The sequence below is a fragment of the Aequorivita viscosa genome, from assembly GCF_900106795.1.
Lineage (GTDB): Bacteria > Bacteroidota > Bacteroidia > Flavobacteriales > Flavobacteriaceae > Aequorivita > Aequorivita viscosa.
The window spans coordinates 47,620-104,223 of record NZ_FNNS01000011.1 but is presented as its reverse complement, the minus strand read 5'-3'; the positions used below and the strand labels follow the sequence as shown (position 1 = coordinate 104,223).

Here is a 56,604-nt window from a genome sequence, read left to right as displayed (position 1 = left end):
TAAACCTAATTAAAGAGCCAGAAGTGTTTTACCTTTTGGAAAATCCTTTTGATAGAATTGTAGGCGTGCTTGGTGGGGTAAACCAAGTTGGTCAGATCGTTAATAGTGATATTGACCTAATTACCATTACTCGAAAAGGGCTTCCTAAAAGTGTTGTCTATTCATTATGCGAAGTGCTCGATATTTCTATGGAAAAGTTGAGCGATCTCTTACATATTTCGCATAGAACCTTACAGCGCAAAGCCGATGACGATCTGCTAGCCGTTTCTATTACTGAACAACTCTTCGTAATAGCTGAAGTAGTTTCAGAAGGTATAAATGTGTTTAATACCCTCGAAAACTTTAGAAGTTGGCTACATTCTACCCCATATATCTTTAACGGTCAAAAGCCTTTAGACTTTTTAGACACAAGTTATGGGGCTCATTACGTTAAAAACATTCTTGGGCGTATTGCCCACGGTATTCCTTCGTAGTTGTGCGTATTTATAGAATTTCCAAAACACAATATATAAATGATTTGTCCGGTGAAGGGGCTAGGCTTTATGGTGGGCGATGGAATAAAAAAGGAGATTCCCTGTTGTATTTCTCACAAAACCTTTCTTTAAGTTTATTAGAAATTATCGTTCATGTTGAGTATGCCAAACTTCCCATGGACTATTCGTATGTGGAAGCTGAAATACCCGATTCTTGTATTAAAAAGATTCAATCCATCGATTTTATACAACCTAATTGGAGCTCTGATGGCGCTGTAAACGAAACTCAGATGGTGGGTTCGAATTGGATTAATACGAAGGAAGGATTGGCTATGAGCGTTCCTTCTGTAATATTACCTCAAGAGCATACTATTTTGATTAATCCAAAACATGAAGATTTTGAAAAACTAAAGATTTTAGGAATTCACCAACTAGATATTGACCCTAGGCTATTTCGTTAATCTTCTGGATTGTCATCCTCCTCGTCAGTGAGGTCTCCAAACTCATCAAAATCTCTAAAGAAATCGGATGCATCAAAAGGGATGTCATCATCTGGATCGTGGTCATCATAGTTTACTCCTGGAGGATTGAAAAGTCCCCATCGGTCTATTAGGTAGTCCCATGGGTCGAAAGTTTTCACCCATTCAGCAAAGAGAATTCGAAATTCTTCGATTTCATTTCTCAATAAATCGCAGTAGTCTATTTCTTTAAATCCGTGCATTTTCAAGGCGGTCATATGAACGGATAATTCCCTTGCAGCTTTTCGGATTATTGCGGCATTTTCCATTTTAAGGTCATATAACTGACTTCCCCAAGCTCCAGCAATCTTAGGCGCGATTTTGGAGGCGTCTTCCACAATATAACCAGCATATTCTTTGAGTAAATCCTTTTCAAACTCTGAGTTTGAATTGTTATTGGTTTTTGAAGCTAATTCAGCAATGTGATAGGCCAAATCCCAAATTAACATTGCTTTTTTATAAATACGAGATTTTTCAAAACTTTTGAAATCCATATTTTCATTCTCTTCCTCAAACATAATTCAAATTTAAAAGTGTATCACAAAACTACGAATCGGAATAGTAAAAAACCTAATTTAGCCACAACCGTGGATTAAAGCGTGAGTTGCCACACGTGCTGAAGGCGTCGAAATTTAATTAGCTCTTTTCGCAATAGCGGAAGAAAGTCTTTACCATTGCTGTTAATACGCTCTAGGCGTTTACAATTTTGATACAAAAGATTTGAAAGGCGCATTACTGAAGCTGCATGCTTGTGTTTTTCGTCTTGAAACAATTGGCTTTCAGCCTTTAAAATTTGCGGGCCCAAAGAAACGGATTGTTGAATGATATCGCCAGTAAAATATATTTCACAATGTTCTTTTCCATTTTTTTGGAGGTGCACCAAGTCATGGCTAAGATAGTTTGAAATATGCCTAGTTAGTTGGAGTATTTCCTGAGCTTTTTTGTAAACGGCGGAATTTGAATTATTTCCGAAAGTTGGAGACGACATTTCTTGATGTATTCTTAATTTAAATTTACCCAAATTTAAGGACTAACAATGCCAAATCACAACTGATATTAAAGCAAATGGCTATATTTGCTTTAAATATTATCTTATAATTAAACATTATCTTAAAATGAGTATTGATAACCTAAATTGGAAAATTCTTAACTGCCTTCAAAAAAATCCTCGTCAGCCAAACACTGTAATTGGAAGGGAGGTTGGCATTAGTTCGCCCGCAGTTTCAGAACGAATTAAAAAAATGGAAGACTCTGGTATAATTGCAGGATACTTTACTGTTATTTCACCTTTTGAGGTTGGATATCAATTCAAGGCAATTATTACCCTTCGCGCATTTATGGGAAAACTGAAACCTTTTCTTGAAATTGTTAAAACCTATGATGAAGTTCTCAATTGTTATCGTATTACGGGTAACGAAAATATTGTAATGGAAGTTGTTCTAAAAAATCAGAAGCACTTAGAGGCTTTCATTGATCAACTTATTGTCTATGGCGAAACAAAAACGCAAATTGTACTTTCACATGTTGTTAAAAATAATGACTTAAAACCTATGAAATAACGCTTGTAAACTGTTAAATATCTTCTAATTAAAATTACCTTAAGATTTACTAGATTGGTTTACAATTATCTTTAACGGTTAAAATAAACTTACTTACATGAAGAAATATACTATCCATTTTTTAATTATTACCATTATTACGGCATTACTCGGATTTACTGGTTTAGATTATCCAGGGGTAATGGTAGTTAGACTAATTTGTCTTTTCGCTGGAATTGCACTTATGATTTCGTGTTTAGATGCTATTATCGTTATTCGGAAAAATCGAAGAAAGGTAAAAACAGAAGAGGTTAAGGGTTAAAAAACTTTTATTTTGTTGTAAGAAACTTGTGCTCAATAAAATATTAAAAATTTTGTATTAGCTATCCTGTATTAGATTTATTCTGTAAGTGGTCTGGATGATAAAATAATTAATCAACTAAGCGTTGTAGCGATTTAGCTAGTTTATAGGCAGCTAATTCGTATGCTTTTCGCATTCGATACAAACTTGGTCCTGCACCTTCCCCATCACCTTTTTGTTTATTGTATTTTGCCATAGCACGACTTATTTCAGTTGCATAAATTATAGTTTCTGGTTTTTTGGTTTCATAAAAATATATTTGAAGTGTTACTTTCGCAGGTCGGTCAATAATTCCAGCGTCGTAACCAAAATACATCCAAGTTGGCACAACCTTCATGGTATAAGTTGCTTCGGTGTTATTCATTTCAAAATTAGGTGCATTTTTACTATCGCTTAACTTCGCATTTAACTGATTAGTAAATATTTCTGGCCAAGTTTTAATTTTGTTAATATTGTATTCAGAAATCCATTTACTTGCTTCTACAGTAGATGCTTGCCTATTTATTTTTGTTCTAATTTTTTGAATGAATTCCATTTCGTATACATCGTCTATCATTAATAATGAATCCTGAACAAATACAATGTTTACATTTTTCTGTGAAGTTAAAAAAGAAAGTGCTTTCTTGTCAATTTTTATATGCTGTGCCGAAATAAATGGTGATGCAACGCATATAAATAGCAGATAGAGTAGGGGTTTTAGCATGTTTTTAATTTTTACTAAAAATAAAAATTATTTAGAACTGGGAACGTATTTATACTTTTTAAAAACTTTCTAAATTGAATGGTTTGATGAATTATTTTTAAAAACATCAACGTAAAATAAACATTTCAAGATTGAATACTTTTCCTATTTTTACTAAAAACTACAGATGAAACATTTACTTATAGTATCATTTTTACTATTCAACTCAATTAGTATTGCGCAAGAGAAAACATCAATTACTGAAAGCAGGGCAGCGCAAGACGAATTAAATAAGGAATATACAAACCCAGAAACTACAATTTTTAAACCGGAGGACTTTAAAAACTTCACAGGTTTGGAATTTTATCCAATCGATGAAAAGTTTATCGTAAAGGCTCGTTTGATTCGTACGCCAAATGAAAAACCTTTTTTAATGCCAACTACTACAAATCGTTTACCAGAATATGTAAAATATGGAGAAGCACATTTTTCTATTGATGGAAAGGATTTTGTATTGAGCCTCTTTAAAAGTACACAACCGTACGACGAACCTGGATATGAAGATTATTTGTTTCTTCCGTTTACTGATTTAACGAGTGGGGACGGTTCGTATGGCGGTGGCCGGTATTTAGACCAGCGAATTCCAGTAGGCGATACATTAACCTTAGATTTTAATAAGGCATATAACCCGTATTGCGCTTATAATGAGCGATATTCTTGTCCAATTCCGCCAAAGGAAAATGACCTTTTGATTAGAATAGAAGCAGGTGTTAAGGAATTTCATAAGAATTAGAAAAATTTTACAAGCCACATTCCTAGAAAAACCATAGCGAAGCCAACTACAAAACTAGCTAGAGTGTACAATGCGAACAACATAAAATCACCAGTCTTTAAAAAAACGTGATTTTCATAGGCAAATGTAGAAAAGGTAGTGAATCCGCCACAAAATCCTGTTGCGAGAAACAATACTGTATTTGACGAAAGTGATTCATTTTTTAGAGCAGCTCCAAGAATTAATCCTATTAATAAGCTACCTAAAATATTTGCTGCAAAAGTACCATACGGAATCCCTGTTTTAACGCCATCCATATATCTAGAAATAGCATACCTTAATACACTACCAATTCCCCCTCCAACAAAAACTAATACCAGTTGTTTCATTTCGCGTTAGAATATATTTTAATTTCTAGAATCATTTATTGCCACATAAAATTATAGAGTTAAAGTTTGAAAAACCCTATATTTTACAAGCCAGTTTCTGTCAATCCATCCGACGTAACAATTGGGATGTATACCTCAGTTAACCACTTTGCAGGGTTTGGCTCTTCGTTTGAATCTATTATATAAACTTCGAATATTTTGCGACCAGAATCAACTTGATGACTGTTTTTTTCAATAAACTTCATACCTTTTAGTAAAGCTTCAGGTAAATGACTGTAATTTCCTTTAAGAGAAACTTTAACAGCTGAAACTGAATCCATAAAACCACATACTACTGGACTTCCTTCTGGTGTAATAACTCGTTCTTTTACAGGCAGCCCTGTAGAGAAGATTACGGTGTTGTTTATTGTATCGGTTTCATTATAAAGTATAAAAGGATCGCCAGAAATATTTAAGTTATTATCGGAAACAAAGCCCTGAACAAGTTTCATCATAGATGTTGCTTTTCCATCGACTTCTTGTTGCTTGGCAACCGATGTTGTGTACATATAATAACCACCGCCAAATTGAGTAACACCATCAACATTAATTGAATATTTTTTCATATCGGCCACAACTTCCTGCGAGATATTTTTAAGACTTTCTTCGTTTAATTTTTGAATTTTTTCAGTAAGACCTGAATCATTGATGGCGTAATAAACCTTATCCATTAGCGAATGTTCACCTCTTGTTTCCCATCGCACCGTTGTACTGTCGCCTTCCGATTCAAAATTCCAAGACATAGCAGCTTCACTTGTTCCCGTAGGAGAATCAAAAACTACATCTTGTAAAATTTCTTTGTTCGGTATAAGTTTAGTTGTAGTAATAGAACCACTGTTTTTCCCTTCCCAAGAAAACGAGGCGCCTTCACCACTTGTTTTTTCGGCATAATTAAAAATCATATTGGGGTTTTCCTGCTTCCAAGTTATCCAGCTTTCCCAGCTTTTATAATCGTTAACCTTATCAAAAACAACTTCGGCAGGAGAGGGTATGGTAATGGTTTCTTGAACAACGTACGAGCCATCTTTGGTACCAAAGTAGATTGCGCCGCCTATAATTATTAAGAGTATAAGAAATACGAGATATTTTAAAATTTTCATCAGTGGGGGAGTGTTTATTTCTTGGGCTAAGATAATGAAAAATGATTGAAGCTGCGCAACATCAATACCTTCAATCATTTGTTCAAAAACGAATTAATTTGAAAGGATAATATTTTAGTACATTTGCGAAAAACTAAAAACAATTAAAAATGAAGAAAACCTTGTTTATTGCAATGGCAATGAGTGGATTATTGTTTTTTTCTTGTAATGAGAAAAAAGAAGAAAAGCCTGTTGCTCAAGTGGAAACTGAACCAACCGCAGATTTTGACTATAGTGTAGAGCAATTTAGCGACATTAAAGTTTTACGCTATCAAATTCCAGGGTGGGATGAGCTTACTTTAAAAGAACAGAAACTTGTTTATTACCTCACCCAAGCAGGATTGGCTGGGAGAGATATTATCTGGGATCAAAATTACCGCCACAACCTTACCATTAGAAAAGCATTGGAGAATGTGTATCAAAATTATGAAGGTGATAAATCTACTGAAGATTGGAAAAATTTTGAAACTTACTTAAAAAGAGTATGGTTTAGTAACGGTATTCACCATCACTATTCTAGCGATAAACTGAAGCCTGAATTTTCTTCAGATTATTTAAAACAATTATTGACTGAAACTAATACTACACTAGAAGGAGAAGCTTTTGATGTGGTTTTCAATGATAAGGATCTAAAAAAAGTTGATCAATCAAAAGGAATTGACAACGTGCTTCAAAGCGCTGTAAACTTTTATGGACCAAACGTGACTAATAAGGATGTAGAAAACTTCTATTCTAAAAAGAAATCACCAGACGCTACCAAGCCGTTGTCTTTTGGCCTTAACTCAAAACTAGTTAAAGAAAATGGTAAGTTAACAGAAATGGTTTATAAGTCGGGAGGCCTTTATGGTGAAGCAATTGATAAAATAGTTGAGTGGCTTGAGAAAGCACAAGGTGTTGCCGAAAATCAAGCACAGGCCGATGCTATTGGATTGTTAATTCAATATTACAAGACCGGTGACCTGCAAACTTGGGACGACTACAATGTAGCGTGGACAGCTGCAACGGAAGGAAACATTGACTATATAAATAGTTTTATTGAAGTTTACGAAGATCCGCTAGGGTATAAAGGCACTTATGAAAGCATTGTTCAAGTTAAAGATTTTGATATGTCAAAGAAAATGGCAGTTCTTTCTGAAAACGCTCAGTGGTTCGAAGATAATTCCACTTTAATGGATGAGCACAAAAAGAAAAATGTTGTGGGTGTTACTTACAAAGTTGTAAATGTTGCAGGTGAAGCTGGTGATGCTTCTCCAAGTACGCCAATTGGTGTAAACCTTCCAAACGCTAACTGGATTCGTGCGGCTGTGGGTAGTAAATCTGTTTCATTAGGTAATATTATTGAAGCTTACAACAACGCAGGAAGCTCAGGAAGATTGAAAGAATTTGTTCACGACGACGAAGAATTGGAATTAGAGAAACAATACGGTCAAGTTGCAGATAAACTTCACACCGCACTTCACGAAGTAATTGGTCACGCATCTGGTCAATTAAATCCTGGTGTAGGTGAAACAAAGGAAACACTTAAAAACTACGCTTCTACATTAGAAGAAGGCCGTGCAGATTTAGTAGGACTATATTACTTATACACTCCAAAATTACAAGAGTTAGGATTGGTTGATGATTGGAAAAAAGTGGGAATGGCTGCTTATGATAGTTACATCCGTAATGGATTAATGACTCAGTTAATTCGTCTAAACCTTGGTGACGACGTTGTACAGGCGCATATGCGTAACCGCCAGTGGGTTTCTTCTTGGGTTTATGAAAAAGGGAAAGCCGACAACGTAATTGAAAAAGTTACTCGTGATGGTAAAACATATTTCAACATAAACGATTACGAAAAACTTCACGATCTTTTCGGTCAATTGCTTCGCGAAACTCAGAGAATCAAGAGTGAAGGCGACTATGCAGCGGTTGAGAAATTAGTTGAAACTTATGGTGTTAAAGTAAATTACGATCTTCACAAAGAAATTTTAGAGCGTAACAAGCAATTTACATCTGCACCATATAGCGGATTTGTAAATCCGGTTATTGTTCCAAAAATGAACGATAACGGCGAGATTGAAAGTTTTACAATTGAGCAACCAAAAACATTTGCCGAGCAGATGTTACATTATGCTAAAAACTACAGTTACTTGCCAGCTGTAAACTAAAAAGTTGTTCTAATATTTAGAAAAGGCGCCTCGAAATTTTCGGAGCGCTTTTTTAATTGACACTATCCCGCTAAGTGTGTAAGGTCAAATTAACCCTTTAGGTACGTTTTCATCAATACTAAAAATGCTATAAAGGCAATAAAACCAACCAAAACCCAAATACTTCCTTTGTATTGCTTTTTATGAAGTTTTTTATCTTTTAAATAGCTATAAGCAATGATTCCAAAAAAAGCAATTAAAGCGATTATTGCGAAAATCCATTGGCCTGAGGTAAACATAATATTGTAATTTTATAGCTCCAAAAATAACGATTAAATGATATACAGAATCGGGTTTGTAAGAAAACAAATTCTCAATCTAGTAGTACCATTTTTACCTAAGTATAATTTGAAAATAAACTATGAAAAATAAAATAAAGGCCGTTTCCGAATTTCACAAAGCATTTGGTCTAGGAATGAAGGATGCGCCAACAGCTGAACTTGGCATTAAAAAGAACTTATTACGTTATAAGCTCATGCGCGAAGAAAACGAAGAATATCTTGAAGCTGCTAACAACAACGATTTGGTTGAAGTAGCCGATGCTTTGGGCGATATGCTCTATATTTTATGCGGTACTATTATTGAACACGGAATGCAACATAAAATTGAAGAGGTTTTTAACGAAATTCAGCGAAGCAATATGAGCAAGTTAGGAGCCGATGGAAAACCTATTTATCGCGAAGATGGAAAGGTTTTAAAAGGTCCAAATTATTTTGGTCCAGACATAAAAGCTATCCTTGAAAAGTAGGGGAGGATAATTCAAACAGAGATACAAAATCTATGTAAGATGATTAAAAGAAGAAAACCCCTCAAATCACTAAAGAATTTGAAGGGGTTTTAATTATAGGAGTGCTAAAACGTTTTAGTGTTGCTTAAACAACTTCAAACCTCCAGCCAAAAGGGTCTTCACTTAGGTTTCGTTGTATATCTGTTAATTCCTTTTTGAATTTCGCAGCAAAACTGTCCTCTTGTTTTTCAATTTCGTATGTCTTGTTCTGAAAACTAAAAGCACTAATCGGACTAATTACAGCAGCTGTGCCAGCGCCAAAAATCTCTTTTAAACTTCCATTTTTCGCTGCTTCTACAATTTCAGAAACCAATACTCTTCGTTCTTCAACTGCAATATTGTCTCTTTTTGCAAGATCGATAACACTTTTACGAGTAACCCCATCAAGGATTCGGTCGCTAATAGGTGCTGTTAATAAGGTGTCATTTACTCTAAAAAACACATTCATAGTCCCAGCTTCCTCTAAATATTCGTGAGTACTTGCATCTGTCCAAATTATTTGCTGAAATCCTCTTTCACGAGCCAAATTTGTCGGGAAGAATTGTGCGGCATAATTTCCAGCAGCTTTTGCGGCACCAACACCACCATTAGCCGAACGACTGTAGTGCTCTGCAATTTCAACTTGTATGTCGCCAGTATAATACGCTTGTGCAGGCGACATCAAAATCATAAACTTATATTCTGTAGAGGGTGATGCACCAACACCCGCTTGTGTTGCAAATACAAAAGGACGAATATATAAAGAGTTTCCAGGACCCTTTCGCACCCATTCTCTGTCCATACTCACTAATGTGGTTAACGCTTCAAAGAATAAATCTTCAGGAAATTCAGGTATTGCTAATCGAGCAGCAGATTTATTAATTCGTTTTGCATTTTGGTCTGGCCTAAAAAGCCAAACTTTATCTTCTTCGTCTTTAAAAGCTTTCATTCCTTCAAAAACTGCTTGACCATAGTGAAAAACCTTAGCAGCAGGAGAAATAGTTAATGGCCCATACGCTTTAATAGTTGGATTTTGCCAAACCCCGTCTTTAAAGTCACATTCAAACATATGGTCACTAAAGACATTTCCAAATACCAGCTTGTCGAAATCTACTTGATCGATTCTGGATTTATCTACTTTTTGGATATTGATTTTCTTGCTAATAGGAGTATTCATCTATAAATGTATTTATTCTGTAAAAATAGCAAAAATTAAGGGCATAAAAAATCCAAAAAATGACTAAAATTGCAATGTATTACCAATCAATAAACTAATATCTTTATTAAATGAAAAAAATTCTATTTATTTTAGCATTAGCAGGAGTTACAATTGCCTGTAAAAACGAAAAGACAGAAGTAGAACAACCAGTCGAAGTTCAGGAAATTGCCGTTAATTACCAAAGCATTGGAGATGAAATCACTGATAAAGAAGTGTTGACTAAATCTCAAATGGCCGAAAAATTTAAAAGCCTTAAAACTGGCGATACTTTAAACCTTAAATTTTCATCAGAAGTAAAAGAAGTTTGCCAAAAGAAAGGCTGCTGGATGAAAGTGGATATGGGAGAAGAGGTTGCTATGGTTCGATTTAAAGACTACGGTTTCTTCATGCCAAAAGATATTGCTGGACAAGAAATTATTCTAAACGGAAAAGCATACATCGAAGAAATGAGCGTAGAAGACCAACGCCACTATGCAGAAGATGGCGGAAAGTCTGAGGAAGAAATTGCTGCTATTACAGAGGTAAAACGAACCTTAGCTTTTGAAGCAGATGGGGTACTTATTCCTCAAGTTGAAAAAGAATAACACTTTTGAAACGCACTCTATTAAAAACGGGCGACGGCTCTTACACTTTGCATATTGAAGAATGGAACGAACAATACCATTCTAAGCACGGTGCAATAGCCGAAGCCCTTCACGTTTTTATTAAAGAAGGACTTTATTATTGGACTGACACATTTGCAAGTAAGGAAGTTTCAATAATGGAAATTGGATTTGGCACAGGACTAAATGCATTCCTAACTTTACTAGAAACTAAAAAACACCACTTTAAAATAGATTATTCAGGTGTTGAAGCATATCCATTAATGGCTTCCGAAGCAACCTCACTCAATTACCCTTCTCTTTTAAATGCTTCTGAAAAAGATTTTTTTAAACTCCATGATTCTTCTTGGGAAAAAGCTGAAACAATTTCTGATAACTTTAAATTAACCAAGGTGAATAAATTTTTTTCAGAAATAGCTATAGAAAATACGTTTAACATAATATATTTTGATGCTTTTGGAATTCGTGTTCAACCAGACCTTTGGACTGAAAGCATTTTTCAAAAGATGTACAAGGCTCTAAAAACCAATGGCGTATTGGTAACTTATGCTGCAAGTGGTAGTGCGCGACGCGCCATGACTGCTGTCGGATTTTCTGTAGAACGTCTTCCTGGGCCTCCAGGAAAAAGAGAAATGTTGCGAGCTACTAAAACAGGGTAGCATTCACAATTTCCATTATTAGTTACTTTTCATAAATTTCATAATCTTCCGTTAACAAGCTTTGCTATTCCTGCAGATAGCTCTATTTTTAAGATAATATGAAAAAGGTGTTAATTACAGGGGCTACGGGACTAATTGGCAGTAAACTTGCCAAAGCATGTCTGCATGCTGGTATCGAGGTTAATTACCTTACAACCAGCAAAGAAAAGATTGAGAAAACAGAAAAATATAAAGGGTTTTATTGGAATCCGAAAGAAGGAAAAATAGATTCAGAGGCTTTTGAAGGCGTTACGGCTATTATCAATTTAGTGGGCGCTACTATCGCAAAGCGATGGACGTCTAGTTATAAAAAAGTAATTATTGAAAGTAGGGTCGAGTCAATGAAGCTTATTTATAATACCCTAGAAAATATAGAGCACGATGTGAGTCATTTTATATCGGCTAGCGGCGTCAATATTTATCCCAATTCTGAGACAAAGTTATATACCGAAGAAAGTGAAGAAGTTGACGATAACTTTCTAGCTAAAGTGGTTGTTGCTTGGGAAAAAGCAGCTACCAAATTTAAAAATTTAGGAATGGAGGTGACAAAAGTGCGCACCGGAATGGTATTAGCCAAGAACGATGGAGCCTTACCAAAATTGGTACAGCCAATTAAATTGGGATTGGGAGCACCTTTAGGAGATGGAAACCAATGGCAGTCTTGGATTCATATCGATGATATTGTTGGAATTTATATGTTTATACTTCAAAACCAGATTGAAGGTATTTTTAATGCCGTTGCACCAAACCCAATACAAAACAAAAAACTAACTAAACTTATTGCAAACCATTATGGCAGTCCGTTATGGTTGCCTAATGTTCCGGCATTTGCACTAAAGCTTATTTTAGGCGAAATGTATGTTTTGGTCGTAGAAGGACAATTGGTCAGTTCAAAGAAAATTGAAGAATTAGGATACAGATTCAAGTTTTACAATATTGAACCAGCGCTTCAAGACTTGTTGTAAACTAAGTTTTTATTGCTAAACATTAAGAACAGTATTACTACAAAACTGTTTAAATAACAAAGGGTTGGTCTTAATTTAAAGACCAACCCTTCGTTTTATTATGAGCTCTTTTAAAAGAGCGGTAATATTATTATTTCTTAGCTACGATAGACAATGTAATTTTCATATCATCGCTTACAAACTTATCACCCAAGTTTGGAAAAATAGATTTTGATCCAAAGTTCACGTCCCATTTAGTACGATCTAAATTGAAAGGTTCGCTAACAAGCTCTAAATTATCACCATTTATAGTAATAGTTGCAGGAAATTCAATAGCATTGGTTTTTTCTTTAATTGTAAGGTTTCCGTGTACAGTATTACCTTCAATTTTTGTCAATTCAAATTTAGAAGTAGGGTATTTGTTTGCGTTGAAAAAATCGCCTTCTTTTCCTTCAACCGTTCCCATTAAGTGAGCTTCAAGATTTGCTTTGTACTCTCCTTCAAGATCCTCAACATTAATAGACTTCATGTCGATTTCAAATTTTCCAGCTTCAACTTTATCGTTGTTTACAGAAAAAGCACCTGAAGCAAGTTTAATTGTACCAAAATGAGTAGTAGTTGGCTTAGAGCCTTCCCATTTAATAGCAGATGCAGCTGTATCTACTTTGTATTCTACAGCCACTTCAGAAGCTTCAGCAGCAGTTTCGATTTCTTTTGCAACTTCTTTTTCGTTGTTCTTACACGAAAATGTTCCAATTGCCAAAAAGGCAAGCATTGTGATTTTTAAGGTTGTTGATTTCATATGTTGTTTTTTTAATTGCGTGCAAACATAATATTTTATAAACCATTTTCTCTTAAAGTAATATTAAATTAAAACCAGTGACATTTTGACATTTTACTACAAATGGCAGTACTTTTGCACCCTTCTGAAAAACTTGAAAGAAATAGCTACTATGAGCAAAAAAGATAAATCTAAAGAAAACGACTCGATTGAGGAAGTAGAGTTGAATGAGAATGAAAATACCGAACAGGAAATGGATCAAGAGCACACTGATGATGCCGTTGCTGTAATAAAAGACGAATTAGCACGTGAAAAAGATCGCTATTTACGACTTTTTGCAGAATTCGAAAACTATAAAAAGCGCACAGCCAGAGAACGTATCGAAATGTTCAAAACCGCTGGGGAAGATATTGTTTTATCCTTATTGCCTGTTTTAGACGATTTTGAAAGAGCCCTAAAAGAAATAGATAAAATTGAAGACAACCATTTTAAAGGTGTAGGGTTAATAAACAACAAGCTTCGCGAAACATTACGTTCTAAAGGACTCGAAATGATGGAAGTAAAGCAGGGCGATAGTTTTGATTCTGAAGCACACGAAGCAATTACACAAATACCCGCTCCAGATAAAAAGCTAAAAGGCAAAATTATAGATGTGGTTGAAAAAGGCTACACGTTAGGTGATAAAATAATCCGCTATCCAAAAGTAGTAATAGGACAATAGATATGAAGGAAGATTATTATGAAATTCTTGGCATTTCAAAAAGTGCCACAGCGGCAGAAATAAAAAAAGCATATCGAAAAAAAGCACTTCAATACCATCCTGACAAAAACCCAGGAGATAGTGAAGCGGAGGCGATGTTTAAAAAGTCGGCCGAAGCATACGAAGTTCTAAGCGATCCAAATAAACGTTCACGCTACGATCAATATGGTCACCAAGCTTTCGAAGGCGGTGGTTTTGGCGGCGGCGGAATGAATATGGACGACATCTTCAGCCAGTTTGGGGATATTTTCGGTAGTCAATTTGGCGGCGGTTTTGGCGGTGGCTTCGGAGGAGGCTTTGGCGGCGGTCGTAAAACAGTAAAAGGCAGCAACCTGAGAATACGTGTTCAGCTTACTTTGGAAGAAATAGCCAATGGCGTTGAAAAGAAAATTAAGGTAAAGCGTAAAAAACTGGCAAAGGGAACAACTTATAAAACCTGTACTACGTGTAATGGGCAAGGCCAAATTACTAGAATTCAGAATACTATTTTAGGTAGAATGCAAACTTCTGCGCCGTGTACTACCTGTGGTGGTTTGGGGCAAATGGTCGACTCGAAACCTGCAAATGCCGATGCCGATGGAATGTTGGCTACCGAAGAAACGGTTTCAATCAAAATTCCAGCGGGAGTAGTAGACGGGATGCAATTAAAAGTGTCTGGAAAGGGTAACGATGCACCAGCAAATGGAATTTCGGGCGATTTATTAGTTGCCATTGAAGAAAAACCGCACGAAACTTTACAGCGCGAGGGTGACAACCTGCATTATGACCTATATATAAGTATTTCAGAAGCTGTTTTAGGAACATCTAAAGAGATTGAAACCGTTTCAGGAAAAGTTCGCATAAAAATTGATTCTGGTGTGCAAAGCGGTAAAATACTACGATTACGAAATAAAGGAATTCCAAGTATTAACGGATATGGCACTGGTGACTTACTTGTTCATATTAACGTATGGACGCCAAAATCGCTTTCAAAAGAACAAAGGGATTTCTTTGAAAAAATGAGTAATGATGATCATTTTCAACCGTTACCAGAAAAAGAAGACAAATCATTTTTTGAAAAAGTGAAGGATATGTTCTCTTAAATAATTGTAAATAACATTTTTTCTTTATATTTGAACAATCCCTTTAGAATACGAAGAGACATTTTTCTTTTTCATAGCAATTTTTTTTCCCACCCAAAGATTAATTTTTTGGGTGGGTTTTGTTTTTAAGCCACCTAGTTTACACTATTCGGCCTTTCATTATTTTAACAAACAACCATTTTAAGATAGAGTTCAATAGACGCTTTTTTTTACAAAATTTGTAACTAGCATTTCCTCCTAAATTCAATTAATAATCCACTGTCAAAATGAACGCAGGAGAAAATTCTAGTCTTTCCCACAACTAAATCGTTATAATTTTGCTGTTACCTCCTTGGTTTACTCCAAACACAGGGAAATACCAGCCTAAAAATTAATTTAAAAAGTAGTGAAATTTTAAATAAAAATGTTGGCAGTTACGCTTCAATCCTATATTTGCAAAAGAAATCATAAATCTTACTCACTAATAGGATAGCGCACATTCAAATCAATATATTTACAAACTTCAAATAAATTTTATGGAAAAACTCTTAGAGGTCAATAATGTTTCCAAACACTACGGAGATTATAAAGCGCTTAACGACGTTTCTATAACTGTAGAAAAAGGTAGCATCTTTGGTTTGTTGGGGCCAAATGGCGCCGGAAAAACCACTTTAATAAGAATTATTAACCAAATTACTATGCCCGATTCAGGCAAGGTAATTTTAGATGGCGAGCCACTTCAGCCTCATCATATTCAACAAATTGGATATTTACCAGAGGAACGCGGCCTTTACAAAACAATGAAAGTAGGGGAACAGGCATTATATCTCGCACAGCTTAAAGGACTTTCTAAACAAGAAGCGAAAGCACGATTGAAATATTGGTTCGATCGCTTGGAAATTGGTGATTGGTGGGATAAGAAAATTCAGGAGCTATCTAAGGGTATGGCTCAAAAAATACAATTTGTGGTTACCGTTCTCCACACTCCAAAACTATTGATTTTTGATGAACCATTTAGCGGTTTTGATCCGATTAACGCAAACCTCATTAAAGATGAAATTTTAAAATTACGCGATGATGGAGCGACTGTTATTTTTTCAACGCACCGAATGGAATCAGTCGAAGAAATGTGTGACCATATTGCGTTAATTCATAAATCTAACAAAATATTGGATGGAAGTTTAATTGATATTAAGCGAGAGTACAGAAGCAATACCTTCGAAATTGGATTGGTAACTCCCGATCACGTCGCCACAACGGCTGCATTAAAAGAAAAGTTTGAAATATTTCCGGCTTCATTTAAAAGCATAAATAACGAACTTCAATACAAAGTTAAATTACCTGATTCTAGCTCAAGTAACGATTTTGTAAGCTTTCTTACAGCCCAAGGACAATTAACCCATTTTGTAGAAGTAGTACCATCTGCAAGTGATATTTTTATTGAAACCATCCAAAAAAACTAAGAGCGATGAATCATCTATCTCTGATTATTACAAGGGAATACCTTACCAAAGTCCGTAACAAATCATTCATTATAATGACCTTTTTGAGTCCGCTTCTTATCGTCGGAATCTTTGGACTTGTTGCTTATCTCTCAAACCTGAATAACGATACAGTTCGAAACATCTCTGTTTTAGATGAAAGCGGGCTATTTGCCGAAGATTTTGAAAGCACATCGCACACCAAGTACAAATTGCTGTTTAACGTTCCGTTAGAAGATGCAAAAGCTGAAGCCGAAAAAAACGAAATCTATGGCCTTTTATATATTCCGAAAAGCGAAAATTTAGAATCACTTTCAGAAGGAATTACATTTTATTCTCAAGATTCGCCATCATTATCTATGATGAAAGACATAAACAATATGTTAGAGTCTAAAGTCAATATTCTTAAGCTAAAAGATGCGGGTATAGACTCGCAGTTAATTAATGACCTTCGTATTAAAGTTGCGGCAAATCAAGTAACATTTAAAGGCGAAGAAACCTCAAAAATGGGGTCTGGACTTAAACTCGTTTTCGGTGGTGCTGCAGGATATTTACTGTTTATGTTCATCATTATCTACGGAAATATGATTATGCGAAGCGTAATTGAAGAAAAAACAAGTAGAGTGATTGAGGTAATTATTTCATCGGTAAAACCTCGCGTTTTACTCCTCGGAAAAATAATTGGAACCACCTTGGCTGGTATTACTCAGTTTCTAATTTGGGTTATTCTTAGTTTTGCGTTGTTGACGGCTATTAGCGCTATATTCGGTGTTGACGTTGCTGGGGGAGCTCCTTCGCAACAAGTTATACAACAAGGTGTAGATGGCGGAGCAGAACAAATAGTTCAAGACGTTATTCGAGAGATAAACAATTTACCAATAGCGAACCTAGTTATTATGTTTGTGCTGTTTTTTGTTGGTGGATACCTTCTCTACGCATCGTTATATGCCGCGGTTGGTGCCGCAGTAGATAGCGAAACAGATACTCAGCAGTTTATGATGCCTATTTTAATGCCGTTAATGCTTGCTGTATATGTTGGATTTTTTACTGTAATTGACAATCCTCATGGCACTGTATCTCAGGTGTTTTCGTATATTCCATTTACATCTCCTGTGGTTATGTTAATGCGAATTCCATTTGGTGTGCCGCTGTGGCAACAACTAATTTCGGTTGCCATACTTTTTCTTACTTTCTTCGGAACTGTTTGGTTTGCTGCAAAGATTTATCGTGTAGGAATTTTAATGTACGGGAAAAAACCTACATATAAAGAGCTGCTAAAATGGCTTCGATATTAATAATTTCATTTTAGCGTTGGATGTTGTGGAGATTGATTTATAAATTATAATTTTTGTGTTTATGAGCAGAAGAAAGCCATTGACTATCGTTCTTTTACTTTTTGCAATGGTGTTATCGGCCCAAACAACAGACTTGGCTCGATTGGAATTCTTACACCTTCCTTTTTCAAATTCGGACAATTCGTTGACTAGATATAGGGCGTTAGCTCAATTCCCGATTCGAGTGCACAAGGAAAAAAAGAACTTTATAGTTGTTGGAGCGGAATATCGTTATTTAGATATTAAAATTTCAGATGCAGAAGACAGGTTTTCCAGCATAAAAAATCAGATAAATTCATTTCAAGAAATAGATGCTTACATAGCCTATACTTGGGAACACAATAAGGTATGGCGTTTTGGCGCCAAAATAGGCCCAAAGCTGCAAAGCGATTTTGAAGGGAAATTACAAAAAGATGATATTCTTTTTGAAGTTGGTGTATACGCAATCAAAGACAAACGAAAAAACGTAGCTGAAGGTGAGAAACCCAGTAGATTTATTTTTGGCCTTACGTATTCTAACACACCAGGACGGTGGTTTCCGTTGCCAATTTTAAACTATTATAAAGAGTTTCATCCAAACTGGACGTACACCTTGGGATTGCCAAAAACCAACATACGGCATTACCTTAATAGAAAACGCAAAGATGCTATTCAAGCTTTTGTTACTTTAGACAACGATTACGCTAATATTCACCAGGATTTTGCCCCTAATTCGCAAGATCAAAACCCCGATAGAAGAATCGCCGAAAATATTCAGGTTACAATGGGAATAGCAGGTGTGGGATACGAACATTTTTTTACAGAAAATTTACTATTTTATGCCTATGCAGCACATTCGGTCTACAGCAACTTCAGGTTTGAAGATAATGATGGGAATAAGGTATATCAAATTAACAATGAAAATTCACCCTATTTTAGAACAGGGTTAAAATTTAAATACTAACAAAATGGCTAGAATACTCATAATTGAAGACGAAGCGGCTATCCGACGCGTATTAAATAAAATCTTGACCGAAGAAAATAAAGGCTATGAGGTTTTTGAAGCAGAAGATGGCTTAGCAGGAATGGAAATCATTAAAAATGAAGATTTCGATTTAGTGCTTTGTGATATCAAAATGCCAAAAATGGACGGGGTTGAAGTTTTAGAAGCCATCAAAAAAATTAAACCGGAAATTCCCATTGTAATGATTTCAGGTCACGGCGATTTAGATACCGCTGTAAACACAATGCGTTTGGGCGCTTTTGATTATATCTCGAAACCACCAGATTTAAATCGGTTGCTCAATACCGTGCGAATTGCCTTGGATACGCAAGAATTAGTTGTAGAAAACGCTAGGCTTAAGAAAAAAGTTTCTAAGAATTATGAAATGATCGGAGAATCTTCTGCCATTGAAAAAATCAAGGAAATGATTGAAAAAGTTGCCCCAACCGAAGCTCGCGTGCTAATTACGGGCCCTAACGGCACAGGAAAAGAGTTGGTGGCACATTGGTTACATCAAAAAAGCGATAGGAGTAGTGGCCCAATGATAGAAGTAAATTGTGCTGCAATTCCGAGTGAGTTGATCGAAAGTGAACTCTTTGGTCATGTAAAAGGAGCCTTTACTTCTGCAAATAAAGACAGGGCTGGAAAGTTTGAAGCAGCCAATGGCGGAACTATTTTTCTTGATGAAGTAGGAGATATGAGCCTCTCGGCACAGGCCAAAGTATTGCGGGCACTGCAAGAAAATAAAGTGCAACGCGTTGGAAGCGATAAGGATATTAAGGTGGATGTTAGAGTAATTACAGCCACCAATAAAGATTTAAAAAAAGAAATTGAAGAAGGTCGCTTTCGTGAAGACCTCTATCACAGATTGGCGGTAATTCTAATAAAAGTTCCTGCACTAAAGGACCGACAAGGGGATATTCCACTGTTAGTTGAATATTTCGCCGAAAAGATTTCAAAAGAACACGGCACTACACAAAAGAAATTTTCCACAAAAGCCGTAAAGTTGTTACAAGAATACGATTGGACTGGAAATATTAGAGAGTTGCGCAACGTTGTAGAACGACTAATCATTCTAGGCGGACAAGAAATTAGCGAAGATGATGTAAAATCGTTTGCCAGCAAATAGGGTAGCGACGCACTGCGATGTATCGAAAATTGCAGAATATCGTGACTAGCTAGAACGAATAAATAGGATCAATTAAAAATTCAGAATCAATAAAAAATCCTTCACATAGAAAACATCGATATGAAAGAAATTAAAGTTGAAGATTTCAAGGTTTCTGATACAATCAGGATTGGCGAAACAAAAACTAAATTTGACCTCAATGCTTCAAGGAAGGAGCTAAAAAAACAATTAAAAAGCACCCGAAAGGAGTTAGGTAAGCTTCAAGATACCTTATATGCTCACGGAAAGTATGCTGTTCTGGTTTGTATTCAAGGAATGGATACCGCTGGAAAAGACAGTTTAATTCGTGAGGTATTTAAAGATTTTAACGCACGCGGAGTTGTAGTTCATAGTTTTAAAACGCCAACCGCCCTCGAAAAACGCCACGACTATTTATGGCGCCACTATATCGCACTTCCTGAACGTGGAAAATTTGGTGTTTTTAACCGAACTCATTACGAAAATGTATTGGTTACCCGAGTGCATCCAGAGTATATTCTCGGTGAAAACTTGCCGCACGTAAACGCGTTAGACGATATAAACGAAGCGTTTTGGGATAAGCGTTTTCAACAAATAAATGATTTTGAAAAAACCATTCAGGAAAACGGGACTATTATCTTCAAATTCTTTTTAAACCTTTCAAAAGAAGAACAAAAGCATAGACAACTGCGCCGCTTGGATAAGCCAAATAAAAACTGGAAGTTCTCTCCAGGCGATTTAGATGAACGTGAATTATGGGACGATTATCAAAAATGCTATGAAGAAGCCATCAATCGTACTTCCAAGCCTAACGCACCGTGGTTTATTGTACCGTCAGACAACAAAGAAACAGCCCGTGTTATTATGGCTGAAATAATGCTTCAAGAGCTCAAAAAGTATAAAGGCATAAAAGAGCCCGAATTGGATGACCATATCAAAGCTAAAATTTCCGAATATAGAGAACGGCTTATGAACGATTAAGGTTATCAAAACTCAAAATTTCGGCTCCATAGCCCGGAGCTTATAATAGACTTAAAAACAAACAATGAAAACTTGCTCATTTCGCATACTAATCATTCTGCTTATTTTTTCTTGCACAGGAATTGCCCAGAATAAAGACCAAGATTCAATAATGATCAACAAGCTATTTACAACTGTTTTAACAGAAGGTAAAAGTTATGAATGGCTGGATCATTTGGCCAATGAAATAGGAGGAAGGCTCTCAGGTTCTATTGAAGCAGAAAGAGCAGTTAAATATACGGAAGCTATACTTAACGAATTAGGTTTAGACAACGTGTGGTTACAACCTGTAATGGTTCCAAAATGGACAAGAGGCTTTAAGGAATACGCTTATTTAGAAACTGCAGGCGGTCAAAAAAGAGTAATGGATATTTGCGCCTTAGGTGGTTCTATAGCCACTCCAAGTTTAGGAATTAAAGCCGAAGTAGTAGAAGTGCAAGGAATAGAAGAACTTGCTTCGCTTGGAAAGGAAAAATTATCTGGTAAAATTGTTTTCTTTAACAGACCAATGAACCCCAGTTTTATTCATACTTATCAGGCGTATGGTGAAGCTGCAGATCAGCGATATGCAGGCGCAAAAGAAGCGGCGAAGTATGGTGCCGTTGGCGTTTTAGTACGCTCATTAACCCATAGTTTAGACGATTATCCACATACTGGATCAATGACTTATGGCGATTTACCCTCGAGTAAGCATATTCCAGCGGCAGCCATCAGTACAAACGGGGCAGAATATTTAAGCAGTCTGCTAAAATTGCAACCCGATCTAAAGTTTTATTATAAAATGAACTGCAAAACTTGGGATGACGTGCAAAGCTATAATGTAATTGGCGAAATTACCGGAAGCACATATCCTGATGAATATATGGTTGTAGGCGCACACCTCGACAGTTGGGACCTTGCAGATGGTGCGCAAGATGATGGGGCAGGAGTAGTGCAGAGTATGGAGGTGCTTCACCTATTTAAAAAATTAGGCTATAAGCCAAAACATACGATTCGTGCTGTTTTATTTATGAATGAAGAAAACGGCCTTCGCGGTGGAAAAAAATATGCCGAAGAAATAAAACGAAAAGGGGAAAAACATAGGTTTGCAATTGAAAGCGATGCTGGTGGTTTTACTCCAAGAGGGTTTTCATTTGATACCAATGCAGCCAATCTTGAAAAGGCCAAAAACTGGAAATCGCTCTTTGAACCATATCTAATTCACCTTTTTGAAAAAGGTTATGCTGGAGCGGATATTAATCCTATGAAAGGGAATATAGATGTTCTTGCAGGCCTAGTTCCCGATGGGCAACGTTATTTCAATCACCACCACGCAGCCACCGATACTTTTGATGCTGTAAACAAACGCGAATTGGAATTGGGCGCCGCAACAATGGCGAGTATCTTGTATCTTTTTGATAGGTACGGCACTAACTAAATCAAAGTCGTTTCAACTCCTTTAAAAGTCAATACATCACTTCTTTTTCTTCTTTAGGTAATCGTCGATAACACTCTTTCTTCCAATAGTTTTAGTGATAATATCCTTATCTAAATCCCAGCCACGAGCAGGTGAGTATTGGCGCGCATACCATATCATTTGAAGGTGTAATAGATTCCAACTATGTTCGGGGAATAAACGTTTCGCGTCCTTCTCGGTTTGCACTACATTTTTACCATTAGAGAGTCCCCAACGATACATCATTCTGTGGATATGGGTGTCTACTGGAAATGCGGGAATATTAAAAGCTTGACTCATTACTACGCTCGCTGTTTTATGTCCAACCGCTGGAAATGTTTTTAACGCTTCAAGATCGGCAGGCACTTTTCCATCGTATTTATCAATCAATATTTGAGAGAGCCCATGAATACCTTTTGATTTCATAGGTGACAATCCAACTGGCCGAATAATGTCACGAATTTCTTCAACAGATAATTTTACCATATCGTACGGGTTGTCAGCAACTTCAAAAAGCAACGGAGTTATTTGGTTTACCCGTACATCTGTACTTTGAGCCGAGAGGAGAACCGCAATTAGCAGTGTGTAAGGATCTTTGTGGTCTAAAGGAATCGGTACTTGAGGATAAAGTTTGTTCAATGTTTCAATAACAAATTTTACTTTTTCTTGTTTGGTCATTTTGAAGTACTTTTATACAAAAATAAGGATTATGCAAACATTAAAATCAGGCGACAAGGTACCAAATTTCAAAGTTAACGACCAAGACGGAAACAGTATCAGTTCTGAAGATTATAAAGGTAAAAAATGGATTGTTTTTTTCTATCCAAAAGCTAGTACCCCAGGTTGTACAAATGAAGTTTGTAACCTTCGTGACAATTATGAAGAACTTCAAAAACAAGGTTACGAGCTTTTAGGCGTAAGTGCCGACAGTGAAAAGCGTCAGAAAAACTTTAAAGAGAAACACAAACTTCCATTCCCTTTATTGGCCGATGAAAATAAAGAAGTGCTCAATGCGTTTGGGGTTTGGGGGCCAAAGAAGTTTATGGGGAAAACGTACGACGGAATTCATCGTATGACGTTTATAATAGACGAAACAGGTATTGTAGAACGTGTTATTGAGAAAGTAAAAACCAAGGATCACGCTGCACAGATATTGGATTAGTTTCCAATATCTTTAAGCGAACGGCGGTAATTGAATAGCTTTTTACTTTTAATGATTTCCGAAACACCTTCTGGCAGCATTTTTTCCCAACCGTCGTCATCTTTTTCAATTTTAAGAAGAACGTCGCGCGAAAATATATCCAGAAATTCAGGGTTGTAGTCGGCAATATCAACAAGCCTACCGTTGTATTTAAAAAACTTGTAGAGTTCCTTCATTCGTGGATGAACCTTCAAGTTTTTGCTATTTATATATTCCCCTGTTTTTAAATCTTTCATAGGGTAGAGGTACACTTTTAGATCTTTGTAAAATAGTTTTCCAAAAGCTTCTAAAATACCACCGCTTAAATGGCGATAGTACTTTTCGTCAAAAATATCGATTAGGTTATTAACGCCCATGGCCAGACCCATTCGCATTTTTGTGTAGCGCGCAAAATATTCAACCAATCGATAATATTCTTGAAAATTTGATATCATCACTGTATGACCCAGATTACAGAGTAGTTTTGCACGATCCAGAAAGTCTTCTTCGTCAATTTCGCCTGTAGCCCTTAAATTTGAAAGGGTTATTTCAAAAATCACCTCTGTTCGTTCTTCTTTAACCCTGTTTTCCAATAGAAATAACTCATAGGCCTGTTCGTACATATCAATATTTACATTGGTTACAGGTCTAAAACTGCCTCTAAAAGCAAGTATATTCTTTTTATAAAGAATTTTTGCTGGAAGAATATTATAGCCGTCAGGTCCAAACATTACAGCATCGGTCATACCATTTTTAATAAGTTGAAGACTCATTAATCGGTTATCAACATCTTTAAAACGGGGGCCGGAAAAGTTGATTGTATCTATTTCTAACGAATCTTTATCGATGTGATCGTAGAGGTACCTAAGTAATTTCTTTGGATGATCGTATTTGTAATATGCACCATAAATCAAGTTTACGCCTAAAATTCCTAAGGTAATTTGTTGAAGCTGTGCATCATTTTGGTGAAAACGTATATGAAGCGTTATTTCATTATAATCTTCATTAGGATCAACCTGATAACGTATTCCAACCCAACCATGGCCTTTGTATTGCTTAGCAAAATCTATTGTTGTAACCGTATTTGCATACGAAAAAAACAATTTATTCGGATTGGTTTCACGATTAATTCGCTCTTCGATAAGATTAATTTCGTGAGAGAGCATCTTAGTAAGCCTTGCTTCAGTAACATATCTTCCATCATCCTCGACTCCATAAATGGCATCGCTGAAGTCTTTGCCGTAAGCAGACATGGTCTTCGCGATGGTACCAGAAGCACCCCCAACTCTAAAAAAATTACGCACTGTTTCCTGCCCGGCACCAATCTCGGCAAAACTACCGTAAATGTTCTCGTTCAGATTGATTCTTAAAGCCTTACTTTTTATGGAGGGAATTTCCTGAAATTCCTTATCTCCTATTATCGTATTGGGCATAGTAGTGTTCCGTTTTATCGCTAACAAAGGTAGTGAATAGCGTAGGCAAACAAAAAAAATAACTTTATTTTTGCGGGAATGAGACCAGTAAATTTATTCCTTTCTAATACATTCGAAATCTTTCTGAATAGCGTTCAATCTTTTTTACGAATTGTAAACCTTAAATGCAGATGAACTCGAAAATTAAAGTAACATTTCTTGGCACAGGAACCTCTCAAGGTATTCCCGTAATTGGAAGCAACCACCCCGTTTGTAAGAGCAACGATCCTAAAGACAAGCGTTTGCGTGTTTCAGTTTGGGTTCGTTGGAATAATTATTCTTGTGTAATCGATTGTGGTCCTGACTTTAGACAGCAAATGTTGCGTGAAAATGTGACAAAAGTTGATGCAATACTGCTAACACACGAACACAGCGACCATACGGCTGGAATAGACGACATACGGCCTTTCAACTTTATGCAGGGCAAAATGGCTTTTTATGCCCATAAACGAGTTTTTAAAGCGCTTCACCAACGCTTTGAATACGTTTTTACCAAGGAAAACAAATATCCCGGCGCCCCCGATATAGAAGAAATAGAAATAGATAAAAACTCAATTTTTACCATTGGTGGCAAAACAATTGTTACCATTGAAGCCTATCACGACAAATTGCCTGTTTTAGGCTTTCGAATAGATAATTTCACCTATTTAACAGATGTAAAAACAATTGTTCCCGAAGAAATTGAAAAAGTTAAAGGAACCGATGTGCTGGTTATTAACGCATTACGGGAAGAACCCCACTATTCGCATTTTACCTTATCCGAAGCACTCGATTTTATTGATAAAGTGAAACCTAAAAAAGCCTATTTAACGCATATTAGTCACCTTATGGGTTTTCATGAAGAAGTTGAGAAAAAGCTTCCAGAAAATGTACATCTTGCATACGATACACTAACTATAACTATTTAAGAATGAGACGTCAGATATTTCTTTATTTATTCCTTTTTACGCTCCTGCTGATAATTTTTCAGTATATGAACGAAAAAACCATTTTTGAAGCCCAAGAAATGAAAATTGAAAATCTAAGGGCTAAGGTTGAAAATGCTGAAAAGACCATTGCAGAGTTGAAGGAAAAAAACAACGACCTAAACTATTTTACATTGCTTGGAAATGAAAATGCAATGACATACTTAGAGAGTTTTGGATATGATGCTGCCGATATAGAAGCGCTCGTTTCCAATCAAATTTACGATCAAAATGCGCTGAAAGGCAATAATCCGTTAGTCCCTTTTGCTGGAATGAATGGTGACATGAAAGTTAATAAAGTGAAGTTTTTAAACCACAAATGGATTTTAGCAGACTTCACCGATGGCACATATTGGGGCGAAATGGTACTAGAATATTCTATTAGTAAAGACGAAGAATTAACTTTGAATACAATAGCTTCCTTGATATATCCAAATTAAAGAGGATTAGGTTTCGAAATATATGAGAAGTAAATATAACAATCTCAATTACAATTTCCGAAACCTAATAGTACTGCTAGTGCTTGGCCAGCCATTCTTTAAGCTCCTGAAAGTTCTGAGGTGCTACACCGTGACCGACAGGAAATTCAGAATATTTGCAATCAATATTTAAGTTTTCCAAAAAAGGTTTTGTTCTCTGAGCCCATTGCACAGGGATAACCTGATCTACAGTGCCGTGCGAAGTATATACGTTTAAATTACTGAAGTCGTTGTTCTCATAGCCAGACTTCAATATTTCTTCATTTATATAGCCGCTTAGTCCAATCACATTTTTAACTTTTTCTGGATAGCTTAAAGCAACCGAAAAACTCAAAATTGTACCCTGACTGAATCCTAAGAGTGTAATATTGTTTTTATCCACTTGATATTTTTCTATAATTTCATCGATACACTTTGAAACTAACTCTCGCGATTCAATTGCTTGTTCATCGTCGCTAAATTTGCCTTGTGAATTGTCAAAATAGATGTTGTACCACGCATTTCCGTATGGTTGCAGCTTGATAGGGGCCTTTAAAGAGAAGATTGCATATTGGCTGGGTAATTCGCTTGCAAATGAAAACAAATCGTTCTCGTCGCTGCCAAATCCGTGTAGCATAATTATAGCTGGCGGTTTTCCTGACGGATTTTGCGCTGCTCTATAATTGTGTTCTAATTGTAGTTTTTTCTTTTCCATAAAAGCAAAAATAAGCAAGACCTTTCACATTCGGTCTTATTTGTTAATAGTCTAAAAAAATTGAAGTGTTTAAATTGAGATATGCATCCTTAGTTCAAAAAAGAAAACCATTTTTGAAACTTTTCACTTAAAAAAGGAATTCCTTTGGTTTGCCCTCTATAGGCTTGAATCCCACAGTATACCCAAAGAATAAAGCATACAACCCAAAGTAAATCTCCAACTGTATAATCGATTGCTGATTGCACTACCATTGCAGAAACAAATAGCAGAAATATCCCAAACATATTTTTAACGTGCCAAGTAACAAAAGGGTCACGTTTATCTTCATTTAGAAAAAATGCTATAAAAAATCCGACGAACGGTGCATAAGCAATCAAAGCGGTCGATTTTCCTGAAAGGGAGTTCTTCATTATGTGTTTAAAACCAAGTTATTATTTGAAATTATTCCGTACGCCTTTCCTTTTAATTTTGCTCCTAGAAGGGCAGCGTTTTTTGAAGTAGAGGTTATATCATCTTTAGTAAACGTCCAAGTTTCATCGGGAGTAAAAAGTGTAAGTTCGGCAATTTTACCTTCTTCAATTTTCACCTCAGGAATACCAAATACACCTTTTAATCTTGTAAGTGCTGTTATGGTTTTATCAACTCCCAAAATATTGTTGAGCGCTCCAAAACAACTTTCTAGTCCGATGCTACCAAAGTCAGCTCTGTCAAATTCTACATTTTTCCGTTCCACATCTAAAGGATTGTGATCGCTTGTAACGCCATCGATGGTGCCATCCTTAAGGCCTTTAATCAAAGCCTTAACATCTTCATTGGTGCGCAAAGGAGGGAGGAGTTTGTAGTTTGTATCAAAATCTTCCAAAACGCTATCTGTCAATACAAGATTAAAAATTGAAACGCTGCAACTTACATTTAATCCTTTTTTCTTAGCATCTTTAATTAGCGCAACAGACTTTTTAGTTGAAATGGTAGGAATATGAAGTTTCCCGCCTGTATATTCCAAAATGTACAAATCTCGGATAATCTGGAGTTCTTCTGAAAGTGCTGGAATTCCTTTTAACCCAAGACGTGTTCCGCTTAATTCTTCATTAACCACGCCGTTTCGGGCAACTGATTTTTCAAAAGGAAACGATTGAACCAGGCCGTCGAAACCTTGGCAATATTGTAGTGCAATTTTTAATAAGTTTGCATTGGCAATTGGGTTTTTATAATCGTAAAATGATATGGCGCCTTCGCTTTTCATATCGTACAATTCTGCTAAATCAATGCCTTTGCCGCCAAATGTAAGAGCGCCAATAGGGTAAAGGTTTACAGCATTGTTTTCGGCTTTCGATTTAAGAAATTTTATATGCCCTTTGCTATCTGCAACGGGATAACTATTTGAATTTACCGCAACGCTTGTAAAACCGCTATAAGCCGCAGTTTTTAAACCGTTATCAATATTCTCGCGCTCTTCAAATCCAGGTTCGCCAAATGAAACACTGCTATCGAACCAACCTTGTGAAATATGAAGGTTTTTCAAGGAAATTTCCTTTATGCCATCTGCTGCAGGAATTGAGTTGGCTATTTTCTCAATTGTACCATTCACAATTAGAACATCACGCTGTTTTCCGTGGTGGGCTGACGAGGAATCGACTATAGTTGCGGATTTTAATACTATTTTCATATAACTATTCTATATCAATTTAGAAGGCCTTAACTCGGTGGAATTGATTCTCAATTATCTCGAAATTCAACAAATTAATCCGTTCATACGAAACAAGTACAAGCTTACTTGTAACTTATTTCAAAAACTTTAAAATGAGCATTTCACAAAGTAAAAAGAACAATGCAAAAATAACAAACCATTTCCAGAAACTATTGATTGCATTCGCTTCTGAAAGTGAATCGAACAGATCGTTAATCGAATTGTGTAAATTAGCACCTTCCCAGTCTGCAGCATTCAAATAGTTTAATTTGCTTTCGTTCCTAGAGTAATTATAACTCACTGTTTGTAAAACTTCATTGTCCCGAACTAATTCATAACTACCGGCTTTTTTAGGTTCGTCGATTGTCGTAATTAGCACGTGATTCGCTTTGGTTTGTTGTCTTGGAATAAATTGAGAAATGCTGTCTTTCATTGCCAATATTTGGTCTGGGCCCAATTGCACTGGCACGCCAAATGTATTTTGACCTCCAATTACATAGTACAAATTAGGCAAAGGTAAACTCTGCAAGCCCATATTGTAAATAGTTGGCACGACTAAAGGTGAATTTATAAAATTGGAGTTTTCGGTGTCTATAGCAGCGGTGAATAAATAGGTTTTATCCTTCTGAAGTAAAAAAGGCCGTAAGTCTTCAAAAATTAGGGCAGGGGCAGCCGTGGTTTTAATACCGTAAATAGAATTGACCTTTGGATATTGAAAATTCACTACTTCTTTTTCGAATACGCCTTGAAACAACGGATGAGAAAAAACAATTTTGGTAATCTTTTTTTCTTGTTGCAGTGCTTCCGAAAACACCCCTATATTCATCATAGCAAGAAAGCTGTTGTAACTGTTCAAAACAGCGTCGCGCGATGGAATTATCAATACGCTACCACCAGCATCACTAAAGGACTTTAAAGCTGTTGCTAATGAGTTTGGAATATCTTGTAATTGATTCAAAACAATGAAATTCTGATCGGGAATCTGATTGTAATCCAGCGTTTTAAATGTTTGTTGTTTAAATAGGAAACGTTCCTTTTCAAATAGGCGTTGTAGGAAATTACCATCTGCTCCATTAATGGCTAAAACCTTAATTTTTTCTGGTCTGTTTATACTGAAAAATAAACTATTGTCGAATGGCATATTGACCTCGGAAAGCTCCAATTTGCCATTAAATGTTTCAGAAGCGTCTATGTCGAAAGTGATTGTACCAGTCGAATTTTGAGATAAATCTACGGCTGTTTTTGCAGTTAGTTTGCCATTATTAAAAAGCGAAATAGGCACTTCTGAAATCGCATCGCCTTGTTTTGAAACATTTACCTGCAACTGAGTTGTTGTGGCATTTTTTGAAACAACGAAAACACTGTCTATGGTAATATTTGTAGCCTTTACAGGGGCTACCTGTACAGCATCTACTTTAATATTTTGAGATATGTCTGGAAAAGCTTCTTTTTGTTGAAAATCGGAAATAAAGATTAATTGTTTTAAAACATCCTTTTCTTGAGAGAAAAGTTGATCGGCTTTCATTAATACTTGTGATGGCGCCAATTGATTTTGAGAGTACCCAACAGCGAGAATTTCGTTTTTAAAGTCTTGCGAAGAACTGTTTAGTCGTTCGGAATCGTTTGAAAACCAAGTTAATTTTTCCGTTTGTCCGGCTTTATCAAAAAGGTCTTGTACGGCTCTATCAAGTAAACTGCCGCTACTTCCTTTGGCTTGCATACTAAAGGAATTATCAATATAGATAACGGTTTCTTTTTTCGAATTTAAAGCGGTTTTGGAGGCTGTAAAGGGTTGAGCAAATGCAATAATGATACAGGCAAGCGCAAAAAGCCTCATTAGTAGGATTAGCCATTTTTTAATTGTGGAACTTTTTCGGGTTTGAATGGTTACTTTTCTTAAAAAAGCAACATTGGTAAATTCAACGCGTTGAAAGCGCCTAAGTTGGAATAGGTGAATAAATATCGGGATGAGAAGTAAAAAGAGGGCGTATAGAACTTCTGGGTATTTGAACAGCATTCCTAAGATTATTTTTCAAAGATAAAAAAGGTTATGTAATAATATCAAATCCGAAGTACATAAACGGGATTACCTTAAACTATAATTTTTTTCTGAATAGAAAACTTAAAAGTAGTACCAACTCCCAAAGTTGAGAAAATTTCAATTTCCCCTCCCAATTTTGTTATCAATTTCTTTACTGTAGAAAGGCCAATGCCATTTCCTTTTACCCCATTTCTATCAAGAACTCCAATTGTTCCGAAAAGGTCAAAAATATTGCTTAACTCTTCTTCAGGAATACCCATTCCATTGTCAGAAATCGAAAAATAATAAACATCATCTTTTTCAAAGCAGTCAATATCAATTTTTATCTTATCCTTATCGTTATACTTTAGACTGTTACCTACTAGATTGATGAAAATTTGTTCTAGAGCCGACTTATTGGCCTGCATTTCAATATTTTCCTCTGGAAGATTAATTTCACAATCGATATTAATATTTAATAACTCAATGATTTCTTCAATAAGGTCTTGGCTGTCAAAAGTTTCTGCTATACTAGAAATAGTTTTGTCTGTTTCGTAATGTTCTAGTAATCCAGAGATATATTCGCTTAAAGTAAATGAAGACTGTTTAATATAATCTAGGTATTTTTTTGCTTGTGCATCTAAAACGTTCCCGTATTTTGCGTGCAGCATATCGGAGGTGATAATCATATTTGCCAAAGGCATTTTCATATCGTGGGAAACGATTCCTGCAAAACTTTTAAGCTCTTCGTTGCGTTCTTTAAGCTCTTCTTGCGCTGCCAACAACATCCTGTTGTGCTTTCTTGCCTCAAACAGGTTTACTACTTGGTAGGCGAGTGCAGTAAGCGCTCTTCGTTGCTTAGACGTAATAGTTCTTGGCTTGGTATCGAATACACAAAGGGTTCCTAAAGAAAACCCATCAGAATTTACCAAACGGGCACCTGCATAAAATACAGCTTGCATATTGGTTGTAAGCGGATTTTTCTCAAATCGAGGATCTATTCTCGCATCTTCAACTACAAATACATCAGTTTCTTCCAAAATAGCGTGTCCGCAAAAAGAAGTATCCCTTGGCGCTTCATTAAATGCGAGTCCGTAATGAGATTTAAGAAAATTACGGTCCGTATCCAATAGGGTAACTAAAGCTATGGGAGTATCGCAAATACTAGCAGTTAGGGCTGTTATATTATCAAAATCTTTCTCTGGAAGGGTGTCTAGAAGGTGGTATGAACGCACCGCTGCAAGGCGTTGCTTTTCATCAGAGGGAATAGGTGGTTTTATCACGTATTGTTTTCTTTTTGTGGGGCTATCCAAAAACAAAATCGTTTAAAGATTGCCGATAAAAGTACAACATTTTAGGCAATTTTGGTAATCAAAAATTTTAAATTTTCAAGGGAAATAGGGATTGACTTAAAATCCTTCAAAAACACCGAGACCGAATAAAGCGAAGTCATACTTAACTGGATCTTGTGCATCGAGCAATCGCAATGAGGCGTCCAATTCGTTTAGGGCCTTAGCGTCATTTTGTTTTCTCTTAAGCAAACCTAATTTACGAGCAACATTTCCGCTATGAACGTCTAACGGACAAGATAATAGGGCAGGAGAAATGTTTTTCCAAATTCCGAAATCTACACCGGCATTATCGTTTCGAACCATCCAACGCAAATACATGTTAATCCGTTTGGCAGCCGAATTTTTCATCGGATCGCTCACGTGTTTTTGCGTCCGCCCTAAATGTGGAAGCTCAAAAAATACGTGTTTAAATTTATGAATTGCTTCTTGAAGCGAATCCGCTCCCTTATTTGAGTTGAAGATGTTTTCTAATCCGCCGTGATTTGTATAAATATTCTGAAGCGATTTAATAAAATAGGAAAGGTCATCACTATTGAAGGTGCGGTGGACAAAACCTGACAATAATTCAGAATCATTATCTGTATAATTCATAACAAAGTCATAAGGAGAATTACCCATCCGTTCCATTAATTGATGGCTGTTCTTGATAATGCTTTTTCGATTTCCCCAAGCAATAGTTGCCACCAAAAACCCGGCGATTTCAATGTCTTCTTTTAGCGTAAATAAATGAGGAATTTGAATTGGATCAGATTCAATAAAATCGGAATTGTTGTACAGAATAACTTTTTCTTCAAGAAACTCTTTTAGAGGAAGTTGATTCATATCACTTAATTCTTTAGTATAAATGTTTTTTTGTTGTAATGCTATGGTTCTAGTATTGAAATGAATAGGTTAATCAGCAATTATTCCATCCCGCATAACCAACTTTCTATCGGCCATATTCGCAAGATCTTTATTGTGGGTAACAATCACAAACGTCTGACCAAATTCATCGCGAAGCCTAAAAAACAAATTGTGAAGATTTTCGGAACTTTCGGTGTCTAAATTACCGCTGGGTTCATCGGCCAGGATAATCGGTGGGTCATTAACCAAGGCTCGGGCAACGGCGACACGTTGTTGTTCACCTCCAGAAAGCTCGTTAGGTTTATGATTCTTTCGATGCGAAAGTCCTAAAAATGAAAGTAATTCTTCAGCTTTTTTAATGGCTTCAGATCTAGAAGTACCTTTTATAAATGCAGGAATACAAATATTTTCAATAGCCGTAAATTCGGGGAGTAATTGATGAAACTGAAATATAAAACCTAAGTTTTCATTCCGAAATTTAGCTAGCTTTTTTCCCGAAAGCGAGTTTATATCTATTCCGTTTATTACAAGTGTACTACTTGCATCATGGAGCGTATCAAGTGTACCAATTATTTGCAAAAGAGTGGTTTTTCCCGCTCCCGATGCTCCAACAATAGAAACAATTTCACTTTTTTTAATATGCAAGTCCACTCCCTTCAAAACATGAAGGTTGTCATAATATTTGTGAATGTTCTGAGCCTTTATCATTCCTAATATTTAAGCTGTGAAAGTACTATTTATAGCCTTATTCTGCAATTCAAACAAGAATATAGTTTTGGCTTTCAATTTATAGATTTACTTTTGGCTATCGAACTTTAATTGAAACTTAAAACATTATGGGGTCATATAGGTATTTTGAAGAATACAATCAACCAGTTACAGACAGCCTGACTGATAACTACAGTAGCATTCTGAAAACAATAGGTGAAGATACTGAACGGGAAGGAATAGTAAAAACTCCTGAAAGAGCTGCAAAGGCTATACAATTCCTTACTTCAGGAAACTGCCAAGATCCTGCTGAAATACTCAGAAGCGCAATGTTTAAGGAAAGTTACCACGATATGGTTATCGTTAAGGATATAGAATTGTATTCGCTTTGTGAACACCACATTCTTCCATTTTTCGGAAAAGCACATATTGCCTATATCCCAAACGGACATATTGTTGGTTTAAGTAAAATTCCGCGTGTTGTAGATGTTTTTGCACGTAGATTACAAGTGCAGGAACGCTTAACACACGATATTTTAGAGTGTATTAACGACACATTAAAACCAAGAGGAGTTGCCGTGGTAATTGAAGCCTCGCATATGTGTATGATGATGCGCGGAGTTCAAAAACAGAATAGCGTTACTACAACTTCAGGGTTTCGTGGTGAGTTTGAAGCATTGCAGACAAGAAACGAATTTCTAAAACTGATTAGCAACGACCTTTCTTAATTTTTGGAACATTTTTTGAATCTATGATGGAAAAATAGTTTTATCCAAAATGGAAAACGAAAAATATAATTTACTCAAACGCGGAATTATTTATGATTTAATAGGAATGATTTCCATTCTTATTCCTGTAATTGGACCTTTCTTCGATTTGCTATGGGCTCCAATTGCGGCCAAGCAAATGCATAAAATGTACAAAGGCCCTGAAGGGAAAATAGCAAGTGTAATAGTATTCCTTGAAGAGGTATTGCCTTTTACCGACGTTGTGCCAACCTTTACGCTAATGTGGGTGTATACTTTTGTATGGAAGAAAAAGCCAGTAATGCACGCTATTAGAGTGGAAAAATAAAATAGGTTTAAAGGAATTTTTCTTTTAATTCTGGTGTTGGAATCATACAGCTTTCTTTTTTCCCAAACCATTTATAACGGTTTTTAGCAATGTAGTCGTAAACTGCATCTCGGATAAACCTCGGTAGTATTAAAAAACCATAAAGTAGGGGATAACCTCCAGATAGCTCTTTGGAAATACGCAAGGCAGCTGAAGATTTGGCATAATAGTTTTCACCATCCACCAGTATAATAGAATCTACGTTGGAAGTATCTATTTGAAACTTTGAAAGTAAGGTCTCACCAATCTCACTTTGAAGCGGGGCGAATTTAAAAATGTTCTTTTTGTCTTTTTTTATAACAAAGTTGATGGCGCCATTGCACAGGTTGCAAACGCCGTCGAACAAGATTATTTTATGTGATTCAATGTGCTTCAATTTATTGTAATTTTAAAAGATGCTGTTAACTGATACTGCCAACTACGACTTTACTCATACTTTCTCTAATTCATCTAAACTCACGTTCGTGGTAAACATTCCATAATTAACAAAGGCTTTATTTTTCTCTATAGTATCAATTGTGCCTATTGCGCGACCTTCTAACATTCTTACTCTATCACCTACTTTTAAGGTAACTTTTGGCTTCGGTGGAGGCAGTTTTTTTGCTTTTTCCTTTTCTTCTTTTTTGCGCTCGCGTATAACTTCTACTTTCTTTTCTACTTCTTTTATTACGGCTACTTTTTTAGCTTTAACGGCTTTTTTGACCTTGGGAGCCAGTTTTTTGCGTTTGCTGTTTTCAACCATAACCAATTTCATCAACTCATCTATTAACTGTTTTTTCTGTTTGTTGTTGAAATATTTTTCAGCCAGTGTGTCCACTTTTCTTCCAAGACTAATTAGCTTTTGATTCGCATCATATAACTCCTGATAGCTCTCTAATTTTTCTTGAACTTTAGAATTAACCTCTTCCAGTTGTCGGCTGCCAAGTCGAGCTTTTTCTGCTTCATTTTTAAGTGTTTCAGAAGTCTTCCTCAAATTAGAACGTTCTTTTTGAAGGTTTGCAATGGTTTTATCAAATCGAACCTTGCCGCGTTCTATCTTTTTCTTGGCTTTATTAATTAAGCTATACGGTATTCCGTTTTTTTGGGCTACTTCAAAAGTATAACTACTCCCAGCTTCACCTAAATGTAGCTGGTATAAAGGCTCTAATGTTCTACTATCGAACTGCATGTTCGCATTAATAGCGTGTGGCAGCTCATTAGCCAGTAGTTTTAAGTTGCTGTAATGAGTCGTAATTATTCCAAAAGCATTACGTTCATAAAAAACCTCTAAAAAGGTTTCGGCCAAAGCCCCTCCAAGTTCAGGATCGCTTCCTGTTCCAAATTCATCTATTAAAAAAAGCGTTTTATCGTTGCATTTTCGTAAAAACTGATTCATTTTTTTAAGCCGGTAACTATAAGTGCTTAAATGATTCTCAATAGATTGATTGTCACCAATATCGGTTAAGATTCGTTTAAAAAACCACATTTCGCTTTGTGGATCGGCTGGAATGAGTATTCCACTTTGAAGCATAACCTGAAGTAAACCTACAGTTTTCAAAGTGATACTTTTCCCACCAGCATTTGGACCAGATATTACTATAATTCTTTTGTCAGGAACTAAATCAATGGACTGTGGGTAGGTTTTTTCGTTACGTTTATTATTTGCAGCGAGTAATAATGGGTGATATGCATTAATAAGTGAAATCCGTTTTTTTGAAGTAATTATAGGAAGTACACCATTTATTTTTGAAGCGTATTTTGCCTTAGCATAAAAGGTATCTATCAAAATTAGATAATCCTGAAAGCTCCCTATAAGTTCCTTGTAAGGTCTTACAAACTCTGTTAGAGCTTTTAGGATCCGCTTAATCTCTTCATCTTCATCATACAGCAAATTGCTGAGTTCGTTGGCATATTCTAAAGATTCCTGAGGCTCGATATAAACAATACTTCCTGTTTTTGAAGTTCCCAAAACAGCGCCTCTTACTTTTTTTCGGTGCATAGCTTTTACGGCAAGCACTCGGCGGTTTTCAACTACCGATTCGCGTATTTCATCGAGATAATCATTCTGAATATATTGCGAAAGCGCTCTGTTAAAAGAAGCGTTTATCTTTCCTTTTAACCCATTTAACCTGCGGCGAATACTAGCTAATTCAGGCGAAGCATCATCCTTTATTTCACCATATTTATCAATTATTTGATTGATTGCTTCCGAGACTGCAGAGGTATGATTTACTTGTTCAGAAAATGAATTTAGGTGAATATAAAACTCTTCATATTTTTTAAAGAATTTTAGAAGAATACGCGTGGTTTCTGAAATGGATAGAATTTTCCGAAAACCTGAAATTTCTAACGTACTCCTTTCTATATCGAGCAAATGCAACTCCTTAAAAACTGGATCAAAACCGTGATTTGGAATTTGATTTTCACCACTGAGTGATGCCGTAAATTCTTTTACACGTTGGAGTTCTGGCTCTATTTTAGAAAGATCCTGAAAAGGAGTAATGGCAAGGACCCGTTCTTTTCCAGGTGCCGTTACGCAGCCTTCCGAAATTTGTTTGAGAACTGATGGAAATTCTAAATCCTCCAATGTTTTACTAGCGATGCGCCCCATTCGTCTTGTTTCTTGTAATTTTACACAAAAGTAAGGATAATGAAGGTAACTATTGAAGCAAGTTGGAAACAGGTTTTAAACGATGAATTTGAGAAACCCTATTTTAAAGAATTAACCGAATTCGTTAGGAATGAGTATGAGTCGAATACTTGCTACCCGCCGGCCAGTAAGGTTTTTTCAGCTTTTAATCACGCTCCCTTTAACGATGTTAAAGTTGTTATGATAGGGCAGGATCCATATCACGGACCAGATCAAGCGCACGGTTTGTGTTTTTCTGTAGACGAAAATGTTAAAATACCACCGTCTCTTAAAAATATTTTTGAAGAACTTAGGACTGATGTTGGTATTGCTATTCCAACGCACGGAAATTTGGCAAGATGGGCAGATCAAGGTGTGTTAATGCTTAATGCTACATTAACTGTTCGAGCACATCAGGCAGGAAGTCATCAAAACAAGGGTTGGGAAAAGTTTACAGATGTTGTAATTCAAAAACTATCTGAAGAACGCGAAGGCTTGGTTTTTATGCTTTGGGGTGGCCCAGCGAAAAAGAAAGGCAGAAAAATTGACGAATCAAAACATTTGGTGCTTAGTAGTGGACATCCATCTCCATTGGCGGCAAATCGTGGTTATTGGTTCGGGAATAAGCACTTTAGCAAAGCCAACGCATATTTAAAAGCGCATGGGAAAACCCCGATTGAATGGTAATCTTGTGAAATTTATTATTACGGGCTTCTTAAAAACCACAAACAATTAAGTGTTTTAAAAAAGCAGTCAGAAATGACTGTAGCCAACTAAATATGGGTGTTGAAGCGAATAAATTATTCGTCCTCAGGAACTTCAGTGTCCTTGGCGTCATTACAGCTAAACTGCAATAAAAGAAAGTTTGTGACTAGCAACGCACCTAAAACAATTAAGAAAGTAGTCATAATAATTAGATTTATACCTAAAAGATGCAACAGTTGTAAAGTGGTTGCGTCTAGATAAAATCTTTTTTAAAAATTATGAAGAAGTTGGTCGGTTGGTAATTTATCTTCTATAAGACCGAGTTTTAGAAGCTGATCTTGAACTTTTTCAAGTGTTTTTTCACTCAATTGTTTTTGGCTCCAATGTGTAAGACTAAGCCATTCATTAACATCTTCTAGTTCTTGTCCGTAACGATTGGCTATCATTTCGGCTACAGATGGAAGATTCTTAAAATCTATAGTAATATGGTTGATAACCTCTAAAATTGTTTTTACAATTTCGGCGTTTTCTTTCAGCACTTCGTTTCTAACGACTATAACGAAGCTAGGCCAAGGAGTAGGAGAAACGCCAACCAAGCGAAACGTACCATTATCTACGTAGGGTTTCGTCATAAACTTTTCCCACATAAAATAATCGCCTTCCCCGTTCGGAAGACTTTCTATCGCTCCTTCCAAATCCTTGATTTCAGTAAAGTTTAAATCATTTTGTAAATCCCAATCGTGGTTTTCAGCATTTACATACGCCATTAGGTGTGAGCCTGATCCGTAGCGACTTATGGCTGCCGCAGTTCCTTTTAAATCTGAAATTTCTTCAAATTCAGAATCTGTAGCCACATGGATTCCCCATAATAAAGGAGATTCAACAAAAACCTGAACAATACTGCTTTGATTTCCGTGAATAATATCGCGAACAATTCCTTCAGTAAGAATAACCGCCATATCGATTTCCTTATCACGAAGCGCTTGATTCATTTCGCCCGTTCCTCCTGGAAAATCTTTCCATCGCAAATTGATGTCCTTCTCTTGAAATTTCTTATCGCGAAGACCTAAATACCAAGGTAAATTGAAGTGTTCCGGCACTCCACCTATTATAAATTTCTTCATTCCACAATTTTTTCCAAAGTGTACCGTATTAAAGCGTCCACAGTGGCTTTCGTATCCTTGCTAAAAGTGCCAGATGCACGATTGGCAATAATTGCATTCATAGAAAGCGTGCTATGCCCCAACAATCGTCCCAGTCCATACATTGTTGCGGTTTCCATTTCTAAGTTGGTTATTTTATGATTTTTATACTCAAAAGATTTCAGTTTTTCATTTAAACCTTGATCTTGAAGTTGCGCTCGGAGTACTCTTCCTTGAGGTCCATAAAATCCTACATTGGTAATAGTGCAACCTTCAATTGTTTTTTCTGAAGACAGTTTTTTCAACAATGTTTTATCGGCTTTCACAACATAAGGCACGGAGTTGTCGGGATTCCAGTCTGTATGGTTTATAAATGCCTGCGCAAATTCGCGGATAAATATTTTATCTGTTTTAGCATAGTAATGCATCACATTATCCAGTCCAATTGCCAACTTACTGATTAAAAAGCTATCTACTTCAATTTCTGGAGTCAAACCACCCGAAGTACCAATTCTAATGATGTCTAATGATGTTTTCTTCGATTTTTCAGTTCGCTTCTCGAAATCTATATTCACCAAGGCATCTAGCTCATTAAAAACAATATCGATATTATCTGGGCCAATTCCTGTAGAAACTACACTAATACGCTTTCCTTTATAGGTTCCAGTATGCGTTTTAAATTCGCGATGTTCCGCAGTAGTTTCTATGGTATCAAAATACTTAGAAACCATTTTTACCCTCCCAGGATCTCCTACGGTTATAACAGTCTCGGCCAATTGAGAAGGGGCGAGGTCTAAGTGATATATCTTCCCTTCTGGGGTAAGAATTAATTCACTAGCTAATATATTTTCTATTTTCAAAATGCTTTTTTTTTAAGGTTATGCGTTTATAATCTAAAGTTTATGAGCTGTCAACCTAACTAATTACTGCCTCACTGAATGCTGAATTACTGATTCACCCTCCAACTCGTTTCACGCTGAATCCCTTATCTTTAAGGAATTGCATAATTTTATCTCGGTAATCGCCTTGGATTATAATTTGTTCATTTTTAAAACTTCCGCCTACGCTTAATAGTTGTTTTATTTCTTTGGCAAGAATCTTAAAATCCTTGTCGGCCCCGTTATATCCTTCAATAATCGTAATTGGTTTTCCTTTACGCTTTTCATACTTGCATAGTAAGGGATCGTCCTGAAGCCAAATGGTTGGTTCTTCTGTGATCTCTGTCTCCTTACTTGGTTCGTGTTCCGGAAATAAATTTTTTAACTGGTCTTCTAACGATGTCACTGTTTCTGGTTTCAAGTTTTTTGACTAATGCTACTGCTAACGGTTACTTTTTTATAAGTCCGATTTCTACTAATCTTTGGTGTAAAAATTCACCAGCGGTAATATCGTCGTAAGCTTTTGGATGTTCGTCATCAATACATTTTTCCAAACAGTTTAATTTCATATCGCTGCGCGGGTGCATAAAGAAAGGGATAGAGTACCGAGGGCTTCCCCATTCTTCTTTTGGTGGGTTTACAACGCGGTGTATCGTTGAACGTAGTTTGTTATTTGTGAGCCGTTCAAGCATATCACCTACATTAATAACCAATTCATCTTCTTTTGGTATCGCGTCGATCCACTCTCCATCTTTCCTTAACACTTGAAGTCCGCCAGCCGACGCACCCATTAATAATGTTATCAAGTTTATATCGCCATGAGCTCCAGCTCTTACAGCACCTTTTGGTTCTTCGGTAATAGGAGGGTAGTGAATTGGTCGTAAAATACTATTACCGTTTGCTGCCCAATGGTCAAAATAAAACTCATCAAGACCAATATACAGAGCCAATGCCCGCAACACATAAACGCCCGTTTTTTCTAACATTCTGTAGGCTTCCATCCCTGTTTTATTAAAATCTGGAAGTTCTTCCACTTCAACATTATCGGGATAGGTGTCGGATAAATTGGCATCTTCAGATGGTTCTTGACCAAAATGCCAGAATTCTTTTAAATCTCCTTCTTTTTTACCTTTTGCATGTTCCTTTCCGAAAGAAACATATCCACGCTGTCCGCCTAAGCCTTCAATTTCATATTTTTTCTTAGTTTCTAGCGGAAGGGCAAAAAATCCTTTAACTTCTTTATAGAGTTCGTCCACCAACTCATCACTTAAAAAATGGTTGTTTAATGATACAAATCCTATTTCTTCATAAGCTTTTCCTATTTCGTCTACAAACTTCTGCTTTCGTTTTGGATCTTCAGAAAGAAAATCAGCCAAATTTACACTCGGGATATTATTCATATTGTACAATTTTATCTTACAAAGATATTAATTTCATTCCTTTAATTGAAAAGCCACATTTTATGGCGATTTATCTATTCGCAAACTGTAAATATAAGCTTTAGGATAGAATATAAAGTGTTCAAGTTACCAATTTGTATTTTGTTTTTGAAGCCCTTTACGCCCACAGAAATATTCCTTTATAAGAATGAATTTATATACTGACTAAAACATGCAAACCTTCAGCTTTTTTTCTACATTTGAACTTTAAATTATAAATGATGAAACCCGAGATTTCCCCAAATATACTATTTGATTACGACAGAAAGGATCTGGACGACGAAACCCTTAAAATGCTCTATCGAGGCATGCTAAAGCCACGAATGATTGAAGAGAAAATGCTTATCCTGCTTCGGCAAGGAAAGGTTTCAAAATGGTTTAGCGGAATAGGGCAAGAAGCAATATCTGTTGGGGTTGCGGCAGTATTAGACAAGGACGAATATATCCTGCCTATGCACCGAAACTTGGCTATATTTACCATGCGGGAAATTCCGTTATACCGACTTTTCTCCCAATGGCAAGGAAAAGCAAATGGCTTTACAAAAGGCCGTGATCGTAGTTTCCACTTTGGAACCCAAGAGTTTAACATTGTTGGAATGATTTCACATTTAGGACCTCAGTTTGGAATAGCCGATGGAATTGCCTTAGCTAATAAACTAAAGAACAATAATAAGGTCTGTGCGGTTTTTACTGGTGAAGGTGGTACAAGCGAAGGTGATATTCACGAAGCTTTAAACGTAGCATCTGTATGGCAATTACCCGTTTTATTTTGTGTGGAAAACAATGGTTACGGACTATCAACACCGAGTAACGAGCAATACAACTGCGAAAATATTGCAGATCGTGGAAAGGGCTACGGAATGGAGTCGCATATCATTGAAGGTAATAATATTCTTGAAGTTTACACCACATTAAACAATATTGTGGAAAGCATGAGGGAAAATCCACGCCCAGTTTTATTGGAGTTTAAAACCTTTAGAATGCGCGGTCACGAAGAAGCAAGTGGCACTAAATACGTACCAACCTACCTTATTGATGAATGGGGATTGCGCGATCCGTTGATTAATTTTGAACAGTATTTATTGGTTGAAGGAATTATTTCTGAAGAAGAAATTGAAACCTATAGAGCTGAATTTAAGCAAGAAATTGATGAAAATTTAGACCTAGCATTTGCCGAACCTACAATAGAGTCACCTATAAGCAACGAGTTAAATGATGTGTACAAAGAATTTAATCATCAGGAATTTAAGGAAAATTCAGAAACAGAAAATATCCGATTTATAGACGCAATTTCCCAAGGTTTAAAACAAGCTATGGAGCGTCACGACAATCTTGTTATTATGGGACAGGACGTTGCTGAATATGGAGGTGTTTTTAAAATAACTGAAGGCTTTGTAGAAGCTTTTGGAAAGGAAAGAGTCCGAAACACTCCTATATGTGAATCGGCAATTGTATCGGCGGCAATGGGTCTTTCTATTAATGGCTTTAAGGCTGTTGTAGAAATGCAATTTGCAGATTTTGTTTCGTCTGGCTTTAATCCAATTGTAAACTTATTGGCAAAAAGCCACTACCGATGGAGTGAAAATGCAGATGTTGTTGTGCGAATGCCTTGTGGTGCAGGAGTAGGAGCCGGACCTTTTCACAGCCAGACAAACGAAGCTTGGTTTACTCATACACCGGGATTAAAAGTAGTTTATCCAGCTTTCCCGTACGATGCTAAAGGTTTATTGGCTAGTAGTATTGAAGATCCAAACCCTGTAATGTTCTTTGAGCATAAAGCATTGTATCGAAGTATTCGTCAAGATGTACCAACCGATTATTACACAATTCCATTAGGAAAAGCAGCGGTTTTAAAAGAAGGAACAGATGTTACAATAATAACGTATGGCGCCGGTGTACATTGGGCACTGGAAACATTAGAGCAACAGGATAATATTAGCGCAGACCTTATTGATTTAAGAACTCTAGTTCCATTAGATATTCAGGCTATTTACCAATCTGTTAAAAAAACAGGGAAAGTAATAATACTTCAAGAAGACTCTATGTTTGGAGGAATAGCTTCAGATATTTCGGCGATGATTATGGAAAATTGTTTTGAAGATCTTGATGCGCCCGTTAAAAGAGTCGCCAGTTTAGAAACTCCAATCCCATTTGCTGCATCGTTAGAATCAAACTATCTTCCTAAAGAAAAGTTTAAAAAAGAACTATTAAACCTATTATCTTACTAATTGTTTAACGTTTCTAGTTAAACTTAATATAAATAATATTAACCAAAGTGGTTTGTTATTTACTTTAGTGGCATACTAATCACTAAAACCTTATATATTATGATACGTTGGATCGTTATTTTTCTTGTTATAGCAATTATTGCTGCAATTTTTGGATTTGGAGGCATTGCCGAAGGAGCAACCGACATTGCAATGATTATCTTTTGGATATTCTTAGTTCTATTGGTGCTTTCTTTACTATCTAGTCTATTTAGAAGATAGAATAGAATTGAAAATATTCTAATTCAAAAAAGAAACTACTCAAATTAATGCCCATTGATTTAAGATATCAATTTTCAATTTTAGGTGACCATAGGGCATTGTGGTTACCTTTTTTATAAATTAACACAATCTAAAAAAATGAAGAAGTTTTTAATTTTGGCACTTATTGCTGCCACATCAATTGCGTGCGGACCCCCTAAGACAGTTCAGGAATCTAAAAAAGTTATTAAAGGCTACTGGAACTTGGACGAAATTTCTTACAACAAGTCTGGAACCTTTAATGTTACTGTTTTCAACGACACGTCTGCAGAATGTTTCGAAGGAAGTACCTGGAGATTTATCCCCAATAACAATACCGGAAGATATTCAATCGACAATCCCGATTGTCCTACTGGTGAACGAAACTTCATTTTTACAATAGTTGAAATCGATCCTGCCTCTGGTTTATACGATTTTATAGTAAAACCAACTGATGCAAAAGGAAATTCAGCTGATAAATCCGGATTTAGACTGCGTTTGGCTCAATTAAGCGACAACAATATGCGTTGGGAGCAAACTGTGACTTTAGACGGCGAACCATTTAAAATTAAAATGGACTTCTCTAAAATAGAAGAGTAAAATTTATACTTTCAAATAAAAATTAAAACTACGGCTCCAATCACAGAGCTAAATCATAACAAATTAAAAAACTTAAAATGAAAAAGACTTTAAAACAAGTAGGTGTATTATTTCTTGCTTTCACACTAATTACAAGTTTTGCGAGCTGTGAGGCTACAAAAAATGCTAACAACAAACAAAAAGGTGCTGTTATAGGAGCAGGTAGCGGTGCGATTCTAGGGGCTATCCTCGGAAATAATGTTGGTAAAGGCGGTAACGGCGCTATTGGTGCAGTAATCGGTGGAGTAGTAGGAGGAACGGCTGGGGTGCTTATTGGTGACAAAATGGATAGACAAGCACAACAGATTGAAAACGAAATTCCTGGCGCACAAGTAGAACGGGTTGATGACGGTATTGTAGTCACATTCGACGAAAACAGTGGTGTTTATTTTGATACTGCAAAATATAATGTAAATGCAAAATCTCAAGAAACTTTAGATAAGTTGGCGCGAGTGCTACGTGAGTATCCTGACACAAACGTTCTTGTAGTAGGACATACTGATAGTGTTGGTGCCGACGCGATGAACATGACATTGTCAAAAAATCGTGCTATGTCTGTAACTAACTATTTTGTGCAAACAAAAGGACTAAGCGCAGGACGTTTTACAACAAACTGGTACGGAGAAGAAGCTCCTATTGCAGATAATAGTACTGCAGAAGGTCGCGCTAAAAACCGTCGTGTGAATCTTGCCATTGTTCCGAATGAAAAAATGAAAAGCGACGCTCAAAAAGAAGCAGGAAACTAAGTTTTAATAAAAAAACATTGAAATCCCGATCTACGCTAGGTCGGGATTTTTTATTAGCTTTAATCCGCGTAATGGTAAATCAAGCAAAGTGGGATATTGTTATTATTGGTGGAGGTCTTGCAGGGCTTACCACGGCATTACGACTTGCCACTAATAATTTGAAAATTTGTTTGATCGAAAAAAATGAATATCCACATCATAAAGTATGTGGAGAATATGTTAGCAACGAGATTTTACCGTATTTAAACTCCCTGAAAATTGATCCGTTCTCAGTAGGGGCGAAGCAAATATCTAAATTTCAATTAACTGATTTAAAAGGAATTCCAATTAACGTAAAACTACCCCTAGGCGGGTTCGGACTTAGCCGATATGCCTTTGACAACCTTCTTTTCAAGTCATTACAGAATAAAATCGAATTTTTATTTGATACAGTTGAACAAGTGAGTTTTCAAAACAACCATTTTGATATCACAACCAAAGGAAAAGCAAATTTAAAAGCAAGTTTCGTAATTGGAGCGTTCGGAAAAAGATCTAATATTGATTCATTTCTAAATCGGAAATTTATGTCGCAACGCTCTCCTTGGCTAGCCGTAAAAGCGCATTATGATTACGATTTTCCTGAAGATACAGTAGCCCTACATACGTTCAAAGGTGGATATTGTGGCTTGAGTAAAACAGAAACAAATGCGGTTAATGCCTGCTACTTAGCTACATTTAAATCTTTTAAAGAACATAAAAATATTGAAACCTTCCAAAATACAGCACTATCTAAAAACCCGTATTTAAAATCGTTTTTTGAAGAAGCCAATCCAATATTTGAAAAACCCTTAAGTATTAGTCAGATATCTTTTCAAAGAAAAAAACCTGTCGAAAACCATATATTTATGATTGGCGATAGTGCAGGGCTAATTCACCCTCTGTGTGGAAATGGAATGGCAATGGCTATAAGAAGTTCTCAAATCTTCTCAGATTTATTCTTAGATGCCTTTAAGAATAATGATTTTGATAGAAACAAACTTGAACTAAAGTACACAATTCATTGGCAACAGGAATTTGGCGATAGATTAAAAACCGGAAGGTTTATTCAACGCATTATAATGAATCCGAGTACCGCAAAAATTGGATTTACAGCCGCAAGTTTAGTTCCTGCATTGGTGCCAAAAATTATTGAAAAAACTCACGGAAGTCCTTCAAAATGATTGAATTTAACAATAAATACCGATCAAATCAGTCAGAAATAATGGACGATTTAGATTTTCAAGGAGATGAGATGAAAAATCTTCTAAAAGACCTTAAAGTCGTAAATAAATGGTTAGGAGGAAATAATATTACAATCGAAGGAATTCAACAATTATTAAAAACCCTTCCAAAAAACAAACCTATTGTCATTCTGGACGTTGGTTGTGGCGATGGCGAAATGCTTCGTATATGCAGTGATTTCGCACAAAAGCACAATTTTACTTTTATATGTATTGGCATAGACTTCAACCATAATATCTTAGCATTGGCAGAAGAAAAAAGTCGTATGTATTCAAACATATCTTTTCAAAATGTTGACATTTTTTTAGGTGAAAAATTGGTTCCAAATTGCGATATTGCATTGTGTACGCTGTTTTTGCATCATTTTTCAAATAAAGAGATAGAACGCTTTCTCAATGTTCTTATAACTAAATCGAGATTGGGGATTGTTGTAAATGATTTACACAGAAACAAATGGGCGTTTAACTTATTCAAAATTGTGAGTACTTTATTTTTAAAGACCAACACTGCCAAACATGACGGATTAATTTCAATAGCACGCGGATTTAAAAAGCAGGAACTTGAAACTATTTCAAAGAATATTCATTATCAAAAAAGTACTATTCATTGGCGCTGGGCATATCGCTACCAATGGATACTCAAAAAAAATGTATGAGCGTTAAAATTACCACAGTAGCCAAACAACTTCCCAAATACAGCAGAAATACTGCCGAGGTAATTCCCTTTGTAAAACAATGGATGCAAGCCCAAGACAGTCGATTTCAGCGAAAGGTTATAAAAATTTTTGAAAGTGCTGCGGTCGACAAACGGTACTCGATCATGGATCCTGTAGATGTGTTTACCAAAACCAGTTTTCAAGAAAGGAACGATATTTATAGTCGTGAGATTACCAAACTCGGGAAACAATGTCTTGAGAAAGCTTTAGATAAAGCAAATTGGAATCCAACCGATGTAGATTTCATAATTACCGTAAGCTGTACAGGAATTATGATTCCTTCTGTTGATGCTTATTTAATTAACGAACTAAAAATGAAACAGGACATCGTGCGCCTTCCTGTTACAGAAATGGGCTGCGCGGCTGGTATTTCAGGGATTATTTATGCTAATAATTTTTTAAAAGCAAACCCAGGAAAACGAGCGGCTGTAATTGCTTTAGAAGCGCCTACAGCAACGTTTCAGCTCGAGGATTTTTCAATGGTAAATATTGTAAGTGCTGCAATTTTTGGCGACGGTGCGGCTTGCGTTTTAATGTCTTCCAATGAAACGGACTCAGGACCAGAAATTCTGGCAGACGATATGTATCACTTTTATGATGCGACCAACATGATGGGCTTTAAACTTGTAAATTCAGGACTCCAAATGATTCTTGATAAATCGGTTCCTGAAAAAATAGCAGCACATTTTCCGTTAATTATTCACCCTTTCCTTAAAAATAACAAGCTGGAAATTAATGACATCGACCATCTCGTTTTTCATCCAGGAGGAAGGAAAATCGTGGAAACTGTAGAAGATTTATTTGGAACTTTAAACAAAAACATTGATGATACTAAAGAAGTACTTAAATTGTACGGGAATATGAGTAGCGCCACTGTTTTGTATGTTTTAGAACGATTTATGGATAAAAAACCTGATTCTGGAGAGTTGGGCCTGATGCTTAGTTTTGGCCCAGGATTCTCTGCGCAACAAGTGCTATTGAAGTTTTAATTATGAATGAAATAAAAGCTGACAGATCCCAAAAAAACACCGTACCGTTAAACATAAAAGGCGAGTGGGCAATTATTCTTGGAGGCAGTAGCGGACTTGGTTTAGCTAGTGCAAAAAAGCTCGCTTCGGAAGGTTTCAATATCTGTATTGTACATCGGGATAGAAAAAGTAGTTTACCGCACATTGCAGAAGAAGTAAAAACAATAAAGTCTTTTGGAGTGCTGGTTAAAACATTTAATCGGGATGCTTTAAGTAAAGAAGCGCGAAACGAAATAGTACAACAACTGCCTAAAAACAGTGTGAAGTTACTCCTGCACAGCATAGCTAAAGGCAGTTTAAAAAAAATGACAGGGACCGAATCTGAAACGCTTTCAAAAATAGATTTGGACATTACAATTCACGCAATGGCAACTAGTTGGCACGAATGGACTCAAGTTTTAATTCAACAAGAAAAATTTACAGCAAACGCTCGAAACATAGCTTTTACAAGTGAAGGAAGCAACAGGGTATGGCCCGGTTACGGTGCAGTTTCAGCTGCTAAATCTGTATTGGAATCCTTGATGAGAAATATGGCCGTAGAACTCGCAGCTTTGGGTATAACCACCAATTGTATTCAGGCGGGAACTACACAAACAGCTTCATTTCGGGCAATTCCTGATAGTGAAGAATTAGCTAAAATGGCAATAAATCGCAATCCGTTCAATAGACTTACAACCCCAGATGATGTCGCTAATGTAGTTGCCTTACTTTGTAATAATGAAGCAAACTGGATCAATGGCTCTATCATTAAAGTAGATGGAGGGGAAAGCCTTAGGTGATTAACGATTTATGATGTACTATTTAAGAGTGACGATTTAACTAAAAGAAATGAATTTGGAATATCAAACCATACTTGCGCAACTTCCATATTCAGAGCCCTTTCTGTTTGTGGACGAACTGTTATCGGTTTCAGAAGAAGGTGTAAAGGGAGTTTATACATTTCGATCAGATGCTTTTTTTTACGAAGGACATTTTAAGGATAACCCAGTAACGCCTGGCGTTATACTCACAGAATGTATGGCTCAAATTGGACTAGTATGTTTGGGAATTTATCTATTAGAAAAAGAAGATTTACCAAAAGATGCATCATTTGCGCTGAGCAGTACCGAAATTGATTTTTATCTACCCGTTTTTCCCAATGAAAAGGTTATGGTAATTTCAGAAAAAATATACTTTAGATTCAAAAAATTAAAGTGTAAAGTAAAAATGATCAATTCAAAAGAAGAATTAATCGCAAAAGGAGTTGTTTCGGGAATGATAATCCATTGATTTTTAAACAATTAGTTTTTGTTGATGAAAAAAGATTAGAGAATTATGACTAGAGAGTAAAGACTAGAGAACAAAGAGTAAAGAAACGTGTATTTAACGCCAACCAAAGATTCATTACCAATAATACCTATAAACTCTTAAACTCTTAAACATTTAAACTTTTTAAACCCTTTAAACATAAACTTGAAAAAACGAGTCGTTATAACTGGATTAGGAGTGGTTTCACCAAATGGTGTGGGGATTCCTGATTTTAAAGAAGCCATAAAATCAGGATCTTCAGGAATACGTTTCTTTCCCGAACTGCGCGAATTAAAGTTTTCTTGTCAGTTAGGTGGGCAACCCGAAATTTCAGAAGAAAAAAAACGAGAATACCTATCCGAACTACAACTTCGAAACTTCAATAGTAGTGGAATTCTGTACGGTGTTATTGCAGGAATGGACGCTTTAAAAGACGCTGGTTTAAACGTTACAAATAAGAACGAAGAACCACTTTGGGAATTAGGAATAATCTTCGGAAGTGGTACTAGCGGCGTTGAAAAGTTTAGAGAAGCCATTTATAAAATCGACGATAAAAATGTACGTCGCTTGGGTAGTACTTCTGTGGCGCAAACGATGACAAGTGGCGTAAGTGCCTACCTCGGCGGACTTATTGGCGCAGGAAATAAAGTTACGGCCAATTCATCTGCCTGTGCCACAGGAACAGAAGCACTTTTAATGGGGTTTGAACACATTGCAAACGGAAAGGCAACCTATATGCTCTGCGGCAGCACTAGCGATTACGGGCCTTATATTTGGGGTGGTTTTGATGCGATGAAAGTCACTACATACAAATACAACGATATGCCTCAAAATGTAGCCGGACCTATGAGTGCAAATGCTAGCGGCTTTGTTCCAGGAAGTGGGGCAGGGGCTTATTTATTGGAGTCCTTAGAGAGTGCTCAAAAACGTGGGGCCACAATTTATGCCGAAGTACTTGGCGGTGCTATTAATAACGGCGGACAAAGAGGAGAAGGAAGCATGACCGCTCCAAACAGTATTGCGATTCAAAAATGTATTACAGATGCTTTGACCGATGCTGGAATTACAGCTTCAGAAATTGAGTATATAAACGGTCATTTAACGGCAACTATTAAAGACACAGACGAAATAAAGAATTGGAGTAGTGCTCTTAACAGAAAAGACAACGATTTTCCATATATAAATTCGTTAAAAGGAATGACAGGCCATTGCTTGGCTGCGAGTGGAAGTATCGAGATTGTTTCGGCTATTCTTCAACTTCACGAAGGCTTTATTTTTCCAAATGTAAATTGTGGTAATTTACATCCTGAAATAGCATCAATCATTGCGTCAGAAAAAGTGGTGACTAAACTTCAAGAAATACCGCTACAAACAATCGCTAAGGCGAGTTTTGGCTTTGGAGATGTAAACGCTTGTGTTATCTTTAGAAAAAATAAATATATATGATTTCAGATGAGATTTACGACCTTCTCGAACCAATAATTAAAACCTATTTACCTGAAGATGTTTCAGCTATAGATATAAACCGTTCTAGCGATTTAACAAGGGAGCTTAATATCAATTCTGCACATCTTGTTGATATTGTGCTTGATATTGAGGATAAATTTAATATTGAGTTTAAAAATGAGGATATGGAAAAACTTCGAAATGTTAATGATGCTATTTTGCTTATCCAACAAAAAATAGCCAAATAGTATAACAATTTTTCACTGAAATGAACGACAAGAAAGCGTGTTAAGTTCTTATTATCAATCAGTTAAAGTAGGTTAAAAAAAGAATATTTTTCTTGATTTTTAGTACCTTAATCAGGACTAAAAAGAAAAATATTATGAAAAACCTTCTTCTATTAATTACAATACTAATGGCGCCGATTATTGTAATGGCGCAAGATACTTTTTTTCAAAATTCAAATGAAAATGTACGAAGCGAAGCTATCAGAATAACAACTGAGTATAATCGTGAATTAGCATTTTCAGGGGAACAAGAATTATTGTTTCGACAAAAAGTAGCAGAGTTCTTAATAAGAAAGAACGAAATAGAAAAAGCGTTTAGCGGACAGAAAAAAATTGATTTACTTTCGGCGCTGCAACGCGAAGAAACCAGGGAAATGAATGATATACTTACAAGGTTGCAAATGGAGTTTTACAGAAAAGTAAAACCCCAAATTCAACCAGTAAAAACAGTAGAAAAGAAATGATTATTTTTTCCTTTCTATAAAATTTTCTCCTTTAGTAGTCCTTTCAATGTCAATATCTTCCTCTCGTATCTGACTTTGCTCAAGACCTGCAGAATCTACTTCAAAAAATTCTAAAACTTCAGTAGGGTTTTCTATTTGTTGGGTGCGTTCGCCCTTAATCAAAATAGGTCTAGAAATAACACTATCATTATTTTGAATAATTTTAATCCAATCGTGTGTACCATAGTTTTCGGTAACGATTGTGTCTATATCTAACGCTCTTTTATCGACTAAATCGCCAACTTTTACACCGAGCGATTCAGCAATTTCTACCCATATAGTATCCCCAATTTTAGATTTGGCAAGATCGATAGGTAAATATTTTTTATCTATTCCACGCAAATAACTTAGAGTGTGCGCACCAAGTCGAGTATTGCTACTAAATATTAGCGTTATTTGATTTTCATCCCGTGCTATAATTCCCATGTTTTTCATTATTAATGTGGTCTCATTTTTTCTTTCTGTCGCTGTAATTGTGAACGTAATTCAGTAATTACTTTAGCAATCGAAGCTTCGAAAGTACCTGACGATGTTTCTGCAAAAATTGTTTGCCCCGGTGTACCGAGTTTTACACTACAAATTTTTCCTAATTCAGGATTATTGGAGTTTTCCTTTTTTAAATATACGTCTGCCTTAACAATAAAGTCGTATTTATTTTCGAGCTTATTAAGTTTTTCTGAAATAAACTCTTCTAATCTAGAGCTTGCCGCCACATCGTGGTATTCGAAATGTATGTTCATATAATATACAATTTGGTTACGAAAACTAAAGATACAATAGGAGGAAAACCATTCCAAGCTTTTTAAAGAAAATTATGATATTATTCCTTTAAACCAGATGTTCCAGAGGAGGGCAGTAGTAACGAGGCCACAATTCCGCCAATTAAAGAAAAAACGATGATTCCCAAAGAAAGTAATTCGGGAAAATGCACAAAATCAGACAGCAACATTTTAATTCCTACAAATGCAAGAATTATAACCAAGCTGTAATTGATATACCTAAACTTATCCAACATTCTGGAAATTAGAAAATACATAGAGCGTAATCCCATAATAGCCAGTATATTGGAGCTAAATACGATAAACGGATCCGAAGTAATGGCCAAAATAGCCGGAATACTGTCTAAGGCAAATAGAATATCGGTTAATTCAATAATAATTAAGGCAATAAAAAGGGGAGTGGCGGCTTTAATTCCCATACGTCGGATAAAAAACTTATCGCCATCCATTTTATTTGTTATTGGGAACAACTTTTTCATAAACTTAAAAACAGTCGATTTCTTTGGATCAAATTCAGCTTCTTTATGAACCAACATTCTATAAGCGGTAAACAAAAGAAAAACGCCAAAAACGTAAATAATCCAATCGAATTTATTGATGAGGGCAACACCAAAAAGAATCATTAAGGCCCTAAACACTATAGCACCCATAATTCCCCAGAATAATACTTCGTGTTGGTATTTTTTAGGTATAGAAAACGAAGAAAATATAACGGCAATCACAAACACATTATCAATACTTAATGATAGTTCGATAAAGTAACCCGTGATGTACTTTAATACTGCTTGATTTGCTGTTAGATTTGTCGGGTTTTCAACCATGCCTTCGCTAAAAAGCCAGTAGATAATTCCTGAAAATCCCAAGGCCAACAAAACCCAAAAAGAAGTCCAAAAAGCAGCTTCTTTGGTCTTGATTTCGTGCGGATTACGGTTGATAACACCAAGGTCTACTATTAGAAAAAATATGATAAAGGCAATAAAGATTCCCCAGACAAGCATACGGTTATTTTTTGCGTGAAATTAGTTTCAAATTCAATTCAACATGCATAGCAAAATGTTAATATTATGAGCTTACGTTAAAAGTTTTCAAATTGCTTTCTAAGTGTAATAGAACTCAGTAAATTGTAGACATAAAAATTGAAAATATATGGACAAGAAAAACACAATCAAAAAAATTACAAACACTGAATATCCAATTTTAGATACTATCAAAAACAGATGGAGCCCTCGAGCATTTTCAGACACGCCAATTAAAGAAGAAACGGTAAAAACACTACTCGAAGCAGGTCGTTGGGCTCCGAGTGCATCCAATCTTCAGCCTTGGCGGGTTATTTGGGGAATTAAAGGCACAGAAACCTACGACAGGATCTTTAACTGTTTAGATGAGTTTAACCAATCATGGGCTGGCAGTGCACAAGTACTTTGGCTGAATGTTTTTAAGAAAACAATGGGAAAGGACAATAGAGAAAATTTTCACGCACTTCACGATTTGGGACTTTTTATGGGAAATGTTCTTATGCAAGCAGAAAGTATGGGCATTGCAGCACACCAAATGGCTGGAATTCGGTTTAAGGATGCGAATAAGGAATTTAAATTCAACGATGATTATCACGTTGCCACAGGAGTCGCCTTTGGATATTATGGTGGAGATGTATCTAAATTACCCGAAGGCTTAAGAGAACAAGAACTTAAAGAAACACGTATCCGAAATGCGCAATCGGAATTTGCTTTTAATGGAGATTATAAAAAATAAGAGATTTGAGTTTACTCTAGCTTTTGCTATAGTATCTAATCAAAGAAATACAACATCGAGTTTATTTTAGAAGCCCTAAGTTGGGCTTCTTTTTATTTTAGAACACTTTTAAATTTCTGATAACATCCCAGGAATTTATATAAGTAGAAGTCGTTTTTACTGTTATAGTTATATGGAATTCTTGTGGTAGGCTAGTAAATGTAAGGGAGTATCTGAAATATTCTATTTTACATAATATAAATTATAGAACATCTATTGACGGTGAATAAAATGGCGAATAGAACTTTTTCTGTTCTATTTGACATAATCCTGTTATAGTGCCTTTAGGTCTATAACTTGCGGTTATGTCAAGGCCATTTTATGACCTATGATTATAATTAGCCGTGGCGTCTGTTAAGCCAGCCGCACAAAAGCAAACATTTGTACAATTGGATTATTCTGTCCTATTGATTAATATCACTAATAATAAGTTGTCGGTGTTACTATACATAAAAACAGATACACTTAAACATCCAAATTAAGCCACCAATTGAGTGCTTCTATTTGGATGCTTGAAATATTTATAACTTTAAAGTATATGTTAAAATATTAAAAAGCAGTAAATCGAACATCTGTAGCCCAATTGGCTCCTGTTATATATGAAGCTTCAGGTGATAATAAGAACAACATTATTGCAACTTGTTCTTCTGGTGTTGAGTCTCTGTGCCCAGAGTCTGTAAATTGTAATAAACTCTGCGTTTTTATAGCACTAATTCCAGAGCCAGGATTGTCTTTATTCGCTTTACTTTTTGCCATCATAAGTTGGTAAGCTCTTTCAACCATGGATGTTGAAGTATTAGCCATATTTACAGAGTTTACTCGTATTCCAAACTCCGCATAGTCAATGGCGGCATTTTTTGTAAGTCCGTTCACTGCGTGCTTACTTGCAACATATGATGGTGTTCCAGAAAAACCACGTAAACCGGCTACAGAGCCAACATTGACTATTGCACCTCCTTGTTTTTGGGCAACCATTTGCTTTAATTCTTCACGCAAACATTTAAACATCCCTATTGCATTACTTGCTAGCTAGAAACATAACCTATCTGAAAATATTTTAAACAGACACTAAAGCTACGAAATCCCGCAATCTCGCTGCCAATAAACCTGCAGTGTAAAATCTACGATTGATGAAGCTACTAGAAATCGCATTCAATTTATTCTACTACTGTTTTGGTCTGTAACTTCTATAATAAACCAATTCAAAAAGTACCACTTAAGCGATCAACTATAAATCATTGTTAAAAAAGTGAATGAACATTCATTTTTACATATCTTTGCATCAGAATTAGAATCAATATGGCGAAACTTCAAAAAAGTATAGACAAACGCAATGCCTTAATTAAGGCAACTATAGAATTGGTGAACAATAATGGCTTTCACGCTGCACCAATGAGTAAAATTGCAAAAATGGCAAATGTCTCCCCTGCCACTATATATCTCTACTTCGAAAACAAACAAGATTTGGTAAATAAAACCTATATCGAAGTTAAAGCAAAATATACTCAATATGCTTTCGCCACCTATAATGATAGATTAACCGTTGAAGAAGGATTTGAAGCAATATGGAAACGCATTGCCGATTTCAAATGTAAAGATTCAGAAAACGCGATGTTTTTAGCACAATGTGATAATACCCCAATAATTGACGAAACAAGTAGACAAGAGGGAATTAAACACCTACAACCCCTACTCGACCTTTGGGAACGTGGAAAAAGTAAAGGAATTATTAAACCCATATCTAACTATATATTATACGCCTACACCATAAATCCGCTATCGTTTTTAATGATGGCAGATAAACGCAACGGTTTCCAATTGGATAAAACACATATAGAAATGGCCTATCAAGCAGCTTGGGATAGCATTAGAGTGAATTAAGGGTTATGAAGTTATTGGTTGTTAGTTATTAGTTATTTGTGAATGCTTGATATTATGGGAGTTAACATAAATTATTGAAAATTAAACTTTGCGATTCTTTGCGTTTTTACTTTGCGCCCT

General features: G+C 36.0%; 65 protein-coding genes (1 of these 65 only partly in view). 38 read left to right on the top strand and 27 right to left on the bottom strand.

What is annotated here, in order from left to right; all coding sequences use genetic code 11:
• Window positions 1-473, top strand: the 3' portion of a protein-coding gene (gene parS / locus BLW28_RS08340; RefSeq protein WP_092842556.1) for a type II RES/Xre toxin-antitoxin system antitoxin. 28 nt of this gene lie to the left of the window's left edge; the window shows 473 of its 501 coding nt (coding positions 29-501); the start codon falls outside the window, past its left edge; its stop codon occupies window positions 471-473.
• A 2-nt stretch (window positions 474-475) separates the two neighbouring features.
• Window positions 476-934 carry an RES family NAD+ phosphorylase gene (locus tag BLW28_RS08335; RefSeq protein ID WP_073217150.1) on the top strand — a complete coding sequence of 153 codons (459 nt, stop codon included), beginning with the start codon at window positions 476-478 and terminating at the stop codon, window positions 932-934.
• Here BLW28_RS08335 and BLW28_RS08330 read toward each other — a convergent pair.
• Entirely contained in the window at window positions 931-1,509 is a 579-nt protein-coding gene (locus BLW28_RS08330; RefSeq protein ID WP_073217153.1) for a hypothetical protein, read from the bottom strand. The two genes, BLW28_RS08335 and BLW28_RS08330, sit on opposite strands and share 4 nt — an antisense overlap.
• Window positions 1,510-1,583: 74 nt before the next feature.
• Window positions 1,584-2,012 carry a hypothetical protein gene (locus tag BLW28_RS08325; RefSeq protein WP_317042275.1) on the bottom strand — a complete coding sequence of 143 codons (429 nt, stop codon included), beginning with the start codon at window positions 2,010-2,012 and terminating at the stop codon, window positions 1,584-1,586.
• A 94-nt stretch (window positions 2,013-2,106) separates the two neighbouring features.
• Here BLW28_RS08325 and BLW28_RS08320 point away from each other — a divergent pair, with 94 nt between their 5' ends.
• Window positions 2,107-2,550: an Lrp/AsnC family transcriptional regulator gene (locus BLW28_RS08320; protein ID WP_073217158.1), complete on the top strand. Its 444-nt coding sequence runs from the start codon at window positions 2,107-2,109 to the stop codon at window positions 2,548-2,550.
• A gap of 97 nt (window positions 2,551-2,647) precedes the next feature.
• Window positions 2,648-2,851 carry a hypothetical protein gene (locus BLW28_RS08315; RefSeq protein WP_073217160.1) on the top strand — a complete coding sequence of 68 codons (204 nt, stop codon included), beginning with the start codon at window positions 2,648-2,650 and terminating at the stop codon, window positions 2,849-2,851.
• A 109-nt stretch (window positions 2,852-2,960) separates the two neighbouring features.
• Here the strand turns inward: BLW28_RS08315 and BLW28_RS08310 are convergent, their stop codons facing one another.
• Window positions 2,961-3,593: a hypothetical protein gene (locus BLW28_RS08310; RefSeq protein ID WP_073217162.1), complete on the bottom strand. Its 633-nt coding sequence runs from the start codon at window positions 3,591-3,593 to the stop codon at window positions 2,961-2,963.
• Between the two features lie 166 nt (window positions 3,594-3,759).
• Between BLW28_RS08310 and BLW28_RS08305 the strand changes: the two genes are divergently transcribed.
• Window positions 3,760-4,365, top strand: a complete 606-nt coding sequence (locus BLW28_RS08305; protein WP_073217164.1) for a DUF1684 domain-containing protein — start codon at window positions 3,760-3,762, stop codon at window positions 4,363-4,365.
• On the opposite strand, the gene crcB is transcribed toward BLW28_RS08305, so the two are convergent.
• Complete coding sequence (crcB, locus tag BLW28_RS08300; protein WP_073217167.1) at window positions 4,362-4,733, bottom strand: fluoride efflux transporter CrcB; 372 nt, start codon at window positions 4,731-4,733, stop codon at window positions 4,362-4,364. The genes BLW28_RS08305 and crcB overlap by 4 nt on opposite strands.
• An 83-nt stretch (window positions 4,734-4,816) precedes the next feature.
• Window positions 4,817-5,950 (bottom strand): SRPBCC family protein, encoded by a 1,134-nt coding sequence (locus tag BLW28_RS08295; protein ID WP_234946457.1) that lies wholly within the window; start codon window positions 5,948-5,950, stop codon window positions 4,817-4,819.
• 71 nt (window positions 5,951-6,021) lie between these two features.
• Between BLW28_RS08295 and BLW28_RS08290 the strand changes: the two genes are divergently transcribed.
• On the top strand, window positions 6,022-8,061 hold the full coding sequence (locus tag BLW28_RS08290; RefSeq protein ID WP_073217170.1) for a dipeptidyl-peptidase 3 family protein: 2,040 nt from the start codon (window positions 6,022-6,024) through the stop codon (window positions 8,059-8,061).
• An 89-nt stretch (window positions 8,062-8,150) separates the two neighbouring features.
• On the opposite strand, the gene BLW28_RS08285 is transcribed toward BLW28_RS08290, so the two are convergent.
• A complete protein-coding gene (locus BLW28_RS08285) occupies window positions 8,151-8,339 on the bottom strand; it encodes a hypothetical protein (RefSeq protein ID WP_073217173.1) in 189 nt (62 codons plus the stop codon).
• 122 nt (window positions 8,340-8,461) lie between these two features.
• Here BLW28_RS08285 and BLW28_RS08280 point away from each other — a divergent pair, with 122 nt between their 5' ends.
• Window positions 8,462-8,848: a pyrophosphohydrolase domain-containing protein gene (locus BLW28_RS08280; protein ID WP_073217176.1), complete on the top strand. Its 387-nt coding sequence runs from the start codon at window positions 8,462-8,464 to the stop codon at window positions 8,846-8,848.
• A gap of 124 nt (window positions 8,849-8,972) precedes the next feature.
• Here the strand turns inward: BLW28_RS08280 and BLW28_RS08275 are convergent, their stop codons facing one another.
• The gene (locus BLW28_RS08275; RefSeq protein ID WP_073217178.1) at window positions 8,973-10,043 is read right to left on the bottom strand and encodes a branched-chain amino acid aminotransferase; all 1,071 of its coding nucleotides are present in this window, start codon (window positions 10,041-10,043) and stop codon (window positions 8,973-8,975) included.
• 110 nt (window positions 10,044-10,153) lie between these two features.
• Here BLW28_RS08275 and BLW28_RS08270 point away from each other — a divergent pair, with 110 nt between their 5' ends.
• The 3 genes from BLW28_RS08270 (at window position 10,154) to BLW28_RS08260 (ending at window position 12,350) form a co-directional block, all read left to right on the top strand.
• Entirely contained in the window at window positions 10,154-10,669 is a 516-nt protein-coding gene (locus BLW28_RS08270) for a DUF4920 domain-containing protein (RefSeq protein WP_073217181.1), read from the top strand.
• Window positions 10,670-10,674: 5 nt separating this feature from the next.
• Window positions 10,675-11,346 (top strand): tRNA (5-methylaminomethyl-2-thiouridine)(34)-methyltransferase MnmC2, encoded by a 672-nt coding sequence (gene mnmD / locus BLW28_RS08265; RefSeq protein WP_073217183.1) that lies wholly within the window; start codon window positions 10,675-10,677, stop codon window positions 11,344-11,346.
• A gap of 98 nt (window positions 11,347-11,444) precedes the next feature.
• Window positions 11,445-12,350: a TIGR01777 family oxidoreductase gene (locus BLW28_RS08260; protein ID WP_073217187.1), complete on the top strand. Its 906-nt coding sequence runs from the start codon at window positions 11,445-11,447 to the stop codon at window positions 12,348-12,350.
• A gap of 130 nt (window positions 12,351-12,480) precedes the next feature.
• Here BLW28_RS08260 and BLW28_RS08255 read toward each other — a convergent pair whose 3' ends face one another.
• Window positions 12,481-13,131, bottom strand: coding sequence for a YceI family protein (locus BLW28_RS08255; protein WP_073217189.1), 651 nt, complete (start codon window positions 13,129-13,131; stop codon window positions 12,481-12,483).
• A 151-nt stretch (window positions 13,132-13,282) separates the two neighbouring features.
• On the opposite strand from BLW28_RS08255, the gene BLW28_RS08250 reads away from it, so the two are divergent.
• From BLW28_RS08250 to BLW28_RS08215, 8 genes are all read left to right on the top strand, one after another.
• Window positions 13,283-13,831 (top strand): nucleotide exchange factor GrpE, encoded by a 549-nt coding sequence (locus BLW28_RS08250; RefSeq protein WP_073217192.1) that lies wholly within the window; start codon window positions 13,283-13,285, stop codon window positions 13,829-13,831.
• Window positions 13,832-13,833: 2 nt separating this feature from the next.
• The gene (gene dnaJ / locus BLW28_RS08245) at window positions 13,834-14,952 is read left to right on the top strand and encodes a molecular chaperone DnaJ (RefSeq protein ID WP_073217195.1); all 1,119 of its coding nucleotides are present in this window, start codon (window positions 13,834-13,836) and stop codon (window positions 14,950-14,952) included.
• A gap of 515 nt (window positions 14,953-15,467) precedes the next feature.
• Window positions 15,468-16,394, top strand: coding sequence for an ABC transporter ATP-binding protein (locus BLW28_RS08240; RefSeq protein ID WP_073217198.1), 927 nt, complete (start codon window positions 15,468-15,470; stop codon window positions 16,392-16,394).
• A 5-nt stretch (window positions 16,395-16,399) separates the two neighbouring features.
• Window positions 16,400-17,707, top strand: coding sequence for an ABC transporter permease (locus BLW28_RS08235; RefSeq protein ID WP_073217201.1), 1,308 nt, complete (start codon window positions 16,400-16,402; stop codon window positions 17,705-17,707).
• A gap of 61 nt (window positions 17,708-17,768) precedes the next feature.
• On the top strand, window positions 17,769-18,689 hold the full coding sequence (locus tag BLW28_RS08230; RefSeq protein ID WP_073217204.1) for a DUF6268 family outer membrane beta-barrel protein: 921 nt from the start codon (window positions 17,769-17,771) through the stop codon (window positions 18,687-18,689).
• A gap of 4 nt (window positions 18,690-18,693) precedes the next feature.
• Window positions 18,694-19,857, top strand: a complete 1,164-nt coding sequence (locus BLW28_RS08225; protein ID WP_073217207.1) for a sigma-54-dependent transcriptional regulator — start codon at window positions 18,694-18,696, stop codon at window positions 19,855-19,857.
• 120 nt (window positions 19,858-19,977) lie between these two features.
• Window positions 19,978-20,856: a PPK2 family polyphosphate kinase gene (locus tag BLW28_RS08220; protein ID WP_073217210.1), complete on the top strand. Its 879-nt coding sequence runs from the start codon at window positions 19,978-19,980 to the stop codon at window positions 20,854-20,856.
• Window positions 20,857-20,920: 64 nt separating this feature from the next.
• Window positions 20,921-22,312: a M20/M25/M40 family metallo-hydrolase gene (locus tag BLW28_RS08215; protein WP_073217213.1), complete on the top strand. Its 1,392-nt coding sequence runs from the start codon at window positions 20,921-20,923 to the stop codon at window positions 22,310-22,312.
• Between the two features lie 36 nt (window positions 22,313-22,348).
• On the opposite strand, the gene BLW28_RS08210 is transcribed toward BLW28_RS08215, so the two are convergent.
• Window positions 22,349-23,008, bottom strand: coding sequence for an endonuclease III domain-containing protein (locus BLW28_RS08210; protein WP_073217216.1), 660 nt, complete (start codon window positions 23,006-23,008; stop codon window positions 22,349-22,351).
• Between the two features lie 31 nt (window positions 23,009-23,039).
• Here BLW28_RS08210 and bcp point away from each other — a divergent pair, with 31 nt between their 5' ends.
• Window positions 23,040-23,492, top strand: a complete 453-nt coding sequence (gene bcp, locus BLW28_RS08205) for a thioredoxin-dependent thiol peroxidase (RefSeq protein WP_073217219.1) — start codon at window positions 23,040-23,042, stop codon at window positions 23,490-23,492.
• On the opposite strand, the gene BLW28_RS08200 is transcribed toward bcp, so the two are convergent.
• The gene (locus BLW28_RS08200) at window positions 23,489-24,943 is read right to left on the bottom strand and encodes a nicotinate-nucleotide adenylyltransferase (RefSeq protein ID WP_073217222.1); all 1,455 of its coding nucleotides are present in this window, start codon (window positions 24,941-24,943) and stop codon (window positions 23,489-23,491) included. The genes bcp and BLW28_RS08200 overlap by 4 nt on opposite strands.
• 170 nt (window positions 24,944-25,113) lie before the next feature.
• On the opposite strand from BLW28_RS08200, the gene BLW28_RS08195 reads away from it, so the two are divergent.
• Entirely contained in the window at window positions 25,114-25,890 is a 777-nt protein-coding gene (locus BLW28_RS08195) for an MBL fold metallo-hydrolase (RefSeq protein ID WP_083540700.1), read from the top strand.
• A 65-nt stretch (window positions 25,891-25,955) separates the two neighbouring features.
• Window positions 25,956-26,387, top strand: a complete 432-nt coding sequence (locus tag BLW28_RS08190) for a hypothetical protein (RefSeq protein WP_083540693.1) — start codon at window positions 25,956-25,958, stop codon at window positions 26,385-26,387.
• Window positions 26,388-26,463: 76 nt separating this feature from the next.
• On the opposite strand, the gene BLW28_RS08185 is transcribed toward BLW28_RS08190, so the two are convergent.
• From BLW28_RS08185 to BLW28_RS08155, 7 genes are all read right to left on the bottom strand, one after another.
• Window positions 26,464-27,120, bottom strand: a complete 657-nt coding sequence (locus BLW28_RS08185) for an alpha/beta hydrolase (protein ID WP_073217228.1) — start codon at window positions 27,118-27,120, stop codon at window positions 26,464-26,466.
• Window positions 27,121-27,209: 89 nt separating this feature from the next.
• Window positions 27,210-27,530, bottom strand: a complete 321-nt coding sequence (locus tag BLW28_RS08180; protein WP_073217231.1) for a hypothetical protein — start codon at window positions 27,528-27,530, stop codon at window positions 27,210-27,212.
• Window positions 27,530-28,786 carry a dihydroorotase gene (locus BLW28_RS08175; protein WP_073217234.1) on the bottom strand — a complete coding sequence of 419 codons (1,257 nt, stop codon included), beginning with the start codon at window positions 28,784-28,786 and terminating at the stop codon, window positions 27,530-27,532. Before BLW28_RS08175 ends, BLW28_RS08180 begins: the two co-directional genes overlap by 1 nt.
• Window positions 28,787-28,901: 115 nt before the next feature.
• Window positions 28,902-30,824 carry a BatA domain-containing protein gene (locus tag BLW28_RS08170; protein ID WP_073217237.1) on the bottom strand — a complete coding sequence of 641 codons (1,923 nt, stop codon included), beginning with the start codon at window positions 30,822-30,824 and terminating at the stop codon, window positions 28,902-28,904.
• 74 nt (window positions 30,825-30,898) lie between these two features.
• Window positions 30,899-32,140: a sensor histidine kinase gene (locus BLW28_RS08165; protein ID WP_234946458.1), complete on the bottom strand. Its 1,242-nt coding sequence runs from the start codon at window positions 32,138-32,140 to the stop codon at window positions 30,899-30,901.
• 96 nt (window positions 32,141-32,236) lie between these two features.
• Window positions 32,237-33,001: a TIGR02757 family protein gene (locus tag BLW28_RS08160; RefSeq protein ID WP_073217241.1), complete on the bottom strand. Its 765-nt coding sequence runs from the start codon at window positions 32,999-33,001 to the stop codon at window positions 32,237-32,239.
• Between the two features lie 69 nt (window positions 33,002-33,070).
• Window positions 33,071-33,730, bottom strand: a complete 660-nt coding sequence (locus tag BLW28_RS08155) for an ABC transporter ATP-binding protein (RefSeq protein ID WP_073217245.1) — start codon at window positions 33,728-33,730, stop codon at window positions 33,071-33,073.
• Window positions 33,731-33,858: 128 nt separating this feature from the next.
• Here BLW28_RS08155 and folE point away from each other — a divergent pair, with 128 nt between their 5' ends.
• Entirely contained in the window at window positions 33,859-34,458 is a 600-nt protein-coding gene (gene folE, locus BLW28_RS08150; protein ID WP_073217248.1) for a GTP cyclohydrolase I FolE, read from the top strand.
• Between the two features lie 49 nt (window positions 34,459-34,507).
• Window positions 34,508-34,804, top strand: coding sequence for a hypothetical protein (locus BLW28_RS08145; protein WP_073217251.1), 297 nt, complete (start codon window positions 34,508-34,510; stop codon window positions 34,802-34,804).
• A 7-nt stretch (window positions 34,805-34,811) separates the two neighbouring features.
• Here BLW28_RS08145 and BLW28_RS08140 read toward each other — a convergent pair whose 3' ends face one another.
• Both BLW28_RS08140 and BLW28_RS08135 read right to left on the bottom strand, forming a co-directional pair.
• Window positions 34,812-35,210, bottom strand: a complete 399-nt coding sequence (locus BLW28_RS08140; RefSeq protein WP_073217444.1) for a thiol-disulfide oxidoreductase DCC family protein — start codon at window positions 35,208-35,210, stop codon at window positions 34,812-34,814.
• Window positions 35,211-35,273: 63 nt separating this feature from the next.
• The gene (locus BLW28_RS08135) at window positions 35,274-37,433 is read right to left on the bottom strand and encodes an endonuclease MutS2 (protein WP_073217253.1); all 2,160 of its coding nucleotides are present in this window, start codon (window positions 37,431-37,433) and stop codon (window positions 35,274-35,276) included.
• A 39-nt stretch (window positions 37,434-37,472) separates the two neighbouring features.
• Here BLW28_RS08135 and ung point away from each other — a divergent pair, with 39 nt between their 5' ends.
• Window positions 37,473-38,138, top strand: coding sequence for a uracil-DNA glycosylase (ung, locus tag BLW28_RS08130; RefSeq protein WP_073217256.1), 666 nt, complete (start codon window positions 37,473-37,475; stop codon window positions 38,136-38,138).
• Between the two features lie 287 nt (window positions 38,139-38,425).
• Here the strand turns inward: ung and BLW28_RS08125 are convergent, their stop codons facing one another.
• From BLW28_RS08125 to BLW28_RS08110, 4 genes are all read right to left on the bottom strand, one after another.
• Window positions 38,426-39,280: a substrate-binding domain-containing protein gene (locus BLW28_RS08125; RefSeq protein ID WP_073217259.1), complete on the bottom strand. Its 855-nt coding sequence runs from the start codon at window positions 39,278-39,280 to the stop codon at window positions 38,426-38,428.
• The gene (locus BLW28_RS08120; protein ID WP_083540694.1) at window positions 39,277-40,158 is read right to left on the bottom strand and encodes a nucleoside phosphorylase; all 882 of its coding nucleotides are present in this window, start codon (window positions 40,156-40,158) and stop codon (window positions 39,277-39,279) included. The genes BLW28_RS08125 and BLW28_RS08120 overlap by 4 nt, the downstream gene beginning before the upstream one ends.
• Before the next feature lie 94 nt (window positions 40,159-40,252).
• Window positions 40,253-40,597 carry a translation initiation factor gene (locus BLW28_RS08115; protein ID WP_234946460.1) on the bottom strand — a complete coding sequence of 115 codons (345 nt, stop codon included), beginning with the start codon at window positions 40,595-40,597 and terminating at the stop codon, window positions 40,253-40,255.
• A 28-nt stretch (window positions 40,598-40,625) separates the two neighbouring features.
• Window positions 40,626-41,576, bottom strand: coding sequence for an isopenicillin N synthase family dioxygenase (locus BLW28_RS08110; protein WP_073217264.1), 951 nt, complete (start codon window positions 41,574-41,576; stop codon window positions 40,626-40,628).
• A gap of 257 nt (window positions 41,577-41,833) precedes the next feature.
• Between BLW28_RS08110 and BLW28_RS08105 the strand changes: the two genes are divergently transcribed.
• The 12 genes from BLW28_RS08105 (at window position 41,834) to BLW28_RS08050 (ending at window position 51,994) form a co-directional block, all read left to right on the top strand.
• A complete protein-coding gene (locus BLW28_RS08105; protein ID WP_073217267.1) occupies window positions 41,834-43,843 on the top strand; it encodes an alpha-ketoacid dehydrogenase subunit alpha/beta in 2,010 nt (669 codons plus the stop codon).
• 99 nt (window positions 43,844-43,942) lie between these two features.
• Complete coding sequence (locus BLW28_RS08100) at window positions 43,943-44,104, top strand: DUF1328 domain-containing protein (RefSeq protein WP_073217269.1); 162 nt, start codon at window positions 43,943-43,945, stop codon at window positions 44,102-44,104.
• Between the two features lie 138 nt (window positions 44,105-44,242).
• Window positions 44,243-44,722 (top strand): lipocalin family protein, encoded by a 480-nt coding sequence (locus BLW28_RS08095; protein WP_073217272.1) that lies wholly within the window; start codon window positions 44,243-44,245, stop codon window positions 44,720-44,722.
• Window positions 44,723-44,799: 77 nt separating this feature from the next.
• A complete protein-coding gene (locus tag BLW28_RS08090; protein WP_073217275.1) occupies window positions 44,800-45,507 on the top strand; it encodes a YiaD family glycine zipper/OmpA-like lipoprotein in 708 nt (235 codons plus the stop codon).
• A 17-nt stretch (window positions 45,508-45,524) separates the two neighbouring features.
• Window positions 45,525-46,706, top strand: a complete 1,182-nt coding sequence (locus BLW28_RS08085; protein ID WP_317042274.1) for an NAD(P)/FAD-dependent oxidoreductase — start codon at window positions 45,525-45,527, stop codon at window positions 46,704-46,706.
• Window positions 46,703-47,422 (top strand): methyltransferase domain-containing protein, encoded by a 720-nt coding sequence (locus BLW28_RS08080; RefSeq protein WP_073217279.1) that lies wholly within the window; start codon window positions 46,703-46,705, stop codon window positions 47,420-47,422. The genes BLW28_RS08085 and BLW28_RS08080 overlap by 4 nt, the downstream gene beginning before the upstream one ends.
• On the top strand, window positions 47,419-48,471 hold the full coding sequence (locus BLW28_RS08075) for a type III polyketide synthase (RefSeq protein WP_073217452.1): 1,053 nt from the start codon (window positions 47,419-47,421) through the stop codon (window positions 48,469-48,471). Before BLW28_RS08080 ends, BLW28_RS08075 begins: the two co-directional genes overlap by 4 nt.
• A 2-nt stretch (window positions 48,472-48,473) precedes the next feature.
• Window positions 48,474-49,289, top strand: a complete 816-nt coding sequence (locus tag BLW28_RS08070) for an SDR family oxidoreductase (RefSeq protein WP_073217282.1) — start codon at window positions 48,474-48,476, stop codon at window positions 49,287-49,289.
• Window positions 49,290-49,344: 55 nt separating this feature from the next.
• Window positions 49,345-49,779: a 3-hydroxyacyl-ACP dehydratase FabZ family protein gene (locus BLW28_RS08065; RefSeq protein WP_092842558.1), complete on the top strand. Its 435-nt coding sequence runs from the start codon at window positions 49,345-49,347 to the stop codon at window positions 49,777-49,779.
• Window positions 49,780-49,962: 183 nt separating this feature from the next.
• Window positions 49,963-51,243, top strand: coding sequence for a beta-ketoacyl-[acyl-carrier-protein] synthase family protein (locus tag BLW28_RS08060; RefSeq protein ID WP_073217288.1), 1,281 nt, complete (start codon window positions 49,963-49,965; stop codon window positions 51,241-51,243).
• Window positions 51,240-51,491 (top strand): acyl carrier protein, encoded by a 252-nt coding sequence (locus BLW28_RS08055; protein WP_073217290.1) that lies wholly within the window; start codon window positions 51,240-51,242, stop codon window positions 51,489-51,491. Before BLW28_RS08060 ends, BLW28_RS08055 begins: the two co-directional genes overlap by 4 nt.
• 134 nt (window positions 51,492-51,625) lie before the next feature.
• On the top strand, window positions 51,626-51,994 hold the full coding sequence (locus BLW28_RS08050) for a hypothetical protein (RefSeq protein ID WP_073217292.1): 369 nt from the start codon (window positions 51,626-51,628) through the stop codon (window positions 51,992-51,994).
• On the opposite strand, the gene BLW28_RS08045 is transcribed toward BLW28_RS08050, so the two are convergent.
• The 3 genes from BLW28_RS08045 to BLW28_RS08035 form a co-directional block, all read right to left on the bottom strand.
• Entirely contained in the window at window positions 51,995-52,459 is a 465-nt protein-coding gene (locus BLW28_RS08045; protein ID WP_159431753.1) for an arsenate reductase family protein, read from the bottom strand.
• 11 nt (window positions 52,460-52,470) lie between these two features.
• Window positions 52,471-52,773 (bottom strand): ribosome hibernation-promoting factor, HPF/YfiA family, encoded by a 303-nt coding sequence (gene hpf / locus BLW28_RS08040; protein WP_073217297.1) that lies wholly within the window; start codon window positions 52,771-52,773, stop codon window positions 52,471-52,473.
• Between the two features lie 80 nt (window positions 52,774-52,853).
• Entirely contained in the window at window positions 52,854-53,810 is a 957-nt protein-coding gene (locus tag BLW28_RS08035; RefSeq protein ID WP_073217300.1) for a TerC family protein, read from the bottom strand.
• A gap of 148 nt (window positions 53,811-53,958) precedes the next feature.
• On the opposite strand from BLW28_RS08035, the gene BLW28_RS08030 reads away from it, so the two are divergent.
• Window positions 53,959-54,564, top strand: coding sequence for a nitroreductase family protein (locus tag BLW28_RS08030; protein WP_073217302.1), 606 nt, complete (start codon window positions 53,959-53,961; stop codon window positions 54,562-54,564).
• 588 nt (window positions 54,565-55,152) lie between these two features.
• Here BLW28_RS08030 and BLW28_RS08025 read toward each other — a convergent pair.
• Window positions 55,153-55,617, bottom strand: coding sequence for an SDR family NAD(P)-dependent oxidoreductase (locus tag BLW28_RS08025; RefSeq protein WP_317042276.1), 465 nt, complete (start codon window positions 55,615-55,617; stop codon window positions 55,153-55,155).
• Between the two features lie 285 nt (window positions 55,618-55,902).
• On the opposite strand from BLW28_RS08025, the gene BLW28_RS08020 reads away from it, so the two are divergent.
• Window positions 55,903-56,484, top strand: coding sequence for a TetR/AcrR family transcriptional regulator (locus BLW28_RS08020; RefSeq protein ID WP_073217308.1), 582 nt, complete (start codon window positions 55,903-55,905; stop codon window positions 56,482-56,484).
• Window positions 56,485-56,604 lie beyond the last annotated feature (120 nt).

Excerpts from the sequence above, each read along its gene's own strand:
- BLW28_RS08225 (WP_073217207.1), top strand. The coding sequence starts at position 18,694 with ATGGCTAGAATACTCATAATTGAAGACGAAGCGGCTATCCGACGCGTA.
- BLW28_RS08030 (WP_073217302.1), top strand. The coding sequence starts at position 53,959 with ATGGACAAGAAAAACACAATCAAAAAAATTACAAACACTGAATATCCA.
- BLW28_RS08195 (WP_083540700.1), top strand. The coding sequence starts at position 25,114 with ATGAACTCGAAAATTAAAGTAACATTTCTTGGCACAGGAACCTCTCAA.
- BLW28_RS08110 (WP_073217264.1), bottom strand. The coding sequence starts at position 41,576 with ATGAATAATATCCCGAGTGTAAATTTGGCTGATTTTCTTTCTGAAGAT.
- BLW28_RS08260 (WP_073217187.1), top strand. The coding sequence starts at position 11,445 with ATGAAAAAGGTGTTAATTACAGGGGCTACGGGACTAATTGGCAGTAAA.
- BLW28_RS08215 (WP_073217213.1), top strand. The coding sequence starts at position 20,921 with ATGAAAACTTGCTCATTTCGCATACTAATCATTCTGCTTATTTTTTCT.
- BLW28_RS08185 (WP_073217228.1), bottom strand. The coding sequence starts at position 27,120 with ATGGAAAAGAAAAAACTACAATTAGAACACAATTATAGAGCAGCGCAA.
- BLW28_RS08210 (WP_073217216.1), bottom strand. The coding sequence starts at position 23,008 with ATGACCAAACAAGAAAAAGTAAAATTTGTTATTGAAACATTGAACAAA.
- BLW28_RS08155 (WP_073217245.1), bottom strand. The coding sequence starts at position 33,730 with ATGATAAAGGCTCAGAACATTCACAAATATTATGACAACCTTCATGTT.
- BLW28_RS08100 (WP_073217269.1), top strand. The coding sequence starts at position 43,943 with ATGATACGTTGGATCGTTATTTTTCTTGTTATAGCAATTATTGCTGCA.
- dnaJ (WP_073217195.1), top strand. The coding sequence starts at position 13,834 with ATGAAGGAAGATTATTATGAAATTCTTGGCATTTCAAAAAGTGCCACA.
- BLW28_RS08290 (WP_073217170.1), top strand. The coding sequence starts at position 6,022 with ATGAAGAAAACCTTGTTTATTGCAATGGCAATGAGTGGATTATTGTTT.
- BLW28_RS08175 (WP_073217234.1), bottom strand. The coding sequence starts at position 28,786 with ATGAAAATAGTATTAAAATCCGCAACTATAGTCGATTCCTCGTCAGCC.
- BLW28_RS08045 (WP_159431753.1), bottom strand. The coding sequence starts at position 52,459 with ATGGGAATTATAGCACGGGATGAAAATCAAATAACGCTAATATTTAGT.
- BLW28_RS08330 (WP_073217153.1), bottom strand. The coding sequence starts at position 1,509 with ATGTTTGAGGAAGAGAATGAAAATATGGATTTCAAAAGTTTTGAAAAA.
- BLW28_RS08280 (WP_073217176.1), top strand. The coding sequence starts at position 8,462 with ATGAAAAATAAAATAAAGGCCGTTTCCGAATTTCACAAAGCATTTGGT.
- BLW28_RS08160 (WP_073217241.1), bottom strand. The coding sequence starts at position 33,001 with ATGAATCAACTTCCTCTAAAAGAGTTTCTTGAAGAAAAAGTTATTCTG.
- BLW28_RS08145 (WP_073217251.1), top strand. The coding sequence starts at position 34,508 with ATGGAAAACGAAAAATATAATTTACTCAAACGCGGAATTATTTATGAT.
- BLW28_RS08075 (WP_073217452.1), top strand. The coding sequence starts at position 47,419 with ATGAGCGTTAAAATTACCACAGTAGCCAAACAACTTCCCAAATACAGC.
- BLW28_RS08240 (WP_073217198.1), top strand. The coding sequence starts at position 15,468 with ATGGAAAAACTCTTAGAGGTCAATAATGTTTCCAAACACTACGGAGAT.
- BLW28_RS08050 (WP_073217292.1), top strand. The coding sequence starts at position 51,626 with ATGAAAAACCTTCTTCTATTAATTACAATACTAATGGCGCCGATTATT.
- crcB (WP_073217167.1), bottom strand. The coding sequence starts at position 4,733 with ATGAAACAACTGGTATTAGTTTTTGTTGGAGGGGGAATTGGTAGTGTA.
- BLW28_RS08220 (WP_073217210.1), top strand. The coding sequence starts at position 19,978 with ATGAAAGAAATTAAAGTTGAAGATTTCAAGGTTTCTGATACAATCAGG.
- BLW28_RS08250 (WP_073217192.1), top strand. The coding sequence starts at position 13,283 with ATGAGCAAAAAAGATAAATCTAAAGAAAACGACTCGATTGAGGAAGTA.
- BLW28_RS08105 (WP_073217267.1), top strand. The coding sequence starts at position 41,834 with ATGATGAAACCCGAGATTTCCCCAAATATACTATTTGATTACGACAGA.
- BLW28_RS08270 (WP_073217181.1), top strand. The coding sequence starts at position 10,154 with ATGAAAAAAATTCTATTTATTTTAGCATTAGCAGGAGTTACAATTGCC.
- BLW28_RS08200 (WP_073217222.1), bottom strand. The coding sequence starts at position 24,943 with ATGCCCAATACGATAATAGGAGATAAGGAATTTCAGGAAATTCCCTCC.
- BLW28_RS08295 (WP_234946457.1), bottom strand. The coding sequence starts at position 5,950 with ATGATTGAAGGTATTGATGTTGCGCAGCTTCAATCATTTTTCATTATC.
- BLW28_RS08180 (WP_073217231.1), bottom strand. The coding sequence starts at position 27,530 with ATGAAGAACTCCCTTTCAGGAAAATCGACCGCTTTGATTGCTTATGCA.
- BLW28_RS08285 (WP_073217173.1), bottom strand. The coding sequence starts at position 8,339 with ATGTTTACCTCAGGCCAATGGATTTTCGCAATAATCGCTTTAATTGCT.
- BLW28_RS08035 (WP_073217300.1), bottom strand. The coding sequence starts at position 53,810 with ATGCTTGTCTGGGGAATCTTTATTGCCTTTATCATATTTTTTCTAATA.
- BLW28_RS08070 (WP_073217282.1), top strand. The coding sequence starts at position 48,474 with ATGAATGAAATAAAAGCTGACAGATCCCAAAAAAACACCGTACCGTTA.
- BLW28_RS08230 (WP_073217204.1), top strand. The coding sequence starts at position 17,769 with ATGAGCAGAAGAAAGCCATTGACTATCGTTCTTTTACTTTTTGCAATG.
- BLW28_RS08090 (WP_073217275.1), top strand. The coding sequence starts at position 44,800 with ATGAAAAAGACTTTAAAACAAGTAGGTGTATTATTTCTTGCTTTCACA.
- BLW28_RS08305 (WP_073217164.1), top strand. The coding sequence starts at position 3,760 with ATGAAACATTTACTTATAGTATCATTTTTACTATTCAACTCAATTAGT.
- folE (WP_073217248.1), top strand. The coding sequence starts at position 33,859 with ATGGGGTCATATAGGTATTTTGAAGAATACAATCAACCAGTTACAGAC.
- BLW28_RS08095 (WP_073217272.1), top strand. The coding sequence starts at position 44,243 with ATGAAGAAGTTTTTAATTTTGGCACTTATTGCTGCCACATCAATTGCG.
- BLW28_RS08170 (WP_073217237.1), bottom strand. The coding sequence starts at position 30,824 with ATGCTGTTCAAATACCCAGAAGTTCTATACGCCCTCTTTTTACTTCTC.
- BLW28_RS08055 (WP_073217290.1), top strand. The coding sequence starts at position 51,240 with ATGATTTCAGATGAGATTTACGACCTTCTCGAACCAATAATTAAAACC.
- bcp (WP_073217219.1), top strand. The coding sequence starts at position 23,040 with ATGCAAACATTAAAATCAGGCGACAAGGTACCAAATTTCAAAGTTAAC.
- BLW28_RS08310 (WP_073217162.1), bottom strand. The coding sequence starts at position 3,593 with ATGCTAAAACCCCTACTCTATCTGCTATTTATATGCGTTGCATCACCA.
- BLW28_RS08135 (WP_073217253.1), bottom strand. The coding sequence starts at position 37,433 with ATGGGGCGCATCGCTAGTAAAACATTGGAGGATTTAGAATTTCCATCA.
- BLW28_RS08255 (WP_073217189.1), bottom strand. The coding sequence starts at position 13,131 with ATGAAATCAACAACCTTAAAAATCACAATGCTTGCCTTTTTGGCAATT.
- BLW28_RS08320 (WP_073217158.1), top strand. The coding sequence starts at position 2,107 with ATGAGTATTGATAACCTAAATTGGAAAATTCTTAACTGCCTTCAAAAA.
- BLW28_RS08275 (WP_073217178.1), bottom strand. The coding sequence starts at position 10,043 with ATGAATACTCCTATTAGCAAGAAAATCAATATCCAAAAAGTAGATAAA.
- ung (WP_073217256.1), top strand. The coding sequence starts at position 37,473 with ATGAAGGTAACTATTGAAGCAAGTTGGAAACAGGTTTTAAACGATGAA.
- hpf (WP_073217297.1), bottom strand. The coding sequence starts at position 52,773 with ATGAACATACATTTCGAATACCACGATGTGGCGGCAAGCTCTAGATTA.
- BLW28_RS08020 (WP_073217308.1), top strand. The coding sequence starts at position 55,903 with ATGGCGAAACTTCAAAAAAGTATAGACAAACGCAATGCCTTAATTAAG.
- BLW28_RS08125 (WP_073217259.1), bottom strand. The coding sequence starts at position 39,280 with ATGAAGAAATTTATAATAGGTGGAGTGCCGGAACACTTCAATTTACCT.
- BLW28_RS08235 (WP_073217201.1), top strand. The coding sequence starts at position 16,400 with ATGAATCATCTATCTCTGATTATTACAAGGGAATACCTTACCAAAGTC.
- BLW28_RS08315 (WP_073217160.1), top strand. The coding sequence starts at position 2,648 with ATGAAGAAATATACTATCCATTTTTTAATTATTACCATTATTACGGCA.
- BLW28_RS08190 (WP_083540693.1), top strand. The coding sequence starts at position 25,956 with ATGAACGAAAAAACCATTTTTGAAGCCCAAGAAATGAAAATTGAAAAT.
- BLW28_RS08080 (WP_073217279.1), top strand. The coding sequence starts at position 46,703 with ATGATTGAATTTAACAATAAATACCGATCAAATCAGTCAGAAATAATG.